Origin of the sequence: Streptomyces tailanensis (genome assembly GCF_008386495.1) — a bacterium.
Lineage (GTDB): Bacteria > Actinomycetota > Actinomycetes > Streptomycetales > Streptomycetaceae > Streptomyces > Streptomyces tailanensis.
In genome coordinates, this window is sequence record NZ_VTHJ01000012.1 from 71,522 (window position 1) to 121,022 (window position 49,501).

Below are 49,501 nucleotides of genomic sequence, written 5' to 3' on the forward strand. Positions count from 1 at the left end.
ATGGGCTTTCGCCCGGTGCGGCGGTGGGGGCACCTCCCGCTCATGGGGGTCCCTCCCGCTCGAGCGAAGCCGAGAGTGGGGGAGAAGCCGAGAGCGGGGGAGCGTGCATGGCGTCGCTCGGCAGACGGGAATGTGACGACAGGGCCTAGGGGCCGTCGGTCGGTCCGCGTGTCTTGCGTATCCATCCCTCATCCGTTGAACTGACGTACCGTCAGAAAACCCCACGGGGATACGGAAGGGCGGCGTCGATGGACTCGATCTGGCTCACCGGTGGTGAATGGCTGGCCGTCCTTCGGATCGGGCTCGGGCTGTGGTGGCTGGAGAGTTGGCGGCACAAGGACAAGAAGACCTGGTTCGAGGGGGCCGGGATCGCGTGGGCGGCGGATGTGGCGGGGAAGCATCGGTGGGAGGCGGTGCGGAGTGGGTTCGATGTGGTGGTCAAGCCTCGGCCCAAGACCATGGCGTATGTCGTCGCTTACGCGGAACTCGCCCTCGGGCTCGGCCTGATCCTCGGCTTCCTGACGCCGGTCGCGCTGGTCGGCGGGCTGTTGCTCAACTTGCTCTACCTCGTGCTGATGATCCACGACTGGGCCGAGCAGGGGCAGAACTCGATGATGGCGCTCATTTCGGTGGTGGGGCTGTTCGGGATGTCCTGGCAGTCGTGGTCGGTCGACGGCGCGTTGGGGTTGTTCTGATGGGCGGCGCCGGTGGTCGTGTTGGTGGTGAGCGGTTCGATCTGCCGGAGGTCGACGGGTTCACCCGTACGTACTGGGACGCGGCCGCCGACGGGCGGCTGCTCCTGCGGCGTTGCGGGGCATGCGGGCGGGCCCATCACTATCCCCGCGAGTTCTGCCCGTACTGCTGGAGCGAGGACGTGCGGTGGGAGGAGGCCTCCGGGCGCGCCACGCTCTACACCTGGTCCGTCGTCCATCGCAACGACCTGCCGCCGTTCGGGGAACGGACGCCGTACGTCCCCGCGGTCGTCGATCTCGTCGAGGGGCCGCGGATGATGACCGAGGTCGTGGAGGGGGAGGAAGGGGCGCTGCGCGTGGGGATGGGGCTTGAGGTGGTGTTCCGGGACGCGGGGGAGTTCACGGTGCCGGTATTTCGGGCGCGGGAGTGATGGCGTACGGGTCTCAATGGCCGCGTGGCCCGTACTGATGAGCGATCCTCTGCCCACCCCCGCCCCTACTCCGACGTGCGCGGGCACGGTCTGCGGCTCTGTTCCGGGGACCCCGAGTCCGATGCGGATGTCGACGCGTGGTTCCGGGGGCGTGATGATCCGGAGTTCCGGCGGTGGAACACGCCGTGGGTGCTGGACGAGGGGCTCGACGGGGCTCGGGCCTCGTTGCGGCAGCGGGCGGAGTCCGACGCGGAGGGACGGACCGCGACCTTCCGGGTCGTGGACGAGGTGAGCGGGGTGACGCTCGGGCAGGTCGGGTTCAGCGCCGTCGAACCGTTCATGCGCAGGGCCATGGTCGGTTACTGGGTGCTGCCCGAGGCCCGAGGCCGCCGGGTCGCCACCAGGTCCCTCGCCCTCGCCGCACGCTGGGCCTTCGCCGAACTCGGCCTCCACCGCATCGAACTCGACCACGCCCTCGGCCACGACGCCTCCTGCCGTATCGCCGAGCGGTGCGGGTTCCCGGCCGAGGGGACGTTGCGCGGCGCGATGTTCGAGCAGGGGCGGCATGACGCCTTCCGGGACTGCCACCTGCATGCACGGCTGGCTACGGATCCGGAGTCGGGAGGGATTGCGTAGGAGGGGGGCGGAAAATCGCGTGCGGCGGCTGACGAGGCGTCGGTACGCTCCCCGGATGCGCGAAACGGAATATCGCGAACAGGGATACCACGACGACGGATACGCCGAGGCCGACGACCCCGACGGCTACTTCGGTGAAGCCATCGCCGCCCGCTACGACGACCCCTCCGACGAGATGTTCAGCCCCGACGCCATCGACCCGGCCGTGGAGCTGATCGCCGGTCTCGCCGAGGAACAGAGCAGCACCCGCACCCCCCGCGCCCTCGAGTTCGGCATCGGCACGGGCCGTATCGCCCTCCCCCTCGCCGGCCGGGGCGTTCCGGTGCACGGCATCGACATGTCGCGGGCCATGGTGGAGCGGCTCCGCGCCAAGCCGGGCGGCGTGGACATCGGGGTCACCATCGGGGACTTCGCCACGACCAGGGTGGACGGCGCCTTCACCGTCGCCTACCTCGTCTTCAACACGATCAACAACCTGACCACGCAGGACGCCCAGGTGGACTGCTTCCGCAACGCCGCCGCGCACCTCGTACCCGGCGGCTGCTTCGTCATCGAGGTCGGCGTGCCGGACCTGCGCAGGCTGCCGCCGGGGCAGAACGCGGTGCCGTTCCGGGTGGGGCCGACGCGGCTCGGGGTCTCGACGTTCGACGTGGCCACGCAAGGGATGCGCTCGCACCACGTGAGGGTCGTCGACGGGCGGACGGAGTACTGGTCGCTGCCGTTCCGCTACGTGTGGCCGGCCGAGCTGGACCTCATGGCCCGGCTCGCGGGGATGCGGCTGCGGGACCGCTGGGCGGACTGGAACCGGGGGCCGTTCACGAGCGAGAGCCGGAAGCACGTGTCGGTGTGGGAGAAGGTCTGAGGAGCCCTCGGTGATTGGCAGATCTGTCCCAGTGCTACGCCTCGTTTACGGGGTTTCACGGGGGCAGGACTGAGACAGATCTGCCAATTGGTGCCCGCGCCCGGCCTGCGTGGGCGCCCCCGGCACAGCCCGCCCACAGCCTCACTTCAGAAACGCTTCAGCTGCGCCCCCGAACTTGGGCGCATGACTGAGAACGCACACGCCCACAGCCACGAGCACACGCACAGCCACACCCACGGCCACCGCCCCCGCACCCCCGAGTCCCAGCGCACCCGCCGCTGGTTCATGAACAAGGCGCTGCTCACCGGCGGTGTCGCCGCGATGGCGACGATGACCGGCTGTTCCTCGTCCTCCTCCAGCACGGCGAGCTCGTCCTCGTCCTCCGCCGCCCCGAGCGGGATGCCCTCCGGGGCCCCCGGTGGCGGAGGCGGCATGGGACCGGGCGCCAGCGCGGTCAAGTACGCGGACTTCGTCGGGGTCACGACGGACGGCAAGGTCGTCGAGGACCTGTACTCGATCCATTCCACGGACGTATCGACCGACAAGATCGTCCAGAAGGCGCAGGCCTTCCTCGACGGGCTGACCAGCGCCGAGCGCAAGGCCACCGTCTTCGACATCCAGGACGACGAGTGGCTGGCCTGGAGCAACGTCGACGGCTACGAGCGCGAGGGCGCCCGTATGGGAGACCTCACCGAGAAGCAGCGCGAGCTCGGCTACGCGCTCCTCGGCGCCGCGCTCTCCGCCGACGGGCTCGCCCAGTCCCGCAACATCATGAAGCTGAACGCGTTCCTCGGTGAGTACAGCGGCGGCGGCAAGGACACCCTCACCGAGGGCGCCTACTTCTTCACCTTCATGGGGACGCCGTCCACCAGCAAGCCGTGGGGTTTCCAGTACGAGGGCCACCACCTGGCCATCAACTACTTCGTCCTCGGCGACCAGGTCGTCATGACCCCGACCTTCATGGGCTCCGAGCCGACGTCCGCCACGTACAACGGCGAGAAGATCACCACGTTCAAGAAGGAGACCACCGCCGGTCTGGCCGTCCTGCGGTCCCTCACCGACGCCCAGCGCAAGAAGGTGATCTCCGCCGAGTCGAAGGCGGGCGACAACCTGAAGGCCGGGGCCGGTCAGGACAACCTCCAGCTCGCCTACGAGGGCCTCGCCGCCGCCGACTGGACCGACGCCCAGCGCGACAAGCTCCTCGCCCTCGTCCGCGTGTACGTCGGCAACATGGCCGACGCCCACGCCGACGTGAAGATGAAGGAGGTCGAGGAGCACCTCGACGACACGTACTTCTACTGGATCGGCGAGAGCGACGACGACTCGGCCTTCTACTACCGCGTCCACAGCCCGGTCGTCCTCATCGAGTACGACGCCCAGTCCCCGCTCGCGTACGGCACCGAGGACAGCAGCGGCAGCGGTGGAGGCGGTGGCATGGGCGGGCCGGGCGGCACCCCCACCCAGCAGCACATCCACACCATCATCCGCACACCCAACGGCGGCGACTACGGCATCGACCTCCTCAAGCTCCACCTGGAGACCGATCACTGAGCGACGTTGTCGACGAGGTTCCTAGGGCCACAGCAGTTCGGCGGCCCAACCGGACTCCTCCCGGCGGTAGTTGAGCCGTACGTGCCGCCGCCGGGCGTCCCCCTGGAAGAACTCCACCTCGTCCGGCTCCACCACGTACGCCGTCCAGGAGGTCACCGGCACCTCGGGCTCGCGCTCGGCCCGGGTCCAGGCGGCCTCCGACGCCCGCTCCAACTCCTCGTAGGAGGAGAGGACTTCGCTCTGCCGCCCGGTGAGGGCGGCGGCCAGCGCACCGGTGGACCGGGCGTGCAGGTCGGCCTGCGCCACCTCCGTGGGCTCGATGACCACCCGGCCCCGCACCCGTACCTGGCGGCCCAGCACGGGCCAGTAGAAGCCGAGCGCCGCGTACGGGCGGGCCGCCAACTGTCGTCCCTTCCGGCTGCCGGCGTGCGAGGCGAAGTGCCAGCCGCGTGCGTCCACGTCGTGCAACATCACGGTACGGACGTCCGGCCGCCCCTCCCCGTCCGCCGTGGCCAGCGACATCGTGTGCGGCTCCAGCTGCCCGGCCGCCACCGCCTCCGCGAACCACCCGACGAACAGCGCCGCCGGCTCGGCGGGCGCGGCGGCCGGGTCGAAGGACGGCAACTCGGTGACCTGCGGGTCCCATACGCGCAGCGCCCGCAGGGATCGTACGAACTCGGAGGGGGAGGAGGGAGACGGGGAGGGCGTGTCGGCAGTCATGCCCCGATTGTCATCCTTCAGCTTGCCGGTCCGTCCGCCCCACCCCGATGGTCCGTACCGCGAACACCGGGTCGAGGGGCGGCACGAGCTCCCTGGTGGCGAGGGTGAGCAGCTGCGCGGGGACGTCCTCGCCGCTCCGCGGCGCGGTCATGTACGGCAGTGCGTACCCGGTGTCACACCGTGCCCAGGTCGGAGGAGACCCACCTCTCGGGGCGCATGCGGATGATGACCTGTTCGCCGTGGTTCTTCTCGGCGAAGTCGATGTAGCCGTCGACCTTCTCGGGTGGGAGGTAGCGAGCGGAGAGTTCGCGGAGGTGGTCGTGGGTGGCGGGGGTGGTGTCGATGACCGGGCCCTCGACGGAGACGTAGCGGATGGTGGGTTCGAGGCGGTCGATCAGCAGGGAGAAGCGGCCTGCGGCCTGGATCAGGTGGTTCTTGCGGGTGTCCGGGCCGGTCATGATCCAGATGTCGCCGCCGGGTGCGTACTGGTACCAGATCGGCACCGTCAGCGGGGCCCTTCCCTCCTCCGCGTCCACCGCCAGCGCGGCGACGTGCGGCTCGGCCAGAAACTTCTCGCGTTCCTCACGGGACAGTGCCATGTCGGGCTCCTCAGGGACGACTTCGGCTCCCCCTGTTTCAGCGCGCTCGTGGCTGTGCGGTATTCCGGTTCCGGAGTCGCATTTCGTCGCCCCCGCCGCCCCTACCCGTCCCTCCCCCCATCCAGGGGCTGCCGCCCCTTCGACCCCGCCATGCCTTCCAGCTCGGGGGGTTCTGGTTCGTTGGCGGGTGCGGGTGCGGGTGCGGGTGCGGGTGCGGGTGGGTTGTGGCTTGTCGCGGCCGCGCGGCGGAGCCGCAAATCGACACAGCCCCGCGCCCCTGACAGAGCTGCCCGCGCCCTTATGCCACCGGTCCGCGCCCCTGACAGAGCTGCCCGACCCCCCCCGCTCAGGCCACGGTCTACGCCGCGTCCCCGAAGTCCGCCACGACCCGGAGCTCCCCGCCCAGCGCCCTGACGTAGGCGCGTAGGGTGGCGACCTCGGTGCGATCGATCTCGCCGTGCTCGATCGCCGGGATGCGCGGAGTCGAGACGCCCGTCGAGTCCGCGATGTCCCGCTGGGTGAGGTCCTGCTCACGACGCAGCTCAGCCAGCTTGTAGGCGCGTACCTCGGCGAGGAGCCGGTCCATGTCGGCTCGCTTCTCCTCGGTCGACCGCACCGGCAGCCCGGCGGCTCGTACTCCCTTGTCTCCAGCTCGGCGGTGCAGCCATACGAGGGAAATCAGTGCAACCACTGACTCAAGGGTGCTGATCAGGCCCGATTCATCCGAACGGGTAGTCGCCCCCCGCTCACCCCCTCCCCAGCACCACCGTCCCCGAAGAGCAGAACCAGCCGCCTGTGCCGGAGGCTACTGCCAGGTGGGGGAGGGAGCCGGTGGGGGTGTGGAGCTGGTGTTGGCCGGCCTCGCCGCGTAGCTGGCGTACTGCCTCTACCAGGAGGAAGATGCCTCGCATTCCAGGGTGTTGGGCGGAGAGGCCGCCTCCGTCTGTGTTGACGGGGAGGTCGCCGGTCAGGGTCAGGCGGTTTTTCTCCACGAAGGCGCCGCCCTCGCCCTTCGCGCAGAAGCCCAGGTCCTCCAGGGTCACGAGGGTCATGTAGGTGAAGGCGTCGTAGATCTCGGCGAAGTCGATCTCGGAGGGTTGGACGCCGGCGCGTTCGAAGGCGAGGCGGCCGCTGATGGCCGCGGGGGAGGTGGTGAAGTCGGGCCATTCGGACATGGTGGTGTGGGAGACGTGCTCCCCGGTGCCGAGGATCCAGACCGGAGTCGCGGGGCGGCAGTCGCGTACGTACTCCTCGGCCGCCAGGAGCACCGCCGCGCCGCCGTCGGAGCGTATGCAGCAGTGCAGCTTGGTGAACGGGTCGGCGATCGGAGGGGAGGACAACACGTCGTCGACGGTGATCGGGGTGCGGAACATCGCTTCCGGGTTCGACGCCGCGTTCGCGCGGGCCTGGACGGCCACCGAGGCCAGCTGTTCCAGTGTCGTGCCGTACTCGTGCATGTGGCGGCGGGCCGCCATCGCGTACTTGGCGATCAGGGTGTGGCCGTAGGGGACCTCGAACTGGAGGGGGCCGCGGGCGCCGAAGGAGAGGTTGCCGGTGCGGCGGCCCGCCTTGATGTCGGCGCGGGCCGTGGAGCCGTAGACGAGGAGGACGACGTTCGCGTGGCCGGCGGCGATCGCGTCCGCCGCGTGGGCCGCCATGACCTCCCAGGTCGAGCCGCCGACGGAGGTCGAGTCCACCCAGGTCGGCCGCAGGCCCAGGTACTCGGCCACCTCCACGGGGGCCAGCGTGCCGAGGCCGGCGGAGGCGAGGCCGTCGACGGCCGTGTGCTCGAGGCCCGCGTCCGCCAGGGCTCGGCGGGCGGCCTGGGCGTGGAGGGTGTACGGGGTGGTCGCGTCGTCCACACGACCGCAGTCGGAGAGGGCCACGCCCATGATCGCGACCTTCCTGCGGCGGAGCTGCCGTGGTCCGTCGTCGTCAGTCACAGAGGCCATGCATCTGACGGTACATCAGGAATAAGGCTGTGCATCCGGGGGTGCCCGGCCTAATATGACGGGCCGTCAGATGCGAGTAAGCAGATGGGATGAGGGACCGGCTAGGGGGCCTGCCCATGGATGCCCGCTTCACCGCCGAGCAGGACGAAATTCGGCGCACAGTCAGGGAGTTGCTGCTCAAGCGGTGCGGTCCCGAGGAGGTCCGGGCGGCCGTGGGGACGGGGGACGGATACGACGCCGCGCTCTGGGCCGCCTTCGGTGAACAGCTCGGGCTGCCGGGGCTCGCCCTTCCCGAGGCGTACGGCGGTGTCGGCTGCTCCCTCACCGAACTTGCCCTGGCGGGAGAGGAGTCGGGAAGGGTGCTCGCCCCCTCTCCGCTGCTCTCCACCTCCGCCCTCGTGGCACCCCTCGTCCTCGCCCTCGGCACCGAGGTTCAGCGCGACGAGCTGCTGCCCCGCCTCGCCTCCGGTGAACTGACCGCCGCGCTCGCCGTACCGGGGCCGTCCCTCGGCGTCGCGCTGGGGCTGACCGGCGACAACCGGGGGGAGTGGGCGGGGGGCGGACGGGCCGGGGGCGTTCAGGCGCGGCGCGTCGAGGGGGGCGGGTGGCGGTTGTACGGGGAGGTCGGGCAGGTGCTCGACGGGCACAGCGCGGGGGTGCTGGTCGTTGCCGCGCACGCCGGGGGGTTCGCTCGGTCGCGGACGTTGCTGTTCGTGGTGCGGGGCTCGGCGGGGGTTCCGGGGCTGGTGCGGGTACGGCAGACGTCGATTGACGAGACGCGGTCGCAGGCTCGACTCGAACTCCGGGATGTGGAGGGGGAGTTGTTGGGACTCGACGACGGTGACGGGGGAGGTGTGGCGGAGGCGCTCGCCGGGGTGGGGGAGGGGGCCGCCGCCGTGCTGGCCGCCGAGGCCGTGGGGGCCGCCGACCGGGCGTTGGAGCGGACGGGCGCGTATGTGCGGCAGCGGGAGCAGTTCGGGCGGCCGATCGGGTCGTTCCAGGCGGTGAAGCACCGGCTCGCGGATGTGTACGTACAGGTCCAGGCGGCCCGCTCCGCGGCGTACTACGCGGCCTGGGCGGCTGCCCGCCCCGGCGAACGGGAGCGGGTCGGCGGGCTGGCGCTCGCCCAGGCCCTGGAGGCGTTGCGGGTCGCCGCCGGGGAGGGGATCCAGCTGCACGGCGGGATCGGGTTCACCTGGGAACACGAGGCCCAGCTGTACTTCAAGCGGGCGGCGGGGGACGAGCTGCTGTTCGGGCCGGTGCATCGGCTGCGTGGGCGTGCGGCCGACCTGGCGGGGGTCTTCGAGTCCGAGTCCGAGTCCGGTGATCGCGGGGAGGTGCGGGGCTGATGGCTTCGAGGGGCATGGGTGTGCGCTGGGTGCAGAAGGTGTCCTCCGCGCCGGCGTTCGCGCGGGTCGCACCGTATGTCATTCCCGCGCTCGACCGGGCGGCGCATCGGGTGACGCGGGGGCGGGTGCTGCTGAGCGCGCAGCTGCTGCCGGGGGTCGTACTGACCGCCATCGGCGCGAAGAGCGGGGTTCCGCATCGTACGCCGCTGGCCTGTATGCCCGAGGAGGGCGGTGGGAGTTGGCTCCTCGTCGGCTCCAACTTCGGGCGGACGGACCATCCCGCCTGGACCGGGAACCTGCTGGCCCACCCCGACGCCGAGATCAGCTGGAAGGGGCGGGACATCCCGGTCACGGCCCACCTCCTGGAGGGCGAGGAACGGGCGGCCGCCTGGAAGGAGTTGCTGCGCTTCTGGCCGCCGTACTCGACGTATCAGGCGCGGGTGGAGCGGGAGATACGGGTGTTCCGGATCGTACGGCGGTGATGTGCGCCGACGGCTCAACGGCTCAACGGCTCGCCTGGACGCGGCAGGCGGCACACCGCCCTGAGGGTGCCGCCTGCGTGACAGGAATCGCGTCCGGGGGCGTGCCCGGGGGGTGCGCCTCGTCGCCCCGCCCGGTTACTTCGTGGGCTTCTTGCCCGTGATGCCCAAGTGCACCAACAGGGCCAGGTTCGGCTTGAGTTCGGCCTGTTTCACGCCCCAGGACTGGAAGCCCTTCTGGTGCGAGGAGACCGAGGCGAGCATGGCGACGAGGGAACCGGCGAGGGCCGCCGGGTTCACGTCCTTGTCGACCCTGCCCTTGGACTGGAGCTCGCGGACCGTGTCCGAGAGGGAGTTGGTGACCGAGGTCAGTATCTTCATGCGGATCTTGTAGAACCGTTTGTCGCCCTCGGAGGCGCCCAGGTCCACGACCCTGAGGATCGCGTCGTTCTTCCGCCAGAACTCCAGGAAACCGTCGACGAGTTCCTGGGCGGTCTGCCAGCCGGCCTTGCCGACCCAGGAGCGGCCTTCGAGGAGGCTGGTCAACGTGGCGCCCTCGGTGGCCATTTGCTCGGCGATCTCCAGGACGGCGCCTTCGACGTCCGGGAAGTACTGGTAGAAGGTGGCGGGTGAAGTGCCCGCTTTCCGGGCGACATCGATGACTTTGACGTCCCGGTAGGGCGACGAGCTGAGCATCTCGCTGAGGCAGTCGAGCAGCTTCTGCCGAGTCGCCTGCCCTCGCCGGCCGGCCACGCGGCCGTCGACGGTACGTACTTGTCCTGTCATGCCGTCAGCTTACCGAGGGGTGATCGAAGCGCTATTCGGCCGACTGCAAATGGGGCGTACGGGCTTCACCAAGGGGTTCTTGGGGCGGGGGGTGGGGGATTTGGCGGGTTTCTTTCGCCCCCGCCGCCCCTACCCGTCCCTCCCCCACTCTCGGCTTCGCTCGAGCGGGGGGACCCCCCCTCCAGGGGCGCTGCCCCTTCGACCCCGCCAGGGGCGCTGCGCCCCCTGGACCCCCGCCAGGTTTCCGGGTCCCGCGCTCAAGTCGCGCCCCCGGCGCGGGTGTGGTGTCCGGTGCGGGTGGTTCGTGGCTGGTCGCGCCCCGCGGCGGAGCCGCACATAGACACAGCCCCGCGCCCCTTTGGGGCGCCGGAGAGCCCTCCGGCCCCCTCCAACGCGCGCACCCCCTGCACCCCCGTTAACTTGGCCCTATGGCCTCGAACGCCGCGTACGCCGAGGGTGTCCCCTGTTGGGTGGATGCCCAGCTGCCTGATGTGGAGGCGGGGAAGCGGTTCTACGGTGAGCTCTTCGGGTGGGAGTTCCGGGTGGCGCCCGGGGACGGGGCGCACGAGGTGTGGGCGTATCTCGGGGGTGACGCCGTGGCCGCCCTCGCGCCGAAGCCGGACGGGCGGATGCCCACCGTGTGGACGCTGTACTTCGCCACCCCGGACGCCTACGCGCTCGCCGCGCGGATCACCGCGGCCGGCGGCCAGATCGTCATCCCGCCCACCCCGCTCCTCGACCTCGGCACGACCGCGCTGACCACCGACGCGGAGGGCGCGGTGTTCCGGATCTGGCAGGCGGGGACGCACGCCGGCTTCGGGCGCCGGCACGAAAACGGCACGTTCGTGTGGGCCGAGTTGTACACACGGGACACCGAGGCCGCCAACTCCTTCTACGCGCATCTGTTCCACGAGGCGCTGTTCGGCCCGGACGCCCGCCCCGACTTCGGCCGCGCCGCCCTCACGGACGTGTTCCCGGCCGAGATGCCGCCGCATTTCCTCGTCCACTTCGGGACGGACGACTGCGAGGCCGCGCTCGGGGCCGTCAGCCGGCTCGGCGGGCGGGTGCAGACCGGGCCGTTCGAGACGTCGTATGGAAATGTGGCGGTCGTCACGGACAACCAGGGGGCGTCGTTCGCGCTGCTCCAGCGGCGGGCCGGAGGCGAATGGCGGGAGGTGCCGCGGGAAGCGGATCAGGCGGAGCAACGTCCGGACGAGCTGCGGCAACAAGGAGAACAAGGGAACGCACAGGGACCCGAACGGGGGCGTGAGCAAGGACGTGAACGGGGGCGTGAGGGGCGCGAGCAGGGCGATGACCAGGGGAATGGCAGGGAACGGCAGAGGAATGACCACGGGAATGATCAGGGAGTTGACCAGCGCGAGAACGCCCGCTGAGCAGTAGGGGGCGGGGTCGCGGAGCCGCCCGTCGAGGGGGGTGTGCGCCGGTGGTACGCCGGACGTCGCCGTGTCCCACCATCCGGGCTCCCGCTTCCCACGGCGCGGACGATGTGGTTTTGTCCTGAGACATCCCGATCCGCGCCCGGGTTCGCAACCTGCCCCCGGTAAAGGAAGAATCGGGGTGCGTGCCGCCATGGCGGTGCGGTGGTGAGACGCTGCACGGGGTCGCGTACACAACGTGGGTGACGCGGGCCGTACGGGGAGGTGGCAGGGCAAGTGGTGGATCAGCTGACGCAGCACGATCCGCGGCGGATCGGGCCGTTCGAGGTGCTGGGACGGCTGGGTGCCGGCGGCATGGGGCTGGTCTATCTGGCGCGCTCGGCGTCGGGTCGGCGCGTGGCGATCAAGACCGTGCGGACGGAACTGGCGGAGGACCAGCTCTTCCGGGTCCGTTTCACGCGCGAGGTCGAGGCGGCCCGCGCGGTGTCCGGTTTCTACACGGCGGCGGTGGTCGATGCCGACCCGCGCGCCGCCGTGCCGTGGCTGGCGACCGCGTATGTCCCCGCGCCCTCGCTGGAAGAGATAGTGAATGACTGCGGGCCGATGCCGGTCCAGGCGGTGCGCTGGCTGGCGGCAGGTGTCGCCGAGGCGCTCCAGTCCATTCACGGCGCCGGGCTCGTCCACCGGGACCTCAAGCCCTCCAACGTCCTCGTCGTCGAGGACGGGCCCCGGGTGATCGACTTCGGTATCGCCTCCGGCGTGTCGAACACCCGTTTGACGATGACGAACGTCGCCGTCGGTACGCCCGCGTACATGTCGCCCGAGCAGGCGAAGGACTCGCGGAGTGTGACCGGCGCCAGCGACGTCTTCTCGCTCGGGTCGATGCTCGTGTTCGCCGCCACCGGGCACGCGCCGTTCCACGGGGCCAACCCCGTCGAGACCGTCTTCATGCTGCTCCGCGAGGGCCCCGACCTCTCCGGCCTCCCGGACGACCTCCGCCCGCTCATCGAGTCCTGTATGCAGATGGACCCGACCGGCAGGCCCAACCCCGCCGACCTCCAGGCCCAGCTCGCCCCCCACCTCTTCGGCTCCGGTTCGGACGACAGCGGTACGGCGTCGGCGTGGCTGCCCGAGAAGGCGGTGGCCCTGATCGAGACCCGCCGGGGCGGACGCCCGGCGCCCAAGCCGCACCAGACCTCCGGTAGCCGTGGCGGAGGCGGGGGGCGCCCGTCCGCCCCCGTACCGCCGCCCCCGCCCTCGTACGACCCCGCGCCCGTGCCCCCCGTGTCCGTCGGCGGGCCCGACGCCGGGCCGGTGCGGCTGGCCGGCGCCCAGGTGCCCATCGGGCCCGGACCCCGGGTCGCCGACGCCCGCGCGGCCGCCGTGAAGGCGCCCCCTCCCGAGGCGGGCCTCGCCGCGTCCTGGTCCCGGCCGCGCGCCGGCGTGAACGGCGCCGACCCCGCGCCCTCCGTGACCACCGCCCCGCCTGCCCCGGCCGCCCCCGAGCCGACCGCCCCCTCCGGCTGGCGCCCCTGGCGGTTCCGTATGTCGAACGACGTCTGGGGCACGCCCTCCGTCGCCGACGACCTCGTCTACGTCACCTCCTTCGAGGTGCACGCCCTGGACGTGGCGACCGGCCGACGCCGCTTCAAGACCCGGGACGTCGCCTGGTCGATGGCGGTCGCGGACGGCCGTATCCACGCCTCCGACGGCCCCACCCTCTTCGCGCTCGACGCACGCGAGGGCAACGACCTGTGGCGGCTGTCGACGGACGCCTGGGTGTACTCGCTCAAGGCCGACCGGGGCACCGTCGTCACCGCGACCCGGGGCGGCGGCGTACAGGGCTGGGAGGCCTCCAACGGGCAGAAGCTCTGGGAGCTCACCGGCGCCCAGACCGACTTCGAGACCCCTGAGGCCGGGCCCGTCGTGGCCGACGGCACGGTGTACGTCTGGAAGGACGCCCGGCTGCGCGCCCTGGAGGCCCGTACGGGCGACGAGCGCTGGTCGTACCCCATCGGCGACGCCGCGTCCTGCGGCGGAGTGCCGGTACGGCTGACTCCGGCGGCGGACGGGTACGTGTACGTCTCCGCCGGGAGCCGGGTCCTCGCCATCGACGTGGCGAGCGGCCACGTCCGCTGGCACTTCGAGGCGCCGGCGGTGTTCTTGTCCGCGCCGACGTTCGCGCCGGGGCCGGCGGTGACGGGTGGCGGGGTCTATTTGGCCGACTACCTCGGTACGGTCTACGCCCTCGACGCGACGGACGGCCGCGACAGGTGGCGCATCGCGACGGAGTCGCGCTCCTCCCTGGAGCCGGTGCTCGTCGCCGCCGGCCACGTCCACGTCGGCAGCGGCAAGGGCCTCTACACCCTCGACGCGGTCACCGGGACGCCGAAGTGGCGCTTCCAGGCGGGCGGCGAGATCGTGGGGGCGCCCTCGGTGGCGGAGGGCCGCATCCACTTCGGCTCCACGGACCACCTCCTGTACACACTGAAGTCCGACGACGGCCGGTTGCGCTGGAAGCTGGCCACGGGCGGCGAGATCACCGGCTCCCCGGTCGTCAAGGACGGCGTCGTGTACGCGTGCAGCAAGGACCGCTGCGTGTACGCCCTGGACGCGGAGAAGGGGACGGGGACGGCCCGGACGTCGTGACCTGGCGCCCTACCTGTGCCCCTTCGGGGGCGTGGGTAGGGCGTGCAGCAGATCTACAGGGCCCACGACCTGAGCACTTCCGCCACGCTTCGTGCGGTGCAGGTCTCCTTCTTCAGTTCGGTCGCCAGTGCGGAGACTCTCTCCTGGTCCAGCTTGGCCGGGACGTCGGAGGCGATCAGGTAGGCGTGGGCAACCGCGACCGCCACCCGTAGGTTCGACCGCTCCAGCCACCTCATGCGGCCCAGGGTGTGAGCGAGGGCGGCTGCCCTGGCGTACGCCCCCTGGTACACGTCCTGGCCGACGATCGCCGCCCGGTGACGCTCGACGGCGGCGATCGCCACGCCGTAGTCGTCGATGGCCGGATCGCTCTGTCCGGCGCGCTGCGCGACCTCAAGAATCCACGCGAGGTCGATGTCGACGTTCACCTGCGGGGCTCCCCCTCGATCTCGTCGATGAGATCGCCGTACTCGTCGAGGACCTCCTGCGCGGCGGCCATGAAGACGGCGCGCAGTTGCTCGTTGTCGTCGCGGATGAGTTGCTCGACGTACTCATTGACCGGTATCCGCCGCGTGGCCGCCGCCTGCCGTGCCATCTCGGCGGTCTCGTCATCCATCCGAATGTTGATCTGTGTCTTGGCCATGTCGGCAAGGTACCACCAGATACCAGGGTGGGCTATCAATTGATACCAGAGGGGGAAGGCGGTCGATTCAACGTCGGCGCTGACGCCGTGCGGCTCGTTCGGCCCCGCGGTGGCGGTCGCCGAGCCGTTCCGAGTGGTAGCAGAGGCGTGCGGTGGTGGGGCCGCCGCCGAAGCAGTCGCCGCAGGCGAGGCCGTGGTCGAGCCAGGCGTGGAACGTGGCCGTCACCGCGTCCGGTTTCGGGCCCGGCGGGGTGTCGGGCCGCGCCTCCGGTTCGTCGCTCAGACCCATCTCGGTCGCTCCTCTCTCAAGTGGGCCGTGACGTAAGGCCGTACGAGGTCCCGCGTCGCGTCCTCCGCGGGAGGTTGCGGCTGCTCGGTCCACACGGGCGGACGCTCCCAGCACGCCTCCCGCGCGAGCAGCGGCAACGACCGCCCCCGCGCGGCCCAACTCCGCGCGGCCCGCGCCGCCCAGCGCCGCCACCGGGCGCGATGAGGGTTCAGCTCGGGCAACGGGACTCCCCGGGCACGAGGAAGTACGCCCACACGCACTTGGTGAACGGCCGTACGTCGTGGCCCCACCGCTCTGAGAGCGTGTCGACGAGGACGAGCCCGAGTCCGCCGGGGTCGGCGCCTTCCGTACGTGGCACCGGAAGCCGCCCCCTGTCCGGGTCCGCCACCTCAAGCAGCAGTCCACAGCCCCGAATCGAGACGGTGACCTCGATCTCGGCGAAGCTCACCCGACAGTGCCGTACGGCATTGCTGACCAGCTCGGTCGCCACGGTCGCGATGTCATTGGCGAGTTCGGCGTCGAGGGCCCAGTCCTTGAGGATGCGCCGCACCTCCGCGCGGGCTTCGGGGACGTGTCTTCTGCGCTTGGGGATGCGGAAGGTGTCGCGACGCGGGCGGGCGGGGCGTGGTGCGAGTGCGGGCATGGCGAAGAGACCCCCTGACGTGCAGTCAAGTAGCGCGGAGTAGTGGCGCGCTCACGTTGAGGCTAGAGGGCAAGGGTACTGAACGGCAACCAGATGAGGAGCATGCATGCTGAAAATTGCGTTGCTGTGTACTGGGACCGCCCTAGAGTGGTGTTCCTGAGACCTCGCCGGAGAGGGGAAGCAATGCCCGCAGGGGGACGGCCGACCGTGCGCAGTAGGCGACTTGGTGCCGCGCTCAAGAGGTACCGACAGGCCGCCAAGCTCGATCAGCCGCAGGCGGCGGAGGTGCTCGGGGTGCATCAGACTCGGATCAGCCGCATAGAGAGCGGGCATGTGACCGCGCGCATCATCGAGATTCGCGTGCTGCTGAGTGCGTACGGTGTGGACGACCCCGAAGTCCTCGCCAAGCTGGAGGACTTGGCGAAGAGGTCCAAGCACCGTGGCTGGTGGCTCGAACATGCGGAGCACCTGCGGCCGGACTACCTCGACTACATCGCCTTGGAGGACGACGCGACGTACATCCGGGAGTGGCAGCCGGTCGTCGTGCCAGGGCTTCTGCAAACTCCCGCTTACGTGGAGGCGGTTATCGCGGCGACGCCTCACTACGTTGCTCCTGAACGCATCGCTCAGTTGGTGAAGGTGAGGGAGACGCGGCAGGCGAAGATCGAAGAGGGCGGGGCGATGTACACGGCCATCCTCTGGGAGGCGGTCGTCAGGCAGCCGCTGATCAGTGCCGAGGTTCACCGGGAGCAGTTGGCCGCGATCCTTGAGTCTGGCAAGCGGCAGAACGTCACCGTGCAGGTCCTGCCGTTCAGCGCGGGGCCGGTGGTGGGTGTGACCTCCGCCTTCCAGTCCTTCAGCTTCGAATCCGAGCCGACTGTCGAAGCAGTGGCTCTGGAGAACTTGCGGGGCATGTCGGTCCTTGAGGCCCCAGAAGATCTGGCGGCTTACGCCAACGCATACGACGAACTACGATCGGCAGCACTGGCACCGGACGTCAGTGCGAGACTTATCCGGGGTGCAATCCGAAGCAGCGAGGAAGACGCAACGTGTCCGAGGTCGTAGGCCTGTTCTGGAAGTCGTCGTACTCGGTCAATGAAACCCAGTGCGTCGAAGTCGCCCCCACCTCCACCGGCGGCCGAGCCATCCGCGACAGCAAGAACCCCCACGGCCCCCTCCTCCACGTCACCCCCGACGGCTGGCGTGCTTTCCTGGATGGGGCCAAGGGCGGTGCGTTCAAGTAGCGGTCGTCTCGGAGTTGAGCTGAACACCGGAGAATGGCGGCACGTGAGAACGGGTATGAAGCCCTCACCCTCCGTCTCGCCCCGATTAGCCGCGCCCGGTCCGTCGCGGCTCGGCTGGCTGGACGCGTTGCGCGGCATCGCGGCGCTCGTCGTGGTGTTCGACCACTCGTCGTACTCCTTCATGGCGGAGTTCCGCAGGGAGCTGATGCCGGAGTTCAACACCAGCCGCTACGGCATCATGGTGTTCTTCCTGGTCAGCGGCTACATCATCCCCGCGTCGCTGGAACGCCGGGGCTGCGTGAGGACGTTCTGGACCGGCCGTCTCTTCCGCATCTACCCGCTGTGCGCGGCCGTCGTCGCCGGTCTCCTCGTGGCCGACTACCTTGGCGTGGCGGAGATCCGTGACTTCGGCGGGCAGAGTCTCGCCTCGGTGGCCGTGGCCCATCTCACCCTGTTCCAGGAGCTGTTGGGCACCCCCAACCTCCTGCTCGTCCTCTGGACCCTCTCGTACGAGATGGCCTTCTACCTGCTGGTCGTCGCCCTCTTCACGGTCCGCCTGCACCGGCGGTCCGTCGCGGTCGCCGTCACCCTGGCGGCGCTCGCCGCCCTGAGCGTGGCGGCGGGGTTCGTGCTGCCGGCGTCGGCCCTCTCCGACGCGCTGGGCACCGGCCGGCTGATCGCGCTCGCGTCGGTCGTGATGGTCATCGCCATCTGTTGCGCGAGCACCGGGTCGGCCGCGCTGCGGGTGTTCGGCGGCGTGCTGGGCGGGGTCCTCGCCCTGGGGCTGGTCGCCTTCAACGGCACGGTCCCGGTGTGGGAGGGCCTGGTGATCCTCGCCGTGATGTTCCTCGGTACGGCGGTGTACCGGGCCGACACCGGTCAGAGCAGCTGGTCGTACGCGGGGTGGGCCGCCGCCGTGGTGGTCGTCTGCGCGGTCGGGAGCGCGTACGTCGACGGCGACGGGGGCCACTTCACCCGGCGTGCCTGGATCGTGTCCTTCCTGCTGGCCGTGGTCACCTTCGGCGCCGGGCTGGCCCTGCGTCGTCGGCGGATCCCGCGTCTGCTGACGGGCCTGGGCACGATCAGCTACTCGGTCTACCTCGTGCATCCGCTGCTGCTGGCGGTGAGCGACGGCACGATCGGCCGCCGGCGCCACGACGACCTCGTCTTCGAAGTCGCTTTCTACGTCGTGCTGTTGCCGGTGTGCGTACTGACGTACCACTGCGTCGAGGCGCCGGCCCAGAGATGGGGGCGACGCCTGGTACGCCGCGACGCCCCGGACGGGGCGGTGTCCGAGGCGACGTCGGCGTCGGCGTCGGCATCGGCGGCGGAGCGCCGCAAGCCCCACCCGACACGCCTTTAGTTCTAGGGGCGGTTCGCAACATCCCACGGGGGCACCGTCGCCGCCGAGGTCAACGGCCGATTACGCGAGACGCTCGGCCGGGAAACCCCGGCCGAGCGTCTCGTACAGCTTATGGCCGTAGCCAGTTGATCACTTTTTCCCTATGCCCTTTCTCCTTCAGCGCATACCTGCGGATGAACAGATCAGGGGTGGCCCGCAGGCCACGGCTCTCCGGAGTTTTCCCACTGGCCTCTGTTCACCCCATCCGGGTCCGGCACCACGCACCAGTTCCCCATGAAATTGTCGGCCAGCACGAGTGAGAAACCCTCGCCGACGACATCGGAGAGACTGTCGGCTCCACCGGGGAATGCCCGGTAGGACAACTCACCGGGCAGCAGCGGAGCCGTGAAGGCGGTGAAGTCGTCCTCCAGGATCTCGGGCTTGGGCTGCAGATCCGGGTCGCCGACCACGGACAGGAGAGAGCGGGGCCGCATCAGTTCAGCCACGTCGCCCACGTTTTCTCGGGTCACCAGGAACCATCTGCAGCCGTAGGCGCCGTGTGCCCAGCGCTCGCACAACAGCGTGACTCGCTCGGACATCTCCCATACCGCGGACCAGAAGTTCTCGTCCGCCACAGCCTGTACGAGCTCCGACGCGGCCACCGGTTCTGGAGCCGAGTCCCGCCACTGGAGGCTCACGTCCTTGCCTTCCAGTCCAGCCAGTACGGTGGCCATCTGGGGCGTGGTGTGCAGGTGTACGGCGCCTTCCCACCCCGACACGATGTGGAGCCGGCCCGGCACGGAAAGCCGGCAGTACGGGCCGCTCCCGGCAGCCATCCCCTCGACGAGATCGATTGCTTCCGAGGGGCTGACATCGGCGCCGTTGCGGAGTTGTGCGTAGATGCCCGGAAGGGGCCGGCTCACCAGAAGGTCGCCGACCTCAAGGGAGTCGGCATCGCTCCGCTCGATCACGATCGCGAGGATCCGGCGCAGCTCCGCCGCGTACACACCCCAACCTTGTGAGTCGGTCAGCTCGGCTCGCACGCTCTCGGTGTGCGGGCTGAGAACGAGTTCTTTTCTCATTTCGCTACCTTCTTGAGCCCCTGCACCTGGCCCGTCGGCGAGATGTCCAAACCGTAGGTTCCGTCCCGGGCCGAGTCCTTGGTCGACTGGAAGGGGTTCCGGAAACTCGCCCCCTTGAAGATGGCTTCCTTGTTGTGTCCGGTCCTGTCGTAGGTGATGTACCTGGGCTGGCCACCCGTCGCCTTCTTGTTCTCCCAGATCGCGGCTCCGCCGGCGGACCTCTTGTTCGTCTTCGTGTACCCCAGGTACTGCGCGACGTCGTCAGCCTGTGCACGGGTGAGCGAGTTGCAGTTGTTGTTGCTGTTGTGTACGAGGACCGGAGTGGCACCCGCCAGCACATGGTACGTGTGGAAATCGGCCACGGTGAGGTTGTGCACGGTGGCCTGCTGGGTCCAGCGGTGGATCGCCGTGATCTCGACCAGGGCCCCGGTGGACGTGCGGAGCAGTTCGCCGGTGGTCAGGTCGGTGGCGTCGGTCCAGGTGCCCAGTGCCGGGACCCAGAACGGGTGGCCGTCCGTGGCGGTGATCGTGGCGGTCTGCTTCTTGCCGTTGATCTCGATGGACAGGGTGATCCTGACCAGGTTCTTCCGGCCCTCACCGGTGATCTCGGCGGTGACCGTCTTTACCGTGGTGCGGCCGGTCTTGGGGTCCGTGGCGAGGACCTTTTCTCCGGTCTTCACGTCCTCGATCGCTTTGGTCGTGCCGTCGGCCATGAGGACCTGCGTGCCCGGGACGAAGCTGTTGCAGGGTGCTCCCCGGCCGGCTGCGCCGCCCAGATATGCCAGCAGTCCCGTGTAGACGATGTCCTCGATGACGTTGCCCCGTGCGACGGCCGCGGCCTTCTCGTTGCACTCCTCGGCGTGGTAGACGCAGTAGGTGGCCGCGAGTTCCTTGGCCTTCTCGACATCCTTGCCGCCGTGCAGCACGTAGAGGTAGGCCTGACGGCATCCCTCACGCCCATAGCAGGCGGAGCCCTCCCGGGACGACTCGTAGACCGGGTTGTGCCAGAAGTCGTCCGTGAACTCCCCGTTCATCCTGGGGGACCAGTACTGATCCGCCAGTTTGTCGATGTCGTTCGTGACCGGGGTGTTCGCCGACACCCATCGCTTCTTCGCGGCCTGGGAGCGCTTGTAGATGTTGCCGCGGCGGTAGTCGGTCGTACCCGTCTTCGCGTCGTAGCCGACTTCCTTCTGGGTTTTCTTGCTGCAGTTCGCGAGGGAGTACTGGCAGGAGTTGGGCCGGGACCCGATCTCCGTGCCCGCCGGGTCGGAGTGGGTCAGCGGGTTGTTGTTGGCGTAGGTGTAGCCGTGCATCTGCTGCGGGTCGGTGGCCGTGAAGACCGGGTCGACCGACAGGAAGCGGCCCGTGGCGGGGTCGTACTCGCGCGCGCCGAGGTGCGTGAGGCCGGTGACGGTGTCGGTGGTGCCGCCGACGAAACCTCTGGTGCCGGGCCAGCTGTTCGGCTCGTCGCCGCGCAGCCCGCCGAACGGCAGGGTGCGGCGCTGGGTCAGCGCCTGGGTGGTGGCGTTGACGGACAGCTGGGCGGTGCCGTGGTGGTCGGCCAGGGTGAAGGAGATGGTTCCGTCATTGGCCTGGACGGCCAGGTGGCCGCCGCCGATGTCGATGTAGCGGGTGCCCTTGGCGGCCGTGGCGCCCTTGGCCAGAGTGATCTCCGTGGTACCGAGGTACAGCGTGGTCTCGGTCGGAGTCCGGCCGATCAGACGGTTGCCCTCCGCGTCGTACAGATACTCGGTGACCTTGTCGCTGCCGCCCTCCACAGGCTCGGTGACCTTGGCCAGATGGCCCTCGGCGTCCCAGTCCAGCGTCTGGGAGGTGCCGTCACCCAGCAGACGGGTGTGGGTGTTGCCTGTTTCGTCGTAGCCGAAGATGTCGGTGGACTTCACGGTCCCCTCGGTGTTGTCCACCGAGGTCACCGCGTGCGGCCGGACGGCATCCGGACCCGGGTCCGGGTAGTGGTAGCTCCGCTTGGTGTCGGCGGCGCCGGTCGCGGTGGCGTGCCTGGTCTCGGTGAGGCGGTTGCCGACCTTGTCGTAGGTGTAGGAGGTCCAGTACGGGGCGGGGCCGCCCACCACGCCCGTGCTGGGAGTGACGGCACAGCCGGTGGTCGACTGGGCCCAGGCCTCCGTCACCCGCCCGAGGTGGTCGTAGCTGAAGCACTGGTTGTCGGTGCCGGAGCGGGAGGTGTCGGAGACGGACAGGACGTTGCCGGCCTCGTCGTACGTGTAGGTGTTGTGCTGGTCGACACCCGCGACGTCCTGGCGGTCCACCCGTGAGGTGGCCAGCCGCTGGGTGCCCCACTGGTAGGTGTTGGTCTCGTACGTGGCCTTTCCGCCGTTCGCGGCCATGGAGTACTGCAGCGGCTTGCCGGTAAGGCTGTAACTCGTGCTCGCGGTCAGGTCCAGCGGACCGCTGACCTTGATCGGCCGCAGCGTGCCGTCCTCGTAGGTGTAGGTGACGGTGTTGGCGGCCAGATCACCGGCATTGGGGTAGCCGACGCCCTGCACCGTGCCCGACGCGTTGTAGCTGGTCGTCGACAGATACGTCCCCGCCAGCGCGCCCTCGGCCGACGGGATCGTCACCGAGGTGCGCATCGGCCGGTACAGCCGGTCGTAGGCGACGACGCTCGACTTGTACTCCTGGCCGCCGCTGTAACGCGAGCTGGACGCCAGCTGGCCCTTGGCGCCGCTGATGGTGTCGTAGACCCACTTGGCGCGCAGCGCCCCGGCGGACGAGTTCTCCCGCAGTTCGGTCTTGCGGCCCAGACCGTCGTAGGTGTGGGCGAGGACGCCGCGGGCATCCTCGCTGCTGGTCATCAGGGAGCGGTCGTCGTACGTGTTGTGACCGGCGCCCTTGTCCGGGTCGGTGGTGTCGGTGAGCCGGCCCATCAGGTCGTACGTCCACGTCCAGGCATTGCCCGCCGGGTCGGTGACCTTGGTCATCTCACCCCGTGGCGAGTATTCGTACGACGTGGTGTCGTAGGCGGCGTCGGCGGCACGGGCGTGCAGCAGGCGCAGTTCGGTGGTGCGGCCGCGTGCGTCGGTGACGGTGGTCTGCGCGGTGCCGCCGACGGGTGGGATGACCGTGGTGCGGTCGCCGTCGTAGACGGTCTTCGTGACGCCGAGGACCGCTCCGCCGTCGCCGTTGCCGGCGATCTGCTTCAACTCGGTCACCCGGCCCAGGCCGTCGTAGGTGTACCGGTTCTGGGTCTCCACGCTCAGCGCGTCATCGGGTTTGAAGAGCGTGGTCGAAGGCGCGTTGGTGATGTAGTAGGAAGCGAACTCCTTCGCGGTCAGGCCGCGTTCGTCGTAGAAGGTGTCCGCCAGCAGCGTCCCGCCGTCCGGGCCGGGAGCCTGCGTCTGGCGGGGTCGCAGGAAGCCGTCGTAGAAGGCGTACGTGGTGTCCTGCGCACCCGAGTTGCCGATGGTCTTGGTTCCCACCACGACCGGCTGGTCGTCGGCGATGGTGTAGGTGAACTCGTAGCTGGGGATCTGGCCCGTCGTCCGGTCCGGCTGCCACACCTTGGTGGTGCGGCCCAGCGCGTCGTACGCGTAGGTGGTGACCTTGCCGTTGGTGTCGGTCTCGGTGAGCGGCAGCCCCCGCAGCGCTTCGTAGGCGGTGGTCGAGGTCTGCGTGGTCGTGCTGTCCCCCACCGTGGCGGGCGGAGTGGTCACCGAACTGCTCGTCGCGAAGCCCGTGGCCGGGGTGTACCCGGTGGTGGTGGTCCGTCCGTCGCTGCGGACGGTCCTGGTGAGTGCGCCCGCGGAGGTGACTGTGACGTCGGCGGTCAGGTCGGTGGTGGTCAGCGCCCGCCCGTAGCCGTCATAGGTGGAGCTGGACTCCAGGTAGACCGCGCTGGAGCCGCTGTACGTCTCGAGTCTCGCGGTCCTGGTCACGTCGCCCTTGGTCGCCGCCGCGCCGTACGCACCGCCGTCGTAGGCGGTGCGTACGTCGGACATGACGTCGGCCGGGCGGCTGGTGGTCGCGTCGCACGCCTTGGCGACCGTCTCGACCCGCGCCGGGCTGTCCAGGGGGACGCTGCCGGAGACGTAGGTGGTGCGGGTGCACTGGTTGTCTTTCGCGGTCGTCGTGTCGCCCAGGTCCTCGCTCTGGACGACCAGGCCGGTGGCGGGGTCGTGGGTGTCGGACTCCGAGGTGGTCCGCCACTTGGTGCCGGCGCCGTCGTCCAGGGAGGTCCACGTCTTGGTGGAGGCGGTGCCGGTGAAGTTGGCCGTGACGGTGCCCCAGTCGCGGACCTTCTTGGCGGTCTCCTTGTACCAGGGCCGGCTCACCGTTTTGCCGAGGACCTTGCCGCCGGGACCGGAGTAGGTGACGGTCTTGTACGTGAATCCGGCCTGCGACTCGTGGTCGGTGATCGGGTCGCCCTCACCCGAGTCGAGGGTGACTGAGACGCTCTTGGTGCCGCCGGAGGAGCTCTGGCGGTCGCCGTTCATGCCGCGCAGGAAGTAGCTGTCGGTCTGCGTCTTCATGGCCGAGGCGCCGCCCTGGCCGCCGGTGCGGACCCGTACGTGTCCGTAACCGCGCCACTGTGACCAGGTCTTGGACTTCTCCTTGGTCATGCCGTCGTCATCGTCGTAGTGCCAGGCGGCGCCGTCCAGGTAGTCGTACATGGTGACCTGGTCGGGCGAGCCGCCGGTGCGGTCGGTCGAGGTGACCGTGTCGACGACATACTTGTTGAACCACTGCAGGTCCGGGTCGTCGGTCGTACTGCCGCCGATGTACTGCGGGAAACAGCGGGTCGTGTTGGTCTGCGGTGTCGGCAGCGCGGCGGCGTCACAGACCGGGGCGGAGTAGCCGACATCGATCTGACCGCCCGATTCGTCCGCGACGGTGGACAGCCGGGACTTGATGTACGGGGCGTAGCCGTCGCCGATCTTGTCGAGCCGGTTGGCGAGCTGGGTGTAGGCGAAGGTGGTCTTCGGCAGCGTGATCGAGGCTGTTCCGTTATGGCCGGTGCGCTGGACGGAGTCGAGCAGCAGCTGGTAGTCGGTGTCGGCCATGCCCCATCGGTGGGCGAGTTTCCAGCTGTCGACATTGCTGTACGCGCCGGACACCAGCACCTGGGTGGTGACGCCGGTCAGCCGCTTGCGGGTGAAGAACGCCGGGGAGTACCGGCCGTCGTCGCAGTCGGTGCCCGCGGCGCAGTTCAGGTCCCACGGGGTGTCGTACCAGTACGCAGAGTCCGTGGAGATGGACGAGCACGTGGTCGAGCTGTCGGCGATGCACCGCTCGCTGTTGGTGAAGTCGACCTTGGCCAGCGCCTTCGTCGAGTACATGGCGGTGGACTTCAGCCCGTACTCGATCCGGTCCAGCGTCCCGCCGCGTACGTACGGGGTGTCGTCGGCGGCCTTGAGATTGCGGCCGTAAGAGTTGGTCTCCTTGTCGTAGTAGTACGCGACCGCGTTGCCGTGCCGGTCCACGACATAGTCCAGGTTCCAGCGCCAGCCCTGCTGGCACCAGGACGCCGCGAACGTGGAGGCGTTGCACGGCTCGTCGGTGTTGTTGCCGAAGACCGGCACCGTCCACGCCGAGTCCGTGGTCTCGTTGCCGCTCGCCCAGCCCGGCAGCCGGTTGTAGCCGAAGAAGTACCGCGTGCCGTCGGGGGTGGTCACCCGCCAGTACTCGTCGTTGCGCGCGCCGTTGGACCGCACGTCGGACGAGGAGCCGTAGAGCCGGTCGATCTTCGTGCCGTCGTCGTTCTGCAGCTTCCAGGAGTTGGTGCCGTTCGGCACCAACTCCCCGCCGGAGCCGTTCAGCGACAGTGTGGCGTTGTCGTACGCCCAGCACAGATCGCCCGGTTTGTTCCCGTCGGCGTTGGTCGCGCCGTCTTCCTCGCACCCCTTGTAGCTGCGCTCGATGAAACCGGGCGCCAGCTCGAAGCCGTCACCGACCCACGACGCCTGGTTGTTGGTGTTTCCCGTCCGGCCGTCGACACCGCCGGAGGAGTACGACAGCCCGACCTCCGGAGTCAGCCCACCGGGCACCTTCGGCACCGCCATGTCGTACGACCAGGCGAACGAGCCGCTGCTCAGATCCGTGTTCCAGGTCGACGAGGCCGACAGGGACGTGGCCTTGTAGTCACCCTTGTCGCTGCTCGCCGACGTGGTCGCCGCCAGCACGGTCGCCGTGCCGGCGCTGAGGGCGACCGACTTCGTGGTCAGCCTCTGCTTCTCGGTGTCATTGACGGTTTCGATGGGTTGGGTCGTACGACACTGCTTCTTCTGCGGTGTCGTCAGCGCGCATGCGGGCAGCTGGACGAAGGCCAGCCGGGAGGCGTAGCCGCCGCCGTAGAGGCCGGCGAAGGAGGAGTAGTCCAGCCCGGCGCGGACCTTGCCGCCGCGCTGTTTGCCGTTTTGACGGGGGGCCAGGGTGAAGACGGGGCCGTCGACGCCGGTCTTGCGTGCTGCCGTCTTGGACAGGGTGCGTAAGGTATAGGTGCCATCGGCCGCGTCCGCGGACCGTTTGACGCGGGTGTCCAGTGTGAGGGGCGTTCCCTTGACCCGGGTGGTGTCCTTCTGAAGTGTCACCGTCGCGGCAGTCGCCTTCGGCCAGCTGGTGGCCGGCGCCTTGATGGGCGTACGAGGCTCCTTCGCCACCTTGCGGGGCACCGCCTTGCCCGCCGGACGGACGGCGACCGGGGACTCGGCCTTCGGCAGCGCGGGCTTGCGCCAGGCCTGGGCGACGGCGGGTGCGCCCGACGCATGTATCAGTGTCCCGGTCAGCACGGCGGCCGTGGCCATGGCCACCTGGCGCCATGGCCGGCCTGTTCTCCTGCGTGGTCTGGTCGTCATTCGCGTCTGTTTCTCCCTGAGTGTTGGGTATCGAGTGGCGGCGGATGGACGACAGTTACTTCACGACGCCGAACTCTCGGATCTTTTTCACTTGCGCCTCGACCAGCTCGTCCGGAATTCCGGTCGGCTTCTTCCCGTCCGACGCTTTTGGTCTTTCGAAGTTGTGGAACATCGCGACGGTCGTGCCTTGCCGCAGCACCACCACCGCATGGGGGACCCGAATCTTCTCGCCGTCCGGGTACGACGCGACTTCGACCAACCGCAAGGAGGCGGATTCATCCCCGTATACAGGGTCGGGTTGCACATCGACATCGCCGTAGGACGATCTTCCTTCCTTGAAGGCGGTGCACTTGTCGGCCGCCGTACGGAATTCCCGCACCACCCGCTTCGCATCACTGATCTTGTGCGATGCGAGTGTCATGACGACCCCGGGGCGCGTGCCCTTGCCGCTGTACTGTCGATTGATCCGAGCGTTGGCCGCGTAGGCGCTGCTGCTCCGCCCCAGAGTCTGGGCGATCGCACTGCATTCGACGGGCTCTGCTCTTCTCTCGGAAGGGCCTGTGCTCATCGGTATACTGCCGAACTTCTCACCGTCGCTTTTACCCAACGCAACTCGATTAAGATCCGCCTCGGTCCACGGTTGACGTGAAGTACTGTTCGCCGAAGGGTTCCCGCCGGTGGAAGCTACGCTGCCCGTTCCGGTGCTCTGCCCGCACGCGCCGACAAGAAATGCGGCCATCGCCGCGGCCACCGCACAGCGGATGTTCGATCTACGCATCATCGTTCCCTTTTTGCCGTAAATACAGCTGAGCCGCTGCGCATTCAAGACCAACTGAATACGCAGCGGCTCAGAATCATTCCGTGACTGGCTCGATCTGCTCCCAATCCGTGGGAGTTCCCGGGCCCTGGTAGGGATGGACATATTGATAGAGCGTTCCGTCCGGGAGCCCCTCGGGCGCGGAGTCGCCGAGCCACACGGCATCGCATTCGTGGCAGACCCAGAGGCGGCGTCCGTCGCCAATGAATCGAAACGCTGAAACACGACCCACGTTGCAGGCATTGCACAGAATCACGGATTGCATCCCTTCAGGGCGATTCAATAGCGTCCTATACCGGGTGCGCCGTGACGATCCTACTCGAACCCTCTTCGGTAATTATCTTGACAGAAGTCTGCCCCTGCGTACCGACCGGTCGACCCATAGGGACGATGTACTCGTCTCTACCGTTGACGGTGAGTGGTTTTCCCCTGAGCTGCCAGGCTTCATCGATGGTGTGCAAGAGATCGCGACCGTGGCTGTTGAACTGGGTGTGAGTCACCTTCGAGGGGTCGGTTACCCCCCGATTCCCGTGCCTCAGTACGTGCCTCAGGCGGTGACCATCGGCAGAACCACGGTTATAGACCAAACCCGCGGGCGACAACATCGATCCGTTTCCAAGCGGAGTCATGTTGAGTGGGCAGGAGCTGTTGTGTACCAGGACCGGAGTCTCGCCCGCCAGCACGAAGAACGTGTGCAGCCCGGCCACCGTGAGGTTGTACGTCCGGGCCCGCTTCGTGAAGGAGTGGTTGCCCGTCACGATGACCGTGTCGCCGGCGTCGGTGAGCAGGGTCATGCCCGTGGCGAGGTCGCCCGCCTCGATCCAGCCCTTCTCTGAGGGAGACCAGAACGGGTGCTCGTGGGTCGCCGTCAGCTTCTCGACGCCGTCCTCGGTGGCGATCGACAGCTCGTTGAAGTGCTTGTCGTCCTCGGTGACGATCAGGCGGGTCACCTTCCGGGGACCGGACTCGCCGGTCTCGGGATCGGTGGCCATGACCTCGTCGCCGAGCCTGATGTCCTCGATGTCCTTGGTGGTGCCGTCGGCCATGAGGACGTCGGTGCCGGCCAGGAAGCACTTGCAGCCGCCGAGTGACTTGGTGACTCTTCCGCCCTTGCCGCCACCGAACGCCAAGGCGATCAGGCCCTCGATGACCTTGCCACGCTCCCACGCTTCCGCGTCGTCGACGCACTTCGAGGCGTTGTCGAGGCAGTAGGTCGCGGCGATGCGCTTGGCCTTGGCGTAGTCGGCGTCGGTGAGCTTACGGCCGAGCCCCGTCAGGTAGTTGTTCGCCTTGAGGCAGGCCAGCCGGCCGAAGCAGGCCTGACCGTGGCTGCCGTCGTCCTGGATGATCGGAGTGGACCAGTAGTCACCGTCCGGTGCGCGGCCGCTCGGCGAGTACTCCGAGAACCAGGCATCGATGTTGTCCTGATCGGTCGTGGTCGGCGCGTGTTGGGAGATCCACACGCTGTCGTTGTTGCTGGTCTTCTTTGTCGTGCTCTTCGTGGTGGTGGTCTTCGACTCGCCGTATCCGTCCGCCGTCGGCCAGCCCTTGCCGTCGTTGCAGCTGTCGCACCACAGACCGGTCGGGTCGGAGAACGTGACCGGGTTGTTGTTGCTGTAGGTGTAGCCGTGCATCTGCTGCGAGTCGGTCAGGTCCATGACCGGGTCGATGCTGATGAAGCGGCCGATCGCCGGGTCGTACTCGCGGGCCCCGATGTGGGTCAGACCGGTGACCTTGGTGTCGTCGGTGCCGCCGACGAAGCCCTTGGTGCCCGGCCAGTTCGCCGGCTGGGGGCCGCGGGGCCCGCCGAAGGGCAGCGTGCGGCGCTGGGTGAGCTGCTGGGTGGCCGCCTCGACGGCCAGTTGGGACGTGCCGTGGTGGTCGGCGAGGGTGATCGAGACGGTGCCGTCGTCCTTCTGGACGCCCTGGTGGCCGCCGCCGAGGTCGAAGTAGCGGGTGGCCTTGGCAGTGGTGGAGCCCTTGGCCAGGGTGATCTCGGTGTTGCCGAGGTAGAGCGTGGTCTCGGTGGGGGTACGGCCGATCAGACGGTTGCCGGCGGTGTCGTACAGGTACTCCGTGACCTTGTCGCTGCCGCCCTCAACGGACTCGGTCACCTTGGCGAGGTGACCCTCGGCGTCCCAGGCCAGGGTCTGGGTGTCACCGTTCAGCGTGCGGGTCTCGGTGTTGCCGGTCTCGTCGTAGCCGTAGCTGTCCTCCGCCGCGCCCGTCGCGTCGGTCGTGGTGACCGAGGTCAGGGTGTGCGGCTGCGCCGTGCCCGCGTCCGGGTAGTCGTACTCCCTCTTGGTGTCCTTGGACGTGTCGCCGGTGGTGTCGTGGATCGTCTCCTTCTGCCGGTTGCCCACCTTGTCGTAGCTGTAGGAGTGCCAGTACGGGGCCGGGCCGCCGAGGACACCGGCGCCGGGCGCGCCGGCGCAGCCGGTGGTGGGCTGGGTCCATGCCTCGGTCAGGCGGCGCAGGTAGTCGTAGGTGAAGCACTGGGTGTCGGTGTCGGTGCCGGAGCGGGAGACGTCCGACACGGAGAGCACGTTGCCCGCCTCGTCGTAGCGATAGGTGTTGTGCTGGTCGACGCCCGAGACGTCCTCGCGGTCCACACGGGAGGTGGCCAGACGCTGGGTGCCCCACTCGTAGGTGTTCGTGGCCCAGGTCTTCTTGCCACCACTGTTGGACAGTTCGTACTGCAGCGGCTTGCCCGTGAGGCTGTAGCTCGTGGTGGACTTCAGACCCTGACTGCCGTCGACGCCGGTCAGGCGCAGGGTCTCGTCCTCGTAGGTGTAGGCCACCGTCGCCGCCGGCAGGGATCCGGCCTTCGGGTAGCCGATGCCCTGCACCGTGCCCGACGTGTTGTACGTGGTCGCCGAGAGATAGGTGCCCGCCAGGGCGCCCTCGGAGGACGGGATGGTGACGGAGGTGCGCAGCGGGCGGTACAGCCGGTCGTAGGCGACGACCTTGGTGCTGTAGGCGTTGCTTCCGCTGTAGCGGATGGACTCCGCGAGCTGCCCCTTGGCGCCGCTGACCGTGTCGTACACCCACTTGGCGCGCAGGGCGCCGCTGGAGGACCCCTCCCGTATCTCGGTGCGGCGGCCGAGATTGTCGTAGCCGTGCCAGAGCGCCGGAGACTCCGCGTTGGGACGGGCGTCGTCGGTGGTGGTGAGCCGGCCCCGGTCGTCGTACGCGCTGATGGTGGTGCCCTTGTCCGGGTCGACGGCCTTGGTCTGCCGGCCCAGCAGGTCGTACTCGTAGCTCCAGGAGTTGCCCGCCGGGTCGGTGACCTTCTCCAGCTTGCCGCCCGCCGTGTAGCCGTACTTGGTGGTGTCGTAGGCGGCGGTAGCGCTGCGGCTGTGGTGTTGGCGCAGCTCGGTCAGCCGGCCGCGGGCGTCGGTGAGCTTGGTGGTGGCGACGCCGCCGACGGGCGGGATGACCGTGGTGCGGTCGCCGCCGTAGAGGGTCTTCGTGACGCCGAGGACAGCTCCACCGTCGCCGTTTCCGGCGAGCTGCTTCATCTCGGTCTGCCGCCCCAGGCCGTCGTGGGTGTAGCGGTTCTGCGTCTCGACGCTCAGGGCGTCCGCAGGCTTGAACAGGGTGGTGGACGGCGCGACTTCCGCGTAGTAGCTCGCGAACTCCTTGGAGACCAGGCCGCGTTCGTCGTAGAAGGTGTCGGCCAGCAGGCTCCCGCCGTCCGGGCCGGGTTCCTGGGTCTGGCGCGGCCGGAGGAAGCCGTCGTACAGGGTGTAGGAGGTGCGCTGCGCTCCGTCGTTGCCGAGCGTCCTGGTGCCGACCGCGGCCGGCTTGCCCTCGGCGAACGTGTACGTGAACTCGAAGGACGGGGTCTGGCTGGTGGTCCGGTCGGCCAGCCACACCTTGGAGGAGCGGCCCAGAGCGTCGTGGGTGAGGTTGGTGACCTTGGTATTGGTGTCGGTCTGGGTGAGCGGCTGACCGCGGAGGATGTCGTACGTGGTCGTCGAGGAGTGCGCCGTGGCCGCGTCACCCGCCGTGGCCGGCGGTGAGGTCACCTTCGTGCTGGTGGCGAACCCCGTGGCCGGTGTGTAGGCGGTGGTGGTCGTACGGCCGTCACCGCGTGCCGTCCGGGTGAGTACCCCGGTGGCGGTGACCTTCACGTCGGCGGTCAGGTCGGTGCTGGTCAGCGTACGGGCGTAGGAGTCGAAGGTGGCTCCGGACTCCAGGTACACGGCGGTGGTGCCGTCGTACTTCTTCAGTACCGCCGTCGCCGTCAGATCGCCCTTCGTGGGGGCCGTTCCGTAGGCACCGCCGTCATAGGCGGAGCGCACGTCGGAGATCACGTCGGCGGGACGGCTGACCGTCGTGCCACAGGACTTGGCGACCGTCTCCACGCGGGAGGGGAAGTTGAGGATGTTGTCGGTGGTGTTGGTGGCGTAGGTGGTGGTCATGCACTTGTTGTCGGTGGCCGTGGAGTTGTCGCCGCTGTCGTCGACCTGGGTGACCCGTCCGGCCACGGTGTCGTGGGTGTTGGCGAGGGAGGTGATCCGCCAGGCGGCTCCGGCACCGTCGTCCAGCGACGTCCAGGTCTTGGTGTGGGCGGTGCCGGTGAGGTTGGCCGTCACCGTGCCCCAGTCGCGGGTCTTCTTCGCCGTCTCGTGGTGCCAGGGGCGGTTGACCGTCTTGGACAGGGCCTTGCCGCCCGGTCCTGAGAAGGCCACGGTCTTGTAGGCGAAGCCGGCCGCCGACCGGTGGTCCGTGATCGGGTCGCCCTCGCCGTCTCCGAGGGAGACGCTCACGGACTTGGTGCCGCCGGAGGTGCCCTTGCGGTCGCCGTCCATGCCGCGCAGGAAGTAGGTGTCCTCCTGCGTCCTCATGGCCGAGGCGCCGCCCTGGCCACCGGTCTGGACACGGACGTGTCCGTAACCGCGCCACTGGGACCAGGTCTTGTGCTTCTCCTTGGTCAGCCCGTCGTCATCGTCGTAGTGCCAGGCCGCGCCGTCCTTGTAGTCGTACGTGATGACCTGGTCGGGGGAGCCGCCCGTGCGGTCGGTCGCGGTGACGGAGGCGACCACGTACTTGTTGAACCACTGCAGGTCCGGATCGGCGGTCGAACTACCGCCTATGTACTGGGGGAAGCAGCGGGTGGTGTTGGTCTGCGGGGTGGGCAGCGCGGCTGCGTCACAGACCGGTGCCGAGTAGTTGACGTCGGTCTGGCCGCCGGACTCGTCGGCGATCGTGGACAGCCGGTCCTTGATGAAGGGGGCGTAGCCGTCGCCGGTCCTGTCGAGGCGGTTGGCGAGTTGGGTGTAGGCGAAGGTGGTCTTCGGCAGGGTGATCGCCGGGGTGGCGGTGTGACCCGTGCGCTGGATGGAGTCGAGCAGCAGTTGGTAGTCGGTGTCGGCCATGCCCCAGCGGTGGGTCAGCTTCCAGGAGTCGACGTCCTTGTAGGCGCTGCCGTCGTACACCTGGGTGGAGACCTGCGTGAGCCGCTTGCGGGTGAAGTACACCGGGGAGTACCTGCCCTCGTCGCAGTCCGTGCCCGCGTCGCAGTTCAGGTCCCAGGGGGTGTCGTACCAGTAGGCGGCGTCGTTGGCGATGGAGTCGCAGTCGGTCCGCGCGTCGGGGATGCAGCGCTCGCTGTTGGTGAAGTCCGCCTTGGCCAGCGCCTTCACGCTGTACATGGAGGAGGACTTCAGCCCGTACTCGATGCGGTCGACCGTGCCGCCGCGGACGTAGCGGGTGTCGTCGGCGGCCTTCAGGTTGCGGCCGTAGGAGTTGGTCTCCTTGTCGTAGTAGTAGGCGATGGCGTTGCCGCGCGCGTCGACGACGTAGTCGAGGTTCCAGCGCCAGCCCTGCTGGCACCATGAGTCGGCGAACGCGGAGGCGTGGCAGGGCTCCCCGGAGTCGTCGCCGAAGACGGGGACGGTCCAGGCGGAGTCGGTGGTCTCCTTGCCGTCCGTCCACCCCGGCAGGCGGTTGTACCCGAAGTAGTAGCGGGTGCCGTCCGGGGCGGTGACCCGCCAGTACTCGTCGTCGCGGGCGCCGTTGCCGCGCACGTTGTCACTCGATCCGCGGAGCCGGGTGACCTTCGTGCCGTCGTCGTTCTTCAGCTTCCAGGAGTCGGTGCCGTCGGGGACCAGCTCACCGGCTTTGCCGTTGAAGGTGAGGAAGGCGTTGTCGTAGGCCCAGCACAGATCGCCCGGCTTGCCGCCGTCCGCGTTTTCCACCCCGTCGTCGTCGCACGGCTTGTAGCGGCGCTCGATGTAACCGGGCCACAGGTCGAAGCCGTCGCCGAGCCACGAGGCCTGGTTGTTGGTGTTTCCAGTCCGTCCGTCGACGGAGGCGGAGGAGTACGTCAGCCCGACGTTGGGCTTCAGACCACCGGGCACATTGGGCACCGCCATCTCGTACGACCAGTTGAAGTCACCGGTGTTGAGATTGGTGTTCCAGGCCGCCGAGGGGGAGAGTGGGCTCGCCTTGTAGTCGCCGCCGACGCTCTCGGTGTCCGCCACGGCGGCGAAGACGGTGGGACCGCCGGAGCTGAGGGCGACCGATTTCGCGGTCAGCGTCTGCTTCTCGGTGTCGTTGACGGTTTCCACCGGCTGGGTTGTACGGCACTTCTGCTTCTGCGGTGTCGTCAGCGCGCAGGCGGGCAGCTGGACGAAGGTCAGGCGGGAGGCGTAGCCGCCGCCGTACAGGCCGGCGAAGAAGGAGTAGTCGAGTCCGGCGCGTACCTTGCCGCTGTGCTGCTTGGCATCTTTACGGGGCGTCAGAGCGAAGACGGGGCCGTCGACGCCGGTCTTGCGTGCGGCCGTCTTGGACAGGGTGCGCACGGTGTAGGTGCCGTCCGCCGCGTCGGCGGTATTCTTCACGCGGGTGTCCAGGGTGAGGGGTGTTCCCTTGACCCGGGTGGTGTCCTTGTCCAGGGTGACGGTCGCTGCGGTCGCTGTGGGCCACTTGGTGGCCGGGGCCTTGGCGGGCGTTCGGGGGCCCTTGGCGACCTTGCGGGCCACCGCCTTGCCCGCCGGGCCGCCGGCGACCGGGTCCTCGGCCTGCGGCAGCGCGGGCCTGCGCCAGGCCTGGGCGACTGCGGGCACGCCCGACGCCTGTATCAGTGTCGCGGTCAGTACGGCGGCCGTGGCTGTGGCCACCAGGCGCCATGGCGGGCCTGTTCTCCTGCCTGGTCTGGTCTTCATGCGCTTCTGTCTTCCTCCCGTTGAGTACTCCGCGGGCAGCGGGGAGCCGTGCACGGCGGAGTGAGGCCATCGGAGCCAGGCCGGGGCCCGACCGCGCGCGGCGGTGGGCCCCGGTCCCCTGGACGAACCGGTCAGCCGCCGCTGGGTACGGCGGTCTCCACGCCCGGCATGCCGACGGCGAGGTGATCGATCTGGGGCCCGGTCAGCGCGCCCTGGAAGACCCAGACGTCGGAGAGCGAACCGGGGAAGTACTGGCCGGACGTGGTGCCCGTGGTGTCCCGGCCGAGCTGCAGCGTCTTCGCGGCCTTGTAGGTCAGCACGTCGTCGGCCCACGAGACGGCGTCGGTGCAGCTCGCGTCGTCCTGCACCCCGTCGTCGTCGGAGTCGGCGCAGGCGGTCTCCTGGAGTTCGCCGTTGACGTAGAGGCGGACCTCCTTGGAGAACCCGTCGTAGACGAGCGCCAGATGGTTCCAGTCGGTGGGGCTGTAGAACATGCCGTTGCCGATGTCGGAGAGGGCGGCGGTGTCGCTGTCGGAGTCGGCCATGGCGATCCGCCAGCGGCCTGGGTCGGTGTCCGGGGTGGCACTGGGTTCGTAGCGCACCGCGAACGCGCTCTTCTTGGCCCCGGGCGCGCTCATGACGGTGACCGGACTCGTGGGTACGGCGGCGGTCTGGACGTACGCGCTGACGGTGAAGCTGGCGCTGGTGTCGGTCGGTACGACGGAGGCCGCGGCGTAGTCGTCCCTGCCGTCGAGGGCGACGGCGCCGTCGACCCAGCCCGAACCGATCTGCGCGCCGTTGTAGAGGGTCATGGCGTTGCCGACGGACGAGGCGTCGGGCGAGGTCGACGGGGTGCCGGCCGCGGTCTCGAACTTCCAGCGGCCCTTGACCACCGCGCGCTGCTTGAACAACTGCTGCACCTCACCCGCGGACACCGGCCGGTCGAAGAGCCGTACATCGTCGATCTGGCCGGGGAAGAACGAGGTGGGCGTGCGCTCGAACGCGCTGGCGCCGATCTGCACCGCGCCCCCGGCGTACCAGGTGCTGGTCATGGCGGTGGTGCCGGCCAGGGTCCCGTTGACATACAGCGAGAGCTTGTCGGCCACGGTGTCCTGCACGCCGACGAGATGCGTCCACTCACCGCCGTACGCGGTGGTGCCTGCGGGCTGCATGGCCCGCACCACCGTGGAGTCGCCGGTGTCGGCGCTGTGCTGGTTGAATACCCAGCGGTCGTAGGCACTGGAGTAGTAGAGCTCCGGACCCGTCACCGTGGCGCCGATCTGCGAGGCGACCGTGGCGGCGTGGTTCGGTTTGGTCTTCGACAGCTTCACCCAGGCCGAGACGGCGTAGCTGTACGAGGTGTTGATGTGCGGGCCGCTCGTGATGGCGTAGTCGTCGGTCCCGTCCAGGGTCAGGGCGTTGCCGTCCACCCCTGTGGAGCCTGTCGTGGCGCCGCCCTTGAGGACCGCCGGGTTCACGTCGGCCCGGCCGCTCAGCGCGGTCGCGTCGGCGGCGTCGTCCATGGGGAAGACCGCGCGGGCCGGACGGCCGGCGCCGATCGAGTTCGACGTGTAGAGGCTTGACACCTCCGCCCCCGACAGCGGCTTCTCGAAGGTCTTCACCTCGTCGATGGCGCCGGGGAAGGGCGCCGTCGCCGTGCCGCTCAGGAAGCTGCCGCCGATCACCATGCCGCGCCGCGCGTTCCACGCCGTGCTGTAGGCCGTGGTCCCGGCCAGCGTGCCGTTGACGAACAGCTTCAGCTGCTTCTCACCGGCGGCGTACATGCCGACCAGATGCGTCCACTCACCGGCCTTGACCCCGCCGGCGGCGGCCTGCATGGCCCGGACGGGGGTGCCGCTGGTGCTGTCGGCGCTGTACTGGTTGAACACCCAGCGGTCGTAACCCTTGGAGTAGTACAGCTCGAAGCCCGGCGCGTTGTTGCCCCGCTGGGAGGCGACGACCGCCGCGTCGGACGGCATCGCCGACAGCTTCGCCCAGGCCGACACCGTGAAGCTCACATCGGTGTTGATGGTGGCGATGTCGGTGGCGGCGTAGTCGTCGACGCCGTCGAACCGCACCGCCTTGCCGATCTTGCCCTCCACGTCCGGCGTCGGGTCGCCGTACAGGGTCGCGGTCTGCTCGGGTGCGCTGCCCGCCGCCTGGGTGGCGCCGGCCGCCTCGTCCATCGACCAGCCGGCGCGTTCGCGCTGCCCTGCCTTGACGCGGAACTGGTAGGTGCGGATCTCGGAGCCGTTGCCGGCGGAGTCGAAGGACCGTGCGGTAAAGGTGTTGAGGCCCGGCTTGAGCGGCAGTACCGGCACGGTCTTGGCCGCTCCGCCCGAGGTGGTGACCGTGTTGGCGGAGACCGGGTCGCCGTTGAGACCGAACCAGTACTTCGTCACGTCGGAGACGGCTCCGGTGATCATGAAGTTGCCGTACTGGCCCACTCCGTCGTACCAGGGGTCCTCGGGGTCCTCGGGATTGGAGGCCGGGTAGATGGCGGAGGAGATGGTCGGCGCCTTCGGCACGCTCGTGTCGTACACGAAGTAGCAGGCGGTCGCGTCACCCGTGTACGACCACGGCGAGTACTGGGCCCCGTCGTAGGAACGGACGTACCAGTTGATCGTCTTGTTCTTGGGGAGGGAGGACGGCAGGGTGATCGCGAAGTCCGATCCGGACTTCTTCGCCGTCGTCAGACCCGACCTCCAGCGGGTCACCGAGCCCTTGCCGTCACCGGTGTCCCAGCTCGCCGCGAACTCCACCTTGACGGAATCGCCGTCGGGGTCGGTGATGTCGTTCGCGTAGATCTTGCCCAGGGTGCGCACGCGGGCGGCGTTCGCGGGCTTCTTGCACGAGCCGCCGTACTCCATGACCAGCTGCGACATCTTCACCTGCGGCGGCGGCCGGTTGTACTGCACGCGCAGGTAGGCGTCGTCCGAGAACCGCTTCCAGCCGTAGCCGTCGGACTCGCTCGCCGCCCTCAAGCCGAAGGTCATCGTCGACCACTTCTTGTCCGCCGCCAGCTGCACCGCGGACTTCACGTTGAACTCGGCGTCCTTCGCGGCACAGCCGGTGTATCCGTAGGCGAAGGACTCCGTCTTGAGGTGGTCGATCCAGAAGCCGGACGCGTTCTGCGAGTTCCAGGTCGTCGACGAGGAGATGTCCTTGGTGCGCCACAGCTCCACGCTCCGGTCGGAGCAGGACGCCGACCAGGTGTTGCGGACCACGAACTCCGCCTGGAGCACGGTCCGGCCCGCGAACTTCGAGGTCGGGATGCGGTAGAAGAGCCGCTTGGTGTCGTGCGGGGCGCAATAGGCCCAGTTGCAGTACCCGAGGCCCGCGTCCGCATCGCCGTTGAACTTCCACTGCGGCGACGACGCCCAGTACTTGGAGGCCATCGTCCACGCGGAGGCCTTCGGGGAGTACCACTGGGGGTCGATGAACACGGGGTACACCGTGCCCTTGCCCCGGAGCACGTCGCTGTCGGGCGTCAGTACCAACACGTCCTGCGTGGCGGGGACGTCCACACCGACCGGGGCCACGTTCGCGGACTCGGCGGCTGCGGTCTCCGGGGTGTCCGTGCCGTCGTCGGCCGTGGTGGCGGAGGTGGCGGAGGTGGCGGAGGTGGCGGCGGTCGTGGTGGTCGAGCGCGATGCGGAAACCGACGACGCCTTCGAGGCGGTCCCGTCGGCGGATTGCGTCGCGGACTGTTCCGTGGTGTCGGGTGCCTGGTCGCTGGAGTCCCACATCACCGGGCGAGGGGCCTCGAAGACCGCGCTTCCGGCGCCCTCGTCGACCGCCGCCAGGCCGCCGTCCTCAGTCTCCTTGACCCGCATGCCGTCGGCGTCCAGCTTCAGACGGAGTTCGTTCAGTTCCGTGCTCGCCGCGGCCTCGGCCGACTTGACGACCAGCAGCTGGGTGAAACCGTCCTGCTGCGCCGTCATCCGCAGATCCACGTCGGGCAGTACGCCAGGGTAGGTGACGGTGTTCCCGCTCAGCTCCGGAGCGGGCAGCTTCTCGGGCCAGGACAACGCCAGTTCCCGGCCGTTCTTGGTCATCCGCACCAGCGGGTCCGAACCCCCGCCCGAGAACGTCAGCCCGATGGTGGTGGCCTTGGGCGCCACCGCTCCGTCCGTGCCGAGCGCCAGGGTGGTGTCGATGTCCTGCCACTCGCCGTTCACCCGTGTCCGCACCGGACGCAGATGCTCCCGGGCCTCCAGGTGACCCTCCGGCGTGGCGTACACCTCGCTGCTCTCACCGCGCAGCGAGGTGATCTCCACCAGCTTGCCCGTGCGCGCGGCCTTGGCCAGTGCCTTGGTGTCCTCGCCCGCTCCGCCTTCTTCGGCCTCTTCGGCCGCCCCGCCCGTTTCCGCCGTCTTGGCGGTCTTGGCGGCCGAGGCGTCGGTGCTGCCGCCGACGACTGCCATGGCGCCATCGAATGTGCTCGCCACCAGCGCCAAGGCTGCGGCGAACACCACGCCGGCTGTGCGCAGCCGACGTCTTCCCCCGTACGTATTCATATGTTTTGTCCCCCGCCGAGCGGCGTTGAGCCATGAGTTGAGCTATGGCTGGATATGTGCGATCAAGAGGTCAACTGATCAGGTCGCAACATACGAGCATCTCCAGCCTCTTAACCAGAGACTCACATGGGGACAAAGGGAAATGAGCCTCCCCAATCAAGTGAAGACGGTGTGTGAAACAGTTCACGTTTGGTTCGCGAATTGTCCGTGATTCGGTGCGTCTCTCCTTATCGCGTCCGGAACCCGCTCCGCCGCCGCGCGGCGAACAACTCCCCCTGTTCTTCGCTGGGTTGGTTGCCCAGCGAAATCAGGTGCGGGGCGTACGCGAGAGCGTGCGCCCGTGCCGCCTCCCGGGCGGCCCAGCAGGCCCGGACCGTGCCCTGGACAGCCTCCGGGGGGTACCCGGCGATGGTCTCCGCGCAGCGGACCGCTGCCGCGACCGCCTCGCCGGGCTCCGTCACCTCCGACACAAGCCCGACCTCGTACGCCCGTCGCGCCGACATCCGCTCGGCGGTGCCCATCAGTGCCATGCGCGCCGCCTCCCCGTACGGCATCCGCTGGGCCATCAGGATCGACTCGAAGGCGCTGACCATGCCGTAGGTGGTGTGGGGGTCGAAGAAGGTGGCGGAGGGGTCGGCGACGAGGAAGTCGGACTCGCCGAGGAGGTAGAAGGCGCCGCCGCAGGCCATGCCGTTCACGGCCGCTATCACCGGTTTCCAGAGGTCGTTGGACTTCGGGCCGATCTTGAGGAGCGGGTCGTCGATCGTGTACGGGGAGTTCGGCTGGGGTACCGCGGATGCCGCGTCCCGGTCGAGGCCCGTGCAGAAGGCGCGGTCACCGGCGCCGGTCACGACTATGGCCCGCACGGTGTCGTCGAACCTCACCTCCTGCCAGGTGCTGGTGAGTTGACCGGCGGTGGGGAGATCGATGGCGTTGTGTTTCTCGGGCCGGTTCAGGGTGAGGAGCGCTACGCCGGTGTCCTTGTCGACGGCGGTGCGGAGGGTCACGGGCGCTCCAGAATCCATTGGGGGAGGCCGGTGTCCGTGAAGACGACTTGGACCCGTGCTCCGATTCGGATGCGCTCGGGTGGCACCGAGTCGAGGCGGGCGCCGGGTTCGCTCACGACGTTGCCGACCAGACGGATGCGGGGGGCGTCGGTCAGTTCGACCAGGACGACGTTGTACGGGGACTGCTCGGCGTAGTCGGGGAGGAGGGGCGGGTGGGGGAGGACGTACGACCAGATGCGGCCTTGGCCGGTGAGCCGGCGCCACTCGGTGTCGAAGGAGCGGCAGTGGGGGCAGCAGGGGCGGGGCGGGAAGCGGAGTTCGCCGCAGTCGGCGCAGGCCTGGACGCGGAGTTCGCCGCGGCGGGCGTAACCCCAGAAGGGGGCGCCGTCCTCGTCCACGATCGGGGTCAGCATGCCCTCAACTCCTCAGTAGTAGGGCCGATGTCGGTACGCCCTCGCCGGCCGTGACGAGGCACGTCGACGCCCCCGGTACCTGGGCCGTGCTCGTGCCCCGCAGCTGCCGTACGCCCTCGGTGATCAGGTTGAAGCCGTGTACGTACGCCTCGCTGAGGCCGCCCCCGGAGGTGTTCAGCGGCAGCCGGCCGCCGATCTCCAGGGCGCCCCCTTCGGTGAAGGCGCCGCCCTCGCCGCGGTCGCAGAAGCCGTACCCCTCCAGGGAGAGGGGGATGAGGGCGGTGAAGGCGTCGTAGATCTGGGCGACATCCACGTCCTCCGGGGTGAAGTCGGCGTGTTTCCAGAGGTGCCGGGCGGCGGTCCAGGCGGGGCCGGTCAGCGGGTCGTCGTTCCAGTAGTTGACCATGCCGTGGTGCTGGGCGGGCAGGCCCTGGGCGGCGGAGTGGACGTGGACGGGGGGCCGGCGGCAGTCGCGGGCGCGTTCGGCGGAGACGACGACGCAGGCCAGCGCACCGTCCGTCTCAAGGCAGTTGTCGAAGAGGCAGAGGGGCTCGCTGATCCAGCGGGAGTTCATGTACATCTCCCGGGTGAGCGGGCGGTCGTACATGATCGCCGCCGGGTTCTGGTTCGCTCTGTTGCGGCAGGCGAGGGCCACGTTGAAGAGGTGGTCGCGGGTCGTGCCGTACTCGTGCATATGGCGGCGGGCCAGCATGGCTATCTCGTCGGCCGGTCGGAGGAGGCCATAGGGCCGGGTCCACTGGGCCGGGGTGGGGAGTTGGACGGTCGTGTTCTTCCACGGGCGGGGACCGGAGCCGCGCTTCCGTGACCGCCAGGCGACGCCGACCGTGGCCTGGCCGGTGGCGATGGCGGCGGCGAGATGCGCGACGGTCGCGCATGAACCGCCGCCGCCGTAGCCGACCTTGCCGAAGAAGGTGAGGTCGCCGAGGCCGAGGGCTTTGGCGAGCTCGACCTCGTCCGTTTCCTCCATGGTGTAGGAGGCGAGGGCGTCGACTTCGGTCGGTTCGATTCCGGCGTCGTCGAGGGCGGAGAGGATGGCTCGGCAGGCCAACGCGCGTTCAGTTTCGGGGAGATGCTTGGCGAAGGGGGTCTGGCCTATGCCGACGATCGCGGTCGCGTCCTTGAGTACGGGCATGGGGCACCACACCTCCGCACTGGGTCAGTTGTCTGCTGACAGTCCGTCAGAGTACTAGCTAATCTGACGGCCAGTCAGGTGTGGGGGTTAACGGTTCTGAGGTTGCTGGAGGCCTGCTGTGCGCGGTGACTTGGAGTGGGGCACCATCCCCGGGCTGGTCCGCTCGGCGGTCGAGCGGTACGGCGAGGTGGAGGCCGTCGTCGACGGTCGTACGCGGGTGTCGTACGCGGAGCTCGGCGCCCGCGTGGAGCGCGCCGCGGCGGCGTGCGTCGCGAACGGGGTCCGGGTCGGCGACCGGGTCGGTATCTGGGCGCCGAATTCGCTCGACTGGATCGTCTCGGCGTTGGGGGCGGTCTCGGCGGGGGCGGTACTTGTTCCGCTGAACACCCGCTTCAAGGGGGGCGAGGCGGCGGATGTGCTGGCGCGTTGCCGGGCGAAGCTGCTGTTCGTGACGGGGACGTTCTTGGGGACGTCGTATGTGGCTTCGCTGCGGCGGGCGGCGGGGGAAGGGGTGGGAGAGGGGCCGCTGCCGGGGCTTTCGGGGCTGGAGCAGGTGGTGGTGTTGGCGGATGACGCGCCTGCCGACTTCCGCACGTGGAAGGACTTCCTCGCGAGTGGGGAAGGGGTGGGGGAGAGGGAGGTTCGGGCGCGGTCGGCCGCGCTGAGCGGTGACTCCCCGTCCGACATCATCTTCACGTCGGGGACGACCGGCCGTCCCAAGGGCGCGGTGATCACCCATGCGCAGACGCTGCGGGCGTACGAGGTGTGGTGCGACCTGGCGGGACTGCGGCAGGGGGATCGCTACCTGATCGTGAACCCTTTCTTCCATACGTTCGGTTACAAGGCGGGCGTGATCGCCTGCTTGATGCGCGGGGCGACGATGATCCCGCAGCCGGTGTTCAACGTGGAGACGGCCATGGCGAACGTGGCGGCGGAACGGGTGTCGGTCCTGCCCGGCCCTCCCACCCTTCACCAGTCGCTGCTGGATCACCCCGCGCGCGACGAGTACGACCTGTCCGCGCTGCGGCTCGTGGTCACGGGCGCGGCCGTCGTACCCCTCCAACTCGTCGAACGGCTGCGGGCCGAGCTGCACGTCGGCACCGTCCTCACGGCATACGGCCTGTCCGAGGCCAGCGGCATCGTGACGATGTGCCGACGCGGGGACGAGCCGACGGTGATCGCGTCCACGTCCGGGCGGGCGGTACCGGGCACCGAGGTCCGGGTGGTCGGGCCGTCCGGTGCTGTGCTGCCGGCCGGATCCCCCGGTGAGGTGCTCGTCCGTGGCTTCAACGTCATGCGCGGCTACTTCGAGGACCCCGAGGAGACCGCGCGGGTGGTGTCGGAGGAGGGCTGGCTGCGTACCGGTGACGTCGGGGTGCTGGACGGCGACGGCAACCTCCGTATCACCGACCGCATCAAGGACATGTTCATCGTCGGCGGCTTCAACGCCTACCCCGCCGAGATAGAGCAACTGCTGGGGTTGCATCCGGATGTGGCCGACGTGGCTGTTGTCGGGGTCCCGGATTCGCGTCTTGGGGAGGTCGGCAAGGCGTTTGTCGTACGGCGGGCGGGGGCGCTTGTGACCGCGGACGATCTGATCGCCTGGGCGCGGCGGGAGATGGCGAACTACAAGGTGCCGAGGGCGGTGGAGTTCGTGGGGGAACTGCCGCGGAACGCGAGCGGGAAGGTGGTGAAGGGGGAGTTGCGGGGGCGGTGACGTGGAGCCCCTGCGCTTGATTCGCGCGGGCCGGGCAGTGACCTGGACGATGTACACACATTCGTGTCACCCGGGGCGCCGGCCACTCCACAAGCCGTGCCTTGACTCGCCTGGCCTGCTGCCCGGAATGGCAGCAGGCCGAGCGGGTCATCGGCGTACCCCACCAAGAAATGCGGCGAAGAACACCTGGTCAGGCCGTGCCGTCGCACAGGCCGGGGCGGTTCTCGGTCACGCCCGAGTTGGCGAGCCAGGTGTTGGCCGTGCCGGCGGTTCCGGCACCGACGGTGTCGTCGTGGCAGTCGTGCTCAGCGTTGTTGCTGAGCGTGTTCGAGAGAATCCGGTTGCCCGCGTTGCCGCCGGCTTCGATGCGGATGCCGTCTCTCGGATTGTTGGTGGCGGTGTTCGACGAGATGACGGAGTTGGTGAGCGAGTTGGTGCCCGCGACGATGCCGTCACTGCTTGTGGAGTTCGTGATCTCGTTGGAGCTGATTCTCAGGTTGGTGTTCGGCCCTCCGCCGAAAGCGGTGCTGGTCCGCACGCCGCGGGCGCTTCCGCTGATGTTGTTGGAGAGGATCTCCAGTCCGGTGTTGTCGTTGCCGACAAAGATCGCGGAGCCGGCGTTGTTCCTCACGGTGTTCGACCGCACTTCGGTGCCGCTGGAGTTGAAGACGGCCAGCAGCGACCCGTCTTCCTGGGACGTGTTCGCGACGATGTTGACATTGCTGACGGCTCCCGGCGCCAGCCCGGTCAGTACGATCCCGGAGGATTCGTTCTGGTAGAAGGTGTTCTGCCGGATGTTGGCGTTGCTCAGGCCCAGGTCGGAGTAGATGCCGTTCCCGCCGGCGGCTCCCGGTTGGTTGTTCTGGCGGATGCAGTTCTGGTCGACTGAGGATGCTGTCGTGCCGTTGGAGTTGAAGTAGACGCCTTGCACGTTGTTCTGCACCACGTTCTGGAGGACTCGGTGGCCGGAGAACGTGGCACCGGTCACAATGCCCGCGCCGAGCGTGTTGTTCTGGACCGTGAACCGCATGAACCGGATGCCGTTCTCGAGCAGGTTGACGACACCGCCTGCGTCGTTATCAGCCTGGATGATCGCGTCAGTGTTCGGGTCGGGGGTCGTGGGCTGTGTGCAAGCGCTCGGGGTGCGCGGCCCTACCAGCCTCAGGTTCGCCGTGTTCGCGGTGACGATTTCGTTGTATGTCCCGGGGCAGACCTTGATCGTTGATCCCGCCGACGCGGCGTTGACGGCCGCCTGGATGGAGGTGAAATCCGCGTCCGGGCATTGCACCCCGTCGTCATCGACGACGAGTGTGGTCTGGGCCGCATGGCCGGGCAGCGCAGAGATTGCCACAGCGGCTGCCGCGCACACCGACACAATCAACCGTCTCTTCATGTACTTCTCCTTCGTTCTCCGGGCAGACCGGTGATTGCCGCTGCCTCGATTGGCAGCCGCTGGGCCAACGCATGAATGGCACCCGGAGAGTCCGGATCGCCGATCTTCCTTGACTTTCAGCGCTGGAAACCACACCGGCAACTTGCCGTGCGCCATCCGGATTCCAAGCCCGTCATGGTGCGTAGTGGGAAGGAGAAATCTCTTGTGGTGATGAAGGTCTACTTGCCGGGATTCAAGGCGGACGCCACCGCGCTGGACCTGCTGGACCCGAGCCACACGCCCCGCCTCATGTGGGCCGTCGGCGGCGCACCCCCCGCTCACACCGTCAGGTCCGACTGAGTCGGCACGGCGGAGACCGTGTCGTGGCGGATGTACCACTCGGTGCCGAGGAATCGCTCCCGGACCGCCGCCGGGAAGCCGGCCAGCAGGCCCGGCGCCGCGCCCCGCTCCACCTCCGAGCGATGGGCTCGTACGGCGGCCCACTTGCGCTCCAGCCAGGGCCTGACGGCGACGGTCGCGGTCACCCACTCGTCCGGAACGGTGTTCATGCCCTTGCCCGCCTCCGCGAACTCCCGCAACGACGGGAGCGCCGAGTGCGGGTGCGTGGCCAGGTACAGGGCGCTCGGCCGCCAGGATGCGCCGGCCTCCGGGTACAGCCGCTCGAGTCCCGCCGCCTGTACGGCGAGTGTGGTCACCCGGTGAGTGTGCACGTGGTCCGGGTGGGCGGTCAGGCCGCCGTACGCGTCATGCGTGACGACGATCTCCGGCCGGAACGCGCGGAGATGGGCCACCAAGCGCCCGATCGCCTCGTCCAGCGGGGCGTCACAGAACCGGGGCTGCCCGGCGCCGACTCCGGCACCTTGAGATCGGCGTACCCCAGCATCCGGGGGTCCCCGGCGCCGAGAATGTGGAGGGCTTCGGCGAGTTCGGCGCCGCGGTGTGTGTCCGGGGTCCAGGTCGCCGTCACGACGGCGGTCCGGGCGCCTGCGGCGGCATGTTGGGCGAGGACGCCGCCGGAGGACAGGGACTCGTCGTCGGGGTGTGCGAAGACTCCGAGCAGGCTCGGGGGCGGCGTCTTCAACCGGCGTTCATCCCTTTCACTGCCGTGAGGAGCCGGGCGGTGTGAACCACGGGCCGGCAGGCCCGGGACACGACTCGGCCGCGGTGGCTCCCCCTCCGCGCCACCGCGGCCGATCCCCGTCGTGATGAAAGTCTGTTGGGTTACTTGCCGCCGTCCAGGTCCAGCGCGGGCGGGGCCGGCATGTTCGTGTCCAGCGTCGTGATGTACGAGTCGGCCGGCGGCGTGGGCATGTTGGTGTCCAGCGTCGTGATGTCCGAGTCCGCCGGCGGCGTGGGCATGTTGGTGTCCAGCGGGCCGGCGGCCGCGTCCTTCTTCGTCTCGCTCATGACCGTGAGTTCCTCTGCTGTGGTGACTAGTTGAGGAACGCCCGTCTGGAAGCTCCCCCGAGGGCCACCAGACGGGCGTTTCGGAGCCGCACACTAATCGATGCGCTCCAGGTCAGACCGCCTGCCCCCCGACGCGACGGTGTGACATGTACGAGAGTGCAGGGCGGAGATAAACGAATGCTGAACGGCCACGGCGGCCCGTCGCCGAGTCGGTCGTTCACACGGTGGTCGTGTCGTCGCTCACGCAGCCGACGTGTGGGTGAGCAACGCGCGGACCTCGTCTGCTTCCGGAGCGCCGGTCTCCTCGTGGAGGGTGAGCGCCTCGCGCCAGCAGGCCCTGGCTCGGTCGACCTGGCCCAGTGCGGAGAGCGCGCGGCCCAGGAGGGTCAGGACCATGCCCCGCATGCGGTCGCCGCCGATGCAGCCGAGGGTGAGGGCCTGTTCGGCGTGGAGGGCGGCCTTCGCGGGGCGGCGGGCGGCGATGTGGACCTCGGCGACTCTGAAGCGGGTGGTGCCTTCCCAGAGCCGCTGCCGGTGCTCCATGAAGATGGTCAGGGCGTTGGAGTACTGGTTGAGGGCCTCCGCGTGCCGGCCGGCCTTGGTCAGGGCCACGCCCAGGGCGTAGTGGCCGTTGGCCAGCCGCATCGTGCTGCCCACCTCGATGTGGACGGCGAGGCCCCGCTGGGCGAACTCGACGGCCTTGGCGGTGTTGCCCATTCCCATGTGGGCTCGGGAGAGGTTGCCCAGGGCGGTGGCTTCGCAGAGGCCGTTGCCGGCTGCCCTGAACCCCTCTATGGCCTGGTCGAAGAAGACCTTGCCGTCGGCGTACCGGTGCTGGTGGAGGGCGATGACTCCTCGGTCCTGGGCCGCCCAGCTGGTCGCGGTGGAGTCCTCGGCGGCGGAGGCGCACTCCATGGCGAGCCGTGCCTCTTCCTCGGCCTGCTGGATGCGGCCGGAGACCAGGAGCACATTGGTGAGGGTCGCGCGGGCCCGGCCCTCCGCGCGGATGTCCCGGGCCGTCCGCGTCGCGTCGCGCATCGCCCTGGCCGTCGTCTCGTACTGGTGGGAGTTCGCACCCGATTCGGCCAGGTCCCTCGCCGCCCACAGCAGATCCACCGCCCGCCGCAGCCGGTCCGTGCCCGCCGCCTGTCGTACGCAGGCCAGCAGGGGGGCCGCCTCGGTGTACAGCCAGTCGAGGGCCGCGGAGCCCTCGGTGAAGTGCAGGCCGGGATACTCGGTGGGTTCCAGGTCGTCCACCAGGCGGTCGCCGGGGCGCTCGATCGCGTACACCCCGGCCGCCGTGGCCAGATAGAAGTCCAGCAGCCGGGACATCGCCGCGGCCCGCTCGCTCAGCTGCTCGTCCCGCTCCGCGCAGGCACGCGCGTAGAGGCGTACCAGGTCATGGAAGCGGTAGCGGCCGTGCGCCGCCGACTCGAGGAGGGAGGTGTCGACCAGGTTCTCCAGCAGGTCCTCGGTGTCGACCGGGGGGAGGTCCAGGATGGCCGCGGCTGCCGCCAGGGAGATGTCCGGGCCGTCGGCCAGGCCGAGGAGGCGGAAGGCGCGTGCCTGGGACGGTTCCAGTTGGCCGTAGCCCAGTTCGAAGGTGGCCTTCACGGCCAGGTCGCCGGCCTGGAGTTCGTCCAGGCGGCGGCGTTCGTCCGCGAGTTTGGCGGCCAGGACCGAGACCGTCCAGGTGCGGCGGGCCGCCAGGCGGGAGGCGGCGATGCGGATGGCGAGGGGGAGGAAGCCGCAGGCCGCGACCACGTCCAGCGCGGCCTTGCGTTCGGCGGCGACGCGTTCCGCGCCGACGATCTTCGTGAAGAGCTGGAGGGCCTCGTCCGGTGACATCACGTCCAGGTCGACCAGATGCGCCCCGGCCAGGTCCACCATCCGGGTACGGGCGGTGACCAGGGCCGCGCAGCCCGCCGTGCCCGGCAGCAGCGGGCGTACCTGGGCGGCGTCGCGGGCGTTGTCGAGCAGGACCAGGACCCGGCGGCCGTCCAGGACCGACCGGTACAGCGCGGCCCGCTCCGCCAGGGAGTCGGGGATCGCGGAGTCGGCGGTGCCGAGGGCGCGGAGGAAGGAGCCGAGGACGGTCTCCGGTTCGGCGGGGCGGGGGCCGGTGCCCTGGAGGTCGATGTACAGCTGGCCGTCCGGGAAGGCGTTGCGGGACTGGTGGGCGACGTGGACGGCGAGGGTCGTCTTGCCTACGCCGCCTATGCCCGCCAGCGCCGATACGGCCATGACCTGGCCCTCGGCTCCGGACGCCGCCGACAGCACCTCGCTCAGCTCGGACACGAATGAGGACCGGCCCGTGAAGTCCGGGACAGTGGCGGGGAGTTGGGCGGGGCGGACGGGGGTGGCGGCTGGTTCGGGGGCGAGCGGGGCGGAGGGCTCGGCGAGGGCCGGGTCCGCCTGGAGGATGCGCTGCTGCAACTCCCGCAGGCCGGGGCGCGGGTCCACGCCCAGCTCGTCGGCGAGCAGGCGGCGCGTGTCCGCGTACACGGCGAGCGCCTCGGCCTGGCGGCCGCTGCGGTACAGGGCGAGCATGAGCAGTTCGCGCAGGCGTTCGCGGAGGGGGTGGGCTGCGGTGAGGGCGGTCAGCTCGGATACCGCTTCTGCGTGGCAGCCCTGTTCCAGGTCCATGTCCAGGCGGGTTTCGATGAGTTGGAGGCGCCACTCGTCGAGGCGGGTGCGCTGCGTTTCCGCGTACGGGCCGGGCAGGCTCGCCAGGACCTCGCCGTCCCACAGGGCCAGCGCCTTTTTCAGCAGATGGCGGGCGTGGCACAGGTCGCCGGAGTTCTTGGCCTTCTCGGCGTCCGCCGCCAGGTCCTGGGCGACCGCGAGGTCCAGCGCGCCGCCCGCGAGGGAGCGGATCGCGTAACCGCCGGACTCGCTGACCAGGACGTCGGCGGAGAGGATCTTGCGCAGTCGGGAGGCGTACGTTCGTACGGCCGCCAGGGCCTGGGACGGGGGCTCGTCGCCCCACAGGGCATCGATCAGCTCGCTCGCGGTGGCCGTGCGGCCCTCGCGGAGCAACAGGGCGGCCAGGAGGGCGCGTTGTTGGGGGGAACCGGTGGGCAGGGGTTCCGGGCCGCGCCAGGCCCGTACGGGGCCGAGCACGCTGAAGCGGAGCTCGGGGGTGGGGGTTTCGGTGGCGGGGTCGGTGGCGGTGTCCGGTTTTCCGCTCGGTGTCCGGCCCGGCTTGAGGGTGCCGTCGTGCCTTCGGCCCGGCCCGCTGTCGGCGTCGGGTGCCGGTGGCCGCGCGTCCCTGGGACCCCGCTGCTCCGGCACTCGCGGTGCACCGTCCTCCGGCACTCGCGCTTCACCGCCCATCGACGCCCCTTAGGTCTCCCTGACAACCAAGCCAGTTTGCCTTGTTCATGGCAGATCCGTCAGCTGTGCGAGAGGGCGCTCACAGGTAGGCGCGCGGTAAATCACCAGGTCCACACAACCCCTCCTCGCGCGTTCGCGCACCCCGGCCCGTCGCGGGTGGGTTTCCTCGCCCCCGCCGCCCCTACCCGTCCCATCCTCAGGGGCGGCTGCCCCTTCCACCCCGCTCCTGGGGGCTGCGCCCCCCAGACCCCCGCCGTTCGCCCTTCGGGCTCGTCGTCAAGTGCCGGACGGGCTGAGTTGAGGGGTGGCTGCCCCTGCGGGGCCCGCCGTTCGCCCTTCGGGCTCGTCGTCAAGTGCCGGACGGGCTGAGTTGAGGGGTGGCTGCCCCTG

At 69.3% G+C, this 49,501-nt stretch carries 35 protein-coding genes and 1 pseudogene; 14 read left to right on the forward strand and 22 right to left on the reverse strand.

The features are described 5' to 3' along the window. The first annotated feature begins 248 nt into the window (after positions 1 to 248). From F3T56_RS12365 to F3T56_RS12385, 5 genes are all read left to right on the forward strand, one after another. Positions 249 to 695 carry a DoxX family membrane protein gene (locus tag F3T56_RS12365; RefSeq protein WP_149825031.1) on the forward strand — a complete coding sequence of 149 codons (447 nt, stop codon included), beginning with the start codon at positions 249 to 251 and terminating at the stop codon, positions 693 to 695. After that, a complete protein-coding gene (locus tag F3T56_RS12370; RefSeq protein WP_149825034.1) occupies positions 695 to 1,123 on the forward strand; it encodes a Zn-ribbon domain-containing OB-fold protein in 429 nt (142 codons plus the stop codon). The genes F3T56_RS12365 and F3T56_RS12370 overlap by 1 nt, the downstream gene beginning before the upstream one ends. A gap of 24 nt (positions 1,124 to 1,147) precedes the next feature. Next, positions 1,148 to 1,759, forward strand: coding sequence for a GNAT family N-acetyltransferase (locus tag F3T56_RS12375; protein ID WP_149825036.1), 612 nt, complete (start codon positions 1,148 to 1,150; stop codon positions 1,757 to 1,759). Positions 1,760 to 1,814: 55 nt separating this feature from the next. Continuing rightward, entirely contained in the window at positions 1,815 to 2,621 is an 807-nt protein-coding gene (locus F3T56_RS12380) for a class I SAM-dependent DNA methyltransferase (RefSeq protein ID WP_149825038.1), read from the forward strand. Positions 2,622 to 2,804: 183 nt separating this feature from the next. Next, positions 2,805 to 4,172 (forward strand): DUF3500 domain-containing protein, encoded by a 1,368-nt coding sequence (locus F3T56_RS12385; RefSeq protein ID WP_246203585.1) that lies wholly within the window; start codon positions 2,805 to 2,807, stop codon positions 4,170 to 4,172. Positions 4,173 to 4,193: 21 nt separating this feature from the next. Here the strand turns inward: F3T56_RS12385 and F3T56_RS12390 are convergent, their stop codons facing one another. The 5 genes from F3T56_RS12390 to F3T56_RS12405 all read right to left on the reverse strand — a co-directional run bounded on the left by F3T56_RS12390 (position 4,194) and on the right by F3T56_RS12405 (position 7,443). Further along, positions 4,194 to 4,892 carry a pyridoxine/pyridoxamine 5'-phosphate oxidase gene (locus tag F3T56_RS12390; RefSeq protein WP_149825040.1) on the reverse strand — a complete coding sequence of 233 codons (699 nt, stop codon included), beginning with the start codon at positions 4,890 to 4,892 and terminating at the stop codon, positions 4,194 to 4,196. Between the two features lie 10 nt (positions 4,893 to 4,902). Then, positions 4,903 to 5,043 carry a hypothetical protein gene (locus tag F3T56_RS46120; RefSeq protein WP_172638910.1) on the reverse strand — a complete coding sequence of 47 codons (141 nt, stop codon included), beginning with the start codon at positions 5,041 to 5,043 and terminating at the stop codon, positions 4,903 to 4,905. 22 nt (positions 5,044 to 5,065) lie between these two features. Then, positions 5,066 to 5,491: a pyridoxamine 5'-phosphate oxidase family protein gene (locus F3T56_RS12395; protein WP_149825042.1), complete on the reverse strand. Its 426-nt coding sequence runs from the start codon at positions 5,489 to 5,491 to the stop codon at positions 5,066 to 5,068. Between the two features lie 358 nt (positions 5,492 to 5,849). Next, the gene (locus F3T56_RS12400) at positions 5,850 to 6,173 is read right to left on the reverse strand and encodes an XRE family transcriptional regulator (RefSeq protein WP_425473568.1); all 324 of its coding nucleotides are present in this window, start codon (positions 6,171 to 6,173) and stop codon (positions 5,850 to 5,852) included. Between the two features lie 64 nt (positions 6,174 to 6,237). Further along, positions 6,238 to 7,443 carry a thiolase C-terminal domain-containing protein gene (locus F3T56_RS12405; RefSeq protein ID WP_149825044.1) on the reverse strand — a complete coding sequence of 402 codons (1,206 nt, stop codon included), beginning with the start codon at positions 7,441 to 7,443 and terminating at the stop codon, positions 6,238 to 6,240. Between the two features lie 116 nt (positions 7,444 to 7,559). Between F3T56_RS12405 and F3T56_RS12410 the strand changes: the two genes are divergently transcribed. After that, positions 7,560 to 8,792: an acyl-CoA dehydrogenase family protein gene (locus tag F3T56_RS12410; protein WP_149825045.1), complete on the forward strand. Its 1,233-nt coding sequence runs from the start codon at positions 7,560 to 7,562 to the stop codon at positions 8,790 to 8,792. Further along, on the forward strand, positions 8,792 to 9,274 hold the full coding sequence (locus F3T56_RS12415) for a nitroreductase/quinone reductase family protein (protein WP_149825047.1): 483 nt from the start codon (positions 8,792 to 8,794) through the stop codon (positions 9,272 to 9,274). Before F3T56_RS12410 ends, F3T56_RS12415 begins: the two co-directional genes overlap by 1 nt. Before the next feature lie 135 nt (positions 9,275 to 9,409). On the opposite strand, the gene F3T56_RS12420 is transcribed toward F3T56_RS12415, so the two are convergent. Then, the gene (locus tag F3T56_RS12420) at positions 9,410 to 10,057 is read right to left on the reverse strand and encodes a TetR/AcrR family transcriptional regulator (protein ID WP_149825049.1); all 648 of its coding nucleotides are present in this window, start codon (positions 10,055 to 10,057) and stop codon (positions 9,410 to 9,412) included. 428 nt (positions 10,058 to 10,485) lie between these two features. Between F3T56_RS12420 and kbpA the strand changes: the two genes are divergently transcribed. Both kbpA and afsK read left to right on the forward strand, forming a co-directional pair. Continuing rightward, positions 10,486 to 11,451, forward strand: a complete 966-nt coding sequence (gene kbpA, locus F3T56_RS12425) for an AfsK-binding protein KbpA (protein WP_246203587.1) — start codon at positions 10,486 to 10,488, stop codon at positions 11,449 to 11,451. Positions 11,452 to 11,730: 279 nt separating this feature from the next. Next, a complete protein-coding gene (gene afsK / locus F3T56_RS12430; RefSeq protein WP_149825051.1) occupies positions 11,731 to 14,103 on the forward strand; it encodes a protein serine/threonine kinase AfsK in 2,373 nt (790 codons plus the stop codon). Positions 14,104 to 14,156: 53 nt separating this feature from the next. Here afsK and F3T56_RS12435 read toward each other — a convergent pair whose 3' ends face one another. The 4 genes from F3T56_RS12435 to F3T56_RS12450 form a co-directional block, all read right to left on the reverse strand. Further along, on the reverse strand, positions 14,157 to 14,528 hold the full coding sequence (locus F3T56_RS12435; protein ID WP_149825053.1) for a fic family toxin-antitoxin system, toxin component: 372 nt from the start codon (positions 14,526 to 14,528) through the stop codon (positions 14,157 to 14,159). Continuing rightward, on the reverse strand, positions 14,525 to 14,743 hold the full coding sequence (locus tag F3T56_RS12440; RefSeq protein WP_149825055.1) for a hypothetical protein: 219 nt from the start codon (positions 14,741 to 14,743) through the stop codon (positions 14,525 to 14,527). Before F3T56_RS12440 ends, F3T56_RS12435 begins: the two co-directional genes overlap by 4 nt. 67 nt (positions 14,744 to 14,810) lie before the next feature. Then, positions 14,811 to 15,032 carry a hypothetical protein gene (locus F3T56_RS12445; RefSeq protein ID WP_149825056.1) on the reverse strand — a complete coding sequence of 74 codons (222 nt, stop codon included), beginning with the start codon at positions 15,030 to 15,032 and terminating at the stop codon, positions 14,811 to 14,813. A 208-nt stretch (positions 15,033 to 15,240) separates the two neighbouring features. After that, complete coding sequence (locus F3T56_RS12450) at positions 15,241 to 15,675, reverse strand: ATP-binding protein (protein WP_149825058.1); 435 nt, start codon at positions 15,673 to 15,675, stop codon at positions 15,241 to 15,243. Between the two features lie 183 nt (positions 15,676 to 15,858). Between F3T56_RS12450 and F3T56_RS12455 the strand changes: the two genes are divergently transcribed. Genes F3T56_RS12455 through F3T56_RS12465 form a run of 3 tightly spaced genes read left to right on the forward strand, consistent with a single transcriptional unit; the run spans position 15,859 to position 18,282 of the window. Continuing rightward, entirely contained in the window at positions 15,859 to 16,740 is an 882-nt protein-coding gene (locus F3T56_RS12455; RefSeq protein ID WP_149825060.1) for a helix-turn-helix domain-containing protein, read from the forward strand. Beyond that, the gene (locus F3T56_RS12460; RefSeq protein ID WP_149825062.1) at positions 16,725 to 16,919 is read left to right on the forward strand and encodes a DUF397 domain-containing protein; all 195 of its coding nucleotides are present in this window, start codon (positions 16,725 to 16,727) and stop codon (positions 16,917 to 16,919) included. Before F3T56_RS12455 ends, F3T56_RS12460 begins: the two co-directional genes overlap by 16 nt. A gap of 55 nt (positions 16,920 to 16,974) precedes the next feature. Then, a complete protein-coding gene (locus F3T56_RS12465) occupies positions 16,975 to 18,282 on the forward strand; it encodes an acyltransferase family protein (protein WP_149825064.1) in 1,308 nt (435 codons plus the stop codon). A 182-nt stretch (positions 18,283 to 18,464) separates the two neighbouring features. Here F3T56_RS12465 and F3T56_RS12470 read toward each other — a convergent pair whose 3' ends face one another. From F3T56_RS12470 to F3T56_RS12505, 8 genes are all read right to left on the reverse strand, one after another. After that, complete coding sequence (locus tag F3T56_RS12470) at positions 18,465 to 19,343, reverse strand: hypothetical protein (protein WP_149825066.1); 879 nt, start codon at positions 19,341 to 19,343, stop codon at positions 18,465 to 18,467. Continuing rightward, positions 19,340 to 26,173, reverse strand: a complete 6,834-nt coding sequence (locus F3T56_RS12475) for a polymorphic toxin-type HINT domain-containing protein (protein WP_149825068.1) — start codon at positions 26,171 to 26,173, stop codon at positions 19,340 to 19,342. The genes F3T56_RS12470 and F3T56_RS12475 overlap by 4 nt, the downstream gene beginning before the upstream one ends. Before the next feature lie 55 nt (positions 26,174 to 26,228). Continuing rightward, positions 26,229 to 26,999 (reverse strand): hypothetical protein, encoded by a 771-nt coding sequence (locus F3T56_RS12480; protein WP_149825070.1) that lies wholly within the window; start codon positions 26,997 to 26,999, stop codon positions 26,229 to 26,231. A gap of 281 nt (positions 27,000 to 27,280) precedes the next feature. Next, complete coding sequence (locus F3T56_RS12485) at positions 27,281 to 34,165, reverse strand: polymorphic toxin-type HINT domain-containing protein (protein WP_149825072.1); 6,885 nt, start codon at positions 34,163 to 34,165, stop codon at positions 27,281 to 27,283. A gap of 131 nt (positions 34,166 to 34,296) precedes the next feature. Continuing rightward, positions 34,297 to 38,592, reverse strand: a complete 4,296-nt coding sequence (locus F3T56_RS12490) for a LamG-like jellyroll fold domain-containing protein (protein ID WP_149825074.1) — start codon at positions 38,590 to 38,592, stop codon at positions 34,297 to 34,299. Between the two features lie 320 nt (positions 38,593 to 38,912). Further along, the gene (locus tag F3T56_RS12495; protein ID WP_149825076.1) at positions 38,913 to 39,692 is read right to left on the reverse strand and encodes an enoyl-CoA hydratase/isomerase family protein; all 780 of its coding nucleotides are present in this window, start codon (positions 39,690 to 39,692) and stop codon (positions 38,913 to 38,915) included. After that, positions 39,689 to 40,105 carry a Zn-ribbon domain-containing OB-fold protein gene (locus F3T56_RS12500; protein WP_149825078.1) on the reverse strand — a complete coding sequence of 139 codons (417 nt, stop codon included), beginning with the start codon at positions 40,103 to 40,105 and terminating at the stop codon, positions 39,689 to 39,691. Before F3T56_RS12500 ends, F3T56_RS12495 begins: the two co-directional genes overlap by 4 nt. Before the next feature lie 4 nt (positions 40,106 to 40,109). Continuing rightward, positions 40,110 to 41,258: a lipid-transfer protein gene (locus F3T56_RS12505; RefSeq protein ID WP_149825079.1), complete on the reverse strand. Its 1,149-nt coding sequence runs from the start codon at positions 41,256 to 41,258 to the stop codon at positions 40,110 to 40,112. Positions 41,259 to 41,376: 118 nt separating this feature from the next. On the opposite strand from F3T56_RS12505, the gene F3T56_RS12510 reads away from it, so the two are divergent. Next, positions 41,377 to 42,975, forward strand: coding sequence for a FadD3 family acyl-CoA ligase (locus tag F3T56_RS12510; RefSeq protein WP_149825081.1), 1,599 nt, complete (start codon positions 41,377 to 41,379; stop codon positions 42,973 to 42,975). 190 nt (positions 42,976 to 43,165) lie between these two features. On the opposite strand, the gene F3T56_RS12515 is transcribed toward F3T56_RS12510, so the two are convergent. Next, complete coding sequence (locus F3T56_RS12515; RefSeq protein WP_149825084.1) at positions 43,166 to 44,524, reverse strand: right-handed parallel beta-helix repeat-containing protein; 1,359 nt, start codon at positions 44,522 to 44,524, stop codon at positions 43,166 to 43,168. Positions 44,525 to 44,542: 18 nt separating this feature from the next. Here F3T56_RS12515 and F3T56_RS46125 point away from each other — a divergent pair, with 18 nt between their 5' ends. Beyond that, positions 44,543 to 44,707, forward strand: a complete 165-nt coding sequence (locus F3T56_RS46125) for a hypothetical protein (RefSeq protein ID WP_172638911.1) — start codon at positions 44,543 to 44,545, stop codon at positions 44,705 to 44,707. Here the strand turns inward: F3T56_RS46125 and F3T56_RS12520 are convergent. The 3 genes and pseudogenes from F3T56_RS12520 to afsR form a co-directional block, all read right to left on the reverse strand. Then, positions 44,686 to 45,449 (reverse strand): annotated as a pseudogene (locus tag F3T56_RS12520) (PIG-L deacetylase family protein). The gene F3T56_RS46125 and the pseudogene F3T56_RS12520 overlap by 22 nt on opposite strands. Before the next feature lie 140 nt (positions 45,450 to 45,589). After that, a complete protein-coding gene (gene afsS, locus F3T56_RS12525; protein ID WP_149825086.1) occupies positions 45,590 to 45,775 on the reverse strand; it encodes a regulatory protein AfsS in 186 nt (61 codons plus the stop codon). Between the two features lie 240 nt (positions 45,776 to 46,015). Next, positions 46,016 to 49,111: an SARP-family global regulator AfsR gene (gene afsR / locus F3T56_RS12530; protein ID WP_425473566.1), complete on the reverse strand. Its 3,096-nt coding sequence runs from the start codon at positions 49,109 to 49,111 to the stop codon at positions 46,016 to 46,018. Positions 49,112 to 49,501 lie beyond the last annotated feature (390 nt).

Coding starts and splice junctions, on each gene's coding strand:
- F3T56_RS46120 (WP_172638910.1), bottom strand. CDS start 5,043: ATGACCGCGCCGCGGAGCGGCGAGGACGTCCCCGCGCAGCTGCTCACC.
- F3T56_RS12380 (WP_149825038.1), top strand. CDS start 1,815: ATGCGCGAAACGGAATATCGCGAACAGGGATACCACGACGACGGATAC.
- F3T56_RS12450 (WP_149825058.1), bottom strand. CDS start 15,675: ATGCCCGCACTCGCACCACGCCCCGCCCGCCCGCGTCGCGACACCTTC.
- F3T56_RS12385 (WP_246203585.1), top strand. CDS start 2,805: ATGACTGAGAACGCACACGCCCACAGCCACGAGCACACGCACAGCCAC.
- F3T56_RS12500 (WP_149825078.1), bottom strand. CDS start 40,105: ATGCTGACCCCGATCGTGGACGAGGACGGCGCCCCCTTCTGGGGTTAC.
- F3T56_RS12470 (WP_149825066.1), bottom strand. CDS start 19,343: ATGAGAAAAGAACTCGTTCTCAGCCCGCACACCGAGAGCGTGCGAGCC.
- F3T56_RS12445 (WP_149825056.1), bottom strand. CDS start 15,032: ATGGGTCTGAGCGACGAACCGGAGGCGCGGCCCGACACCCCGCCGGGC.
- F3T56_RS12365 (WP_149825031.1), top strand. CDS start 249: ATGGACTCGATCTGGCTCACCGGTGGTGAATGGCTGGCCGTCCTTCGG.
- F3T56_RS12440 (WP_149825055.1), bottom strand. CDS start 14,743: ATGGCCAAGACACAGATCAACATTCGGATGGATGACGAGACCGCCGAG.
- F3T56_RS12420 (WP_149825049.1), bottom strand. CDS start 10,057: ATGACAGGACAAGTACGTACCGTCGACGGCCGCGTGGCCGGCCGGCGA.
- afsR (WP_425473566.1), bottom strand. CDS start 49,111: ATGGGCGGTGAAGCGCGAGTGCCGGAGGACGGTGCACCGCGAGTGCCG.
- F3T56_RS12515 (WP_149825084.1), bottom strand. CDS start 44,524: ATGGCGCACGGCAAGTTGCCGGTGTGGTTTCCAGCGCTGAAAGTCAAG.
- F3T56_RS12485 (WP_149825072.1), bottom strand. CDS start 34,165: ATGAAGACCAGACCAGGCAGGAGAACAGGCCCGCCATGGCGCCTGGTG.
- F3T56_RS12415 (WP_149825047.1), top strand. CDS start 8,792: ATGGCTTCGAGGGGCATGGGTGTGCGCTGGGTGCAGAAGGTGTCCTCC.
- F3T56_RS12390 (WP_149825040.1), bottom strand. CDS start 4,892: ATGACTGCCGACACGCCCTCCCCGTCTCCCTCCTCCCCCTCCGAGTTC.
- F3T56_RS12455 (WP_149825060.1), top strand. CDS start 15,859: ATGCCCGCAGGGGGACGGCCGACCGTGCGCAGTAGGCGACTTGGTGCC.
- F3T56_RS12490 (WP_149825074.1), bottom strand. CDS start 38,592: ATGGCAGTCGTCGGCGGCAGCACCGACGCCTCGGCCGCCAAGACCGCC.
- afsS (WP_149825086.1), bottom strand. CDS start 45,775: ATGAGCGAGACGAAGAAGGACGCGGCCGCCGGCCCGCTGGACACCAAC.
- F3T56_RS12475 (WP_149825068.1), bottom strand. CDS start 26,173: ATGACGACCAGACCACGCAGGAGAACAGGCCGGCCATGGCGCCAGGTG.
- F3T56_RS12405 (WP_149825044.1), bottom strand. CDS start 7,443: ATGGCCTCTGTGACTGACGACGACGGACCACGGCAGCTCCGCCGCAGG.
- F3T56_RS46125 (WP_172638911.1), top strand. CDS start 44,543: ATGGTGCGTAGTGGGAAGGAGAAATCTCTTGTGGTGATGAAGGTCTAC.
- F3T56_RS12395 (WP_149825042.1), bottom strand. CDS start 5,491: ATGGCACTGTCCCGTGAGGAACGCGAGAAGTTTCTGGCCGAGCCGCAC.
- F3T56_RS12505 (WP_149825079.1), bottom strand. CDS start 41,258: ATGCCCGTACTCAAGGACGCGACCGCGATCGTCGGCATAGGCCAGACC.
- kbpA (WP_246203587.1), top strand. CDS start 10,486: ATGGCCTCGAACGCCGCGTACGCCGAGGGTGTCCCCTGTTGGGTGGAT.
- F3T56_RS12465 (WP_149825064.1), top strand. CDS start 16,975: ATGAAGCCCTCACCCTCCGTCTCGCCCCGATTAGCCGCGCCCGGTCCG.
- F3T56_RS12370 (WP_149825034.1), top strand. CDS start 695: ATGGGCGGCGCCGGTGGTCGTGTTGGTGGTGAGCGGTTCGATCTGCCG.
- F3T56_RS12410 (WP_149825045.1), top strand. CDS start 7,560: ATGGATGCCCGCTTCACCGCCGAGCAGGACGAAATTCGGCGCACAGTC.